A 57,671-nucleotide genomic window follows, 5' to 3' on the forward strand; every position below is an offset into this window, starting at 1 on the left:
GCCGGCGGTCGTGAGGTCGGGCCCGCTCGCGGCCGCGGTCCACGGCTCGCCGGGAGGTGGTCCGGGTCGGCCCGCGGCCCGGCGCGACGGCCCGCCGGACGTGCTGCGGGCCATCGCGGCCGGGCGACCCCGACGGGGTCTCACCGGCGGGTCACCGCCCGGTCAGCCGACGACGGCGGACCGGGCGGGGGCAGGGGCGGGCCGGTGCGCATCGACGGAGACGACCTCCGCGAACCGCGGCGCGACCTGTTCGCGGGGTGTGCGGCGCGGCGGACGCGCCGACCTCTCCGGGGCGGCGGCACGCGCGGGCAGCGTGAACCAGACGACCTTGCCGGACTCGCCGTCCGGCCGCGCGCCCCAGCTCTCGCTCACCGCGGCCACCATGGCGAGCCCGCGCCCGCAGGTGGACAGCGCCGCGGTGGTCCTGACGTCTCCCACCACCGGGAGCCGCGGATCGTGGTCGCGTACGGAGACGGTGAGCCGGTCGAGCAGCAGCTCCATCTCCACGACGCACATCTTGTCGGGCTGGGCGTGCAGGTGGACGTTGGTCAACAGCTCCGTCACACCGAGCGCGGCCCGGTCTATGAGGGCGTCCAGATGCCAGTAGCGCAACTGCGCCGATACGATTCTGCGGACCTGGCCGATCCGCGACGGCAGGGCTTGGAGCTCCACCGTGCAGTGCCTGCTTGGGTTGCTGATCACGGCTGCGACTCCCCGACTGAGGTCCGGAAGAACACGGAGTTCGGATCGAACGAGCAGAGCTGCTGCGCAAGGCGGCCGCCTGCTGCGGTGGCCGGCGGGCTGGTTCGCAGCGTTATCGCCGGTAAACCCAGAGTGACGTGAGAACAGCGTGACTCAGGGGGTCCGCCTGCGCAACTCGCGGTGGTTCAGCGGTGACGGCCCGCGGCCTTCCGTACGGCCTCGACGAACCGGCGCGCCGCGGGCGGCCCGGCCTCGCCCGGCGCGGGGTCGTGATCCCCCAGCGTCAGCAGATATCGGTTGCCGTTGAGGTCGGCCAGCGCCCGGTCCTCCGGGACGAACCACGGCTTGGAGGCGCGGACCGCCTGCACCGGCGCGCTGTCGATCTCGCTGCCGTAGCTGGTGAGCAGCTCCAGCCTGCCCCCGCTGATCCGGACCTGCCCGGCCCGGGTGAGCGAACGCAGTCTCTTCCCGATCCGCACGCCCGTCGCCGTGAACTCCGGCTCCGCCATGCCTCCCCGCCCCCTTGCGGTCACACTCGTGTGAGCGAAATCGTGGTGTCCGTGGCCCAGTGTGCGCCCCCGTCCGGGGTCCGCCTCACGTCCAGGGCTGCCCGCCCCGTCCCGGAGCTCCGCCCCGCCCGGTGCAGTCTGCCCGCGCCCGGCGTCGAGCACCAGTACGTATGACACGCCGGTGCGGGTCTTCAGGAGCACTCGCGCGAATGCGCCCCCCATGTGCGCGTGTCCGCTCCCCAGGACCGCCTTTGAGGCCCCCAAAGTGGTGTTTATGCAGGTGAGAAGCGGTGCGCAAGGTGCTTATGATCGGTGTGCCGACCGCGCCGGACGCCCTCGGCGTGAAGCGTGTAAGGAGCTCCTGCCGTGACCACCCCCCAGCAGACCCGGCCCGGCGCCACCCTCGACGTCGACCGCAGCGACGCCTTCTACCGCGACTGGCTGAAAGAAGCCGTCCGCAAGGTCCAGGCCGACGCCAACCGCTCGGCCGACACCCATCTGCTGCGCTTCCCGCTCCCGGACAGCTGGGGCATCGACCTCTACCTCAAGGACGAGTCGACCCACCCCACCGGCAGCCTCAAGCACCGCCTCGCCCGCTCGCTGTTCCTCTACGCCCTGTGCAATGGCTGGATCCGGCCGGACCGCCCCGTGATCGAGGCGTCCAGCGGCTCGACGGCCGTGTCCGAGGCGTACTTCGCCAAGCTGATCGGCGTGCCCTTCATCGCGGTCATGCCGCGCACGACGAGCGCGGAGAAGATCCGCCTCATCGAGTTCCACGGCGGCCGGTGCCACTTCGTCGACGACCCGCGCACGATGTACGAGGAGTCGGCCCGCCTCGCGGCGGACACCGGCGGCCACTACATGGACCAGTTCACCTACGCCGAACGGGCCACGGACTGGCGCGGGAACAACAACATCGCCGAATCCATCTTCCGCCAGCTGGAGTTGGAGCGGTTCCCGGAGCCCGCATGGATCGTCGCCACGGCCGGCACCGGCGGCACCTCGGCGACCCTCGCCCGCTACGTCCACTACACCCAGCGCGACACGCGCATCTGCGTCGCCGACCCCGAGAACTCCTGTTTCTTCGAGGGCTGGACCACCGGCGATCCGGACGTCACCTGCGACTGCGGCTCGCGCATCGAGGGCATCGGCCGGCCGCGCATGGAGCCGAGTTTCGTGCCGGGCGCCGTCGACCGGATGATGAAGGTCCCGGACGCGGCCAGCGTGGCGGCCGTACGGGCCCTGGAGCAGGCGATCGGCCGCAAGGCGGGCGGCTCCACGGGCACCGGACTGTGGAGCGCCCTCAAACTCGCCGCCGAGATGGTCGCCGACGGCCGGCGCGGCAGCGTGGTCACCCTGCTGTGCGACCCCGGCGACCGCTACCTCGACAAGTACTACTCCGACACCTGGCTGGCCGCACAGGGCCTGGACATCGCCCCCTACACGGCCGCGCTCAAGTCGCTGCTGACGACCGGCGTGTGGCCGGAGTGAGCCCGGCGGGACCGCCGCGCCACGCGGGGCCGTGGCCTCCTACGACGGTGTGGTGAGCCGCCGGTCCAGCCGGGTCACCGCGTCCCGGAAGGAGCGCCCCAGCCCCGGCCTCGCCAGCCGCAGCGCACCCCGCACCGGCGCGGGCCCGTCCGCGGCGAACGTCCAGCGCACCCGGGTCCCGGCCCCGGCCGGAGCGAGTCGCCACTCCTCGACCAGGGCCCGGACCCCCGGCGCGTTGGTGACGTCCACCCGGTAGGCGTACACCTCCGGCTCCTTCGCCGCGAGCACCGTCTCCCGGAACCGGGCACCGCCCCACAGCCGTACGTCCCGCCCCGCCCCTTCGTCCAGCGGCACGGCGGAGGTGACGGCGGGGAACCACTCGGCCCAGCCGGAGACGTCCGAGGCCAGCGCGTGGAAGACCCGTTCCGGCGAGGCGGAGACCTCCCGCGAGAAGACCAGCCGCACGGGAGCGGTCCTCACGAAGTCGAGCCCTTCGGCACGCAGACGACGAACCATGGCGACGCCAACCCCCTCGCTCGACGGTTGCGTCACCCTAGCCGTCACCCCGTCAGATGTCTTCCCCCGCGTCGTCCTCCCCGGCCACCACCAGCCGGCGCAGATGTTCGGAGATCTCCGCGCGGGCCGCGCCGGGCAGTCCGGAGTCCGTGACCAGGGTGTCGACCTGCTCCAGGGCCGCGAACGAACTCAGGCCCACTACACCCCACTTGGTGTGGTCGGCGACGACCACGACCCGGCGCGCCGACTGCACGAGGCGCCGGTTGGTCTCGGCCTCCGCCAGGTTCGGCGTCGACAGGCCCGCCTCGGCCGATATCCCGTGCACACCGAGGAAGAGCAGGTCGAAGTGGAGCGCCGCGATGGCCTGGTCGGCGACCGGTCCCACCAGTGAGTCGGACGGGGTGCGCACCCCGCCGGTCAGCACGACCGTGGCCGCGCCCTGCCGGGGGCCCGAGGTGCGCTGCGCCATGTGGAAGACGTCGGCCACCCGCACCGAGTTCGTCACCACGGTCAGGTCCTGCACCTCCACCAGCTGGTGCGCCAGCGCGTACGTCGTCGTACCGCCCGACAGCGCGATCGCGCTGCCCGGGGAGACCAGCTCCGCGGCGGCCCGCGCGATGTCCTCCTTGGCGGTCAGCTCCAGACCCGACTTCGCCTCGAAACCCGGCTCGTGCGTGCTCGCCTCGACCACCGGGACCGCGCCGCCGTGCACCTTCTCCAGCATGCCCTGCCGGGCCAGCGCGTCCAGATCGCGGCGGACCGTCATGTCCGACACGCCGAGCTTCCGGGTCAGCTCGTTGACCCGGACACCGCCCCGGCGACGAACCTCGTCCAGGATCAGGGCGCGGCGCTGCTCCGCGAGGAGGTTCTGATTCTCGCTCACGTACGCTCCGGTCCTTTCCTCAAACGGGTCGACAGGCCCGCTCACCTGCTGAGACGAGAGTATTCTTCCCGGCCGCGGTGCGTGGGCGTCCCATCCTCGCACGACCGGCCCCGCAGTGTGCCATCACCCCGACGCGTGCATGCCATCGACGGTTCATGCTCTCCGCCGGTCACACGGACGGGGGAGATTCCGGGCCCGGAGGTGTAGACGCCCTCCGGAGCGGAGATCCTGTGCCCGCACGGAGACATGTAAGCGGCGTGTCATGGGGGAAGTGCGAACAGTGGAACGTTCCTCTGCGGGCAGCGCGGCCCTGGAACTCCTCGTCCACGGCGTCGGCGGCGCCACGCCCGAGAAGATGTTGAACGATCCGCGCACGGTGCGGATCACCGGCGACGACACGGCCGCGGTCCACCGGCGCGCCGAGGACGCCGACGCGGACGCCCCGGCGGCCGACGCCACCACGACGGTCCCCGACCACGGCGGGCGGCCGGTCCCGGAGGCCTACGTCTGGTCCAACCTGACCTCCGGCAACGGCACCCGCGCCCTGTGGCTGTTGCTGCTGCCGTTCATGGTCGTGAACCTCGCCCACTGGATGCGCCCCGCCGCCCGCGAGGGCACCCGCGCGGTCCGTCTGTACGGGCTGCTCGTCCGGCTCGCGGGCCTGAGCCTGACCGTCCTGCTCGTCGCCGCGGCCTGCGAGGTCGCCCTCGACCTCACGGCCTGGCAGTGTGCGGGCACGCACGCGTGCGCCGCACGCCACTCCTGGCTGGGCTTTCTGTCACCCACGGTCTCCCACGGCGGCTGGTGGAGCCCGCCGGGCCGCCGTCTCGCCCTCGCGGCCCTGGTCCCGACCGCCCTGACCGGCCTCCTCTGGTACCTCTCCCACCGCACCTGGCGGGCGTACGAGTCCCAGGAGCCGCTCGACCGCGACCCCGAGCCCCGGAACGGCCCCGCCCACACCGCGCTGAGCCGCCCCGGCTTCTGGTACGGCCGTCGCCTCGTGGCCCGCCTCCGCACCGGCCACACCGCGGCCAGCCTGCTCACGGTCGCCGCGGCGGTCGGCACGGCGGCGGCGCGCGAGGACCACCGTCCCGGCGGCCCGCCCGTCCTGGACGCGCTCGGCCGCCTGCTGGAGGTGTCCCTGGCGGCCGGCGCGCTCGCCGTGGTCTGGGTGGTGTGCCGGCGCGGCCGCAGCGAGCACCGCCTCGACCGCCGTCTCGACGCCCAACTGGTCCGCCGCCTGCCCCTCACCGCCCTCGTCCTCCTCACCCTCACCCTGGTGTACGCCGGCTGGCACCGCCCGGGCTGGCAGTCCTCCGGCCGCCTCCCGGGCGACGCGACCTTCGGCGGGATCGCCCTGGCCCAGGGGGCGCTGGTGATCGCCCTGACCGTCGTGGCCCACGTGCTGCACAAGGGGCCCAAGGGAGAGCCCACGCCCCGCGGCGACTCCCACGACACCGCCGTGCCGACGCGGCCGCGCGGCTCCGGCGACCCGCTCGCCCACGACCAGCGCCACCGGACGCCACCGGCCCCGGACACCCTCGTCGACGTCCTCGGCGTGGCGATCGCCCTGCCGACCGACACCCCCACCGAGACAACCGCCCTGCCGAGCCCCCGGCCCTCGCCCCGAGAAACGGGGGAGAGCGACGCCCACCCGCAGTCACGGTCGGCTGCGCGCGGCAGCACGGGGCCGGGGCCCGCGGCGGCCGAGGCGCGGTCGGGTCCGCCGGGCTCGGGGGAGGCCGGCGGCGAGGGCAAGGGGTGGTCCGCCCCAGGTGAGACGGGGGAGGGCGGCGCCGGGGCGAAGGCGCGGGCCGCTCTGCGGAGTCCGGGCGACGGCGGGGGCGGGAGCGCGGGGCGGTCGGGTGCGGGTGGTCCGGGCGGGGCGCGGGCCGCGCTCGGGGGGCTCGGGGGGCCCGCGGTGGCGATGCTGGGCTGCGCCCTGGGCGGGGTCATGTCCGGCGGCGTGTCACAGCGGGTCTCGGACTGGCTGGACGGCACCGGGACCTTCCTCGACGGCCCGCCGGTGCTGCTGACTTGGCAGGCGTCCGTGATTCCCGTGCTGCTCCTCGTCCTGCTCGCGCTGGGCGGGCTCCTCGGCCGGCGGACCTGGCTGCTGACCCGGGCCGAACGCGTGGCGGTGGCCCGGGAGTACGACGCCGACCCCGGCGACCCCGCCCGCACCGGCCGTATCGCCCGCGCGCGGTCGATGGCCACGCTCACCGACCGCGGCCCCCTCGTCGTCGCCGTCACCTCCACGACGACCCTGCTCCTGGGCGCGGGCGCCCTCGCCGGAGCCTTCGGCACCGGGAAGACGCCGGTGCGGGCCACACAGGGCGCCGGACCCTTCGTGCAGGGCGCCGCCCAGGCCGGACAGGCGCTCGGCTCCTGGCTGATCGGCCTGGGCTTTCTCCTCTTCGTCACCTGGGGCCGGCGCGCCTACAAGGACGCCTCCGCGCGACGCACCATCGGCATCCTCTGGGACGTGGGCACGTTCTGGCCGCGCGCCGCCCACCCCTTCGCGCCGCCCTGCTACGCCGAGCGCGCGGTGCCCGACCTGACCTGGCGGATGTCCACCTGGACCCGGGCCACCGGCGGCCGCCTCGTCATCTCCGGGCACTCCCAGGGCAGCGTCCTCGCCGCGGCCGCCGCCTGGCAGCTGCGCCCCTCCGACCGCAGACGGGTCGCCCTGCTCACCTACGGCTCCCCGATCGAGCGCCTCTACGGCCGCTGGTTCCCGGCCCACTTCGGCCCGGCCGCGCTCGTCGCCCTCCACCAGGACATCGACTGCTGGCGCAACCTGTACCGGCTTACCGACCCCATCGGCGGCCCCGTGCGCCTGTCCGGCGACGACTGCGGCCCCGAGGTGGACCGCGCACCCCTCTCGGACCCCCTGGCGTACGGCCGCACCGAGGAGCACCCGCTGCCCGCCCCCATCCTGGGCCACTCCGACTACCAGGCCGACCCGGCCTTCGCAGAGGAACGCGGACGGCTCCTGGCCCGGCTGCACCCGGAGGTGCCCGTGCGGCGCGCCTGACCGGGTCAGGGCAGCTCGGGCAGGTCCTCCGCGAACAGCAGGGTCAGGTCGTCGGTGCTGGGCTCCGCGAGCTGGGCGACCCGGCTCGCGTGCCGTTCCACCATCGCCTCGAACGTCTGGCGTGCCGTGCGTCCGTTGCCGAAGGCGGCGCCCTTGGGGATCTCCGTGAAGTACTTCAGCAAGGCCTCCGCGGTCCCCGCCGCCAGCCGGTACTCGTGCTCCTCGGCCTGCTGCTCCACGATCCGCAGCAGTTCCTCGGGGCCGTAGTCACCGAAGGTGATGGTCCGTGAGAAACGGGACGCCACACCCGGGTTGACCGTCAGGAAGCGCTCCATCTCGGCCGTGTAGCCCGCGACGATCACGACCACGGAGTCCCGGTGATCCTCCATCAGCTTCACGAGGGTGTCGATGGCCTCCTTGCCGAAGTCCCGCCCCGCGTCCTCCGGCGACAGCGCGTACGCCTCGTCGATGAACAGCACACCGCCGTGCGCCCGCTGGAAGGCCTCCTGCGTGCGGATGGCGGTGGAGCCGATGTGCTCTCCGACGAGATCGACGCGGGACACCTCGACGAGATGGCCCTTCTCCAGTACGTCCAAGGCGGCGAGGATCTCGCCGTAGAGGCGCGCGACCGTCGTCTTGCCGGTGCCGGGGGACCCGGTGAAGACCAGATGGCGCTTGACCGAGGCCGCCTTCAGACCCGCCCGCAGGCGCCGCCGGCCCACCTCGATCATGTCGGTCAGCGCCCGCACCTCGCGCTTGACGCTCTCCAGGCCCACCAGCGCGTCGAGTTCGCCCAGCACGTCCTTCGACGTCCGCACCGACGTCTCCGGCTCGGCCACGCCCGACGGGGGCTCCGGCACGGTCATCCGCTGCTCGGGGATCGGGCCGAGCAGCCCCGCCGACGGGACGGCCGTCTGCACGGCCGTTTCCCGCGCGGCGGGAGTACGCACCCCCGCGCTCTCGTCGCTGGCGCAGTCCTCGACCACGGGCCCCGAACCGGGCGCTCCGTCGGCCCCGGCGTCCGCGAACTCGTACCCCCCGCGCGCGCAGCGTTCGGTACGGCATCTGCGCAGCGTCGTACGGCAGCCGTCTATCACGTGGAAGCCGTAGCCGCCGCTGTCGTTCACCCGGCAGTCGAGGAAGCTGCCGCGGCCGTCCGCGGAGACGTAGAAGCCCGCCTCGGCGGGGGAGTCGATCGTGCAGCGCTCCACGGTGGGGTCGGCGCCCTTGGTGACGATCACTCCGGTCTGGACGGTTTCCACGGTGCAGTTGTTGAGCGTGCCGCCGCTGCCGTGGTCGCGGAACCAGGCGCCGGTCGCCGCGTCCCGGATCCGGCAGTCGTCGAGCTGGGCGGTCGCGCCGTCGCTCACCGACACGGCCGTGTTGCGCACCTGCGACAGGTCGCTGTCGATGACGTCCGCGCGTGAGCCGCGGTCGAGGACGAACAGCGCGTCCGGTACGTCGTGCACCCGGCAGGAGTCGAGCACGGCGGTGGCGCCGTCGCTGACCCAGACCGCCGGGTAGTCGCCGGTGCTGTCGAAGATCTCGCACTGGTTGGCGTCCACCCGGGTGCCCGGGTCCCACACCGACAGCCCGTTGCGCCCGAACTGACGCACCGTCGTCCGCGTCAGCGTCAGGACGGAGCGGGAGCGCAGGTCGATCGCGTTCTCCGGGATGTCGTGGATACGGCAGTCGGCCAGCGTGAGCACCGCGTCCGTGTCGAGCGTGACACCGTCGGCGGTGGTGCGGTGCACGGCGCAGTCCGTGAGGTGGGCGGTGGCCCGGGCGGTGATGTGCACCCCACTGCCGCGGACCTCGTAGATCTCACAACCCACCGCTTCCAGCCCGGAGTTGTCACCGGTGGCGCTCAGGCCGGTGCCGGAGGCGTGGTGCACCCGGCAGCGCTCGAGGCGGGGATGCGCGCCCCCGCGTACCGCGACGCCCGCCTGCCCGGCCGCGACGACCTCGCACTCCTCGAAGACACCGCCGCCGCCGTCGACCACGGCGATGCCGATGCCCGCGGGATTGTCGACCGTGCACCGCCGGACCGTCGGACGGGCGCTGCCGCGCACCTCGATGCCCGCGGCGGACCGCGTGACGATCCGCATGTCCAGCAGTTCCGGCGTGCCGTCCTCGACGAGCACCGCCGGCGCGGCCGCGTCCTGGCCCTCCACGTGCAGGTCCTGCACCACCGCCGACGCGCGCACCGTCAGCGGCACCCCGTCCGCGGGCGCGATCCGCACGGACCCGGGGGAGCCCTCCGGGCCGCGCAGGGTCACCGACCGCTGCACGACGAGGTTTTCCCGGTAGGTGCCGGGAGCGATGGTGAGGACGTCGCCCTCGGCCGCGGCCTCCAGGGCGGCGGCGAGCGATGCGTACTCACCCGTGCGGCGCCGCCACCTCGACGTGCCGGTGTGCGTCACCTGGACCGTGCCCTGTGCCATGGCGTTGCTGTGCCCCCACCTCGTCGTACGCGGGTTTGATGCCGAATCATGCACCATCCGGCCGGACCACCGTAGCGTGCGCGCGGGCGGTGGGTTGACCACTGACCGAACGAGGTCAGCTGCCCGTACCTGTACGGCCCCAGTCCGGGCCCGCGCGGTCCCAGGCCTGGTCCCAACGGGCGTACCGGCGGCGGACCATGCGCCAGACGATCAGCCGCCGCGCGCCCTCGACCACGCCGGCGGTCAGCAGAGCCGCGCCGAATCCGGCGAGCACCGCGTGTGTCGTGGCGGTGGCGGAGTCCAGCGGACGGGCCACCAGACGCCCGTGCGCGTCCGTCCATATCGCGAAGTGGTCGCCGCGGTGAGGGGTCTTCAGGCTCGCGAGGACCGTGCCGTGCCGGACGGTGCCGTCCGGGGCGGTCCAGTCGGCGAGGACCCGGCTGCGGGCGTCCCGCCCGGAGGCCGCCTCGGGGTCGGCCTCCAGCGGCGCGCCGTCCACCTTCCGTACGACGGTGGCCGTGACCTCGTGGCGGGACTGCCGCTGCTCGCGGACCGACTGCTGCAGGGCTTCCTGGGCGAGGGTGCCGGTCAGGGAGCCCACGACGGGCGCGACGAGGAGGATCAGCAGCAGCGCAGCCAGCGCCACCCATGCCTCGGCCAGATCCGTCCCGCGGCGCAGCGGATTGTGCCGCCAGCGCCAGATGCCACCGATCGCTCGCACTGTCCCGCACCCCCTTCCCGCTCCGTGATAACCCCCGCCGGAGCCGTTCACGCGCGAGTCCGGACCAAGAGAGAGCGAAATCACCCGCGCCGGGACCTCTCATGAACTTCTCATGACGTCCAACGCTTCAGGAGCCGGGGGCGGTTCCCGCATCCGGCGTCCGCGCCGAACGCGGCCGGATCTACTCGATCACACGCACCGGATCGCCCACCCGGACGGTCCCGCGGGTGAGGGGCACCAGGTTCTGTCCGAAGACCAGCTTGCCGCCGATGCGACGGTGACGGCCCAGCGTGTGCAGGGGTTCCCTGCCGCGTCCGGCGGTCACCTGGTCGGTGGTCGTCACCACGCACCGGCCGCACATCTTGGCGACGCGGAAGGCGACCTCGCCGACCTCCAGGCGCGACCAGCCGTCCTCGGCCCAGGGTTCGGTGCCCGCCACCACCAGGTTCGGCCGGAAACGGTTCATCGGCAACGGGCCGTCGGCGGCGTGGTCCCCTTCGGCGATCAGGGAGTTGAGGGCGTCCAGCGAGGCGACGGTGGTGACCAGCAGCGGATAGCCGTCCGCGAAGGTGACGGTCTCGCCGGGCAGCGCGTACTGCGGATCGACGGGCCGGCGTGTCGCGGGGTCGTCCATGTGCACCAGACGTATGCGGGCGCCGAGATAGGCGCTGCACCAGTCGTTCGCCGCGCCGTCGGCGAGGACCCCCTCCACCTTGTCGCCGAAGACGTCCAGCGAGACCGTGCCCACCTGATCGGGTACCGCCACGGTCAGCGGCTCCAGTCCCGGCGCGGACAGCCGGAGGCCGCCGCCGGGCAGAAGCTCGGCGGCGGCCAGTGCGAGGCGCGGTTGCTGGCGTTGCGTGACGACCTTTCCCCCGTCGTCGATCAGCGCCCAGCGTCGGTCTCCGGCCAGCCCCCAGGGCTCCACGACGGCCTCCCGGGGCGCCTGGCCCCGGAACGCCTTGACCGGATGGATGTGAATCGACAGCAGTTCCGCATTCCCCATGGGGTCATCCTGCCAGGTGGCAGTGACAGCCCCGGGTGGGCTCAGTAGCCGCGGTACTGCTGGTTGTTGTACGGATCCTGGTACTGGGGCGCGGCCGGCCGGGGAGCGGCGGGGCGCATCGCCTCGTACCCCATGCCCGGCGCGGCCGGTCGCGGCTGCTGGGGCTGCGGACCCGGGTAGCCGCGCGGTGCGGTCGCCTGCGGCGGGATGTAGGCCGCGGGCGCCTGCTGCAGCGGCGCGGGCTGCTGCGCCTGCGGATAGCCGTAGGACGCCTGGACCGGGGCCGCCGGGAGGGCGGGCAGCGCCGACGGCAGCGCGGGCAGGCTGCTGCCCGGCATGTCGTAGGCGGCGGGGACCCGGATCGGGGCGATCTGCGGGGTGCCCCGCTCGGCCACGAGCGAGTCGTAGATCGGGGTGTCCGGGAAGGCGGAGTAGTAACCGCCATAGGTGGAGCGGGGGGAGGTCATGGCACATAAGGTAAGCCCACGATGTGCTGGTTGGGGAGACCGATAAGAGGGTTGTTTTCCGTGTCCGCCGTGACCTCGGATCCCCAATGCGAGCGAACTCGGCAAAAAGGGGCGGCGGACATCGCTGTGATCGTGTAAAAGCCGAGTTCCGAGGGGGTTACCGGCGGGTCGGTGAGGCGGGTCCCCGCGTCCCTTCTGGGCCTTCCCCGTCCCCGGGAATAGGTTGAGCGGCAGACAACCCGAAAGGTCCCGGGCACGGCCCGGTGGACGGAGACGCGAGGGGGGCGGACATGTCGATGCCGAAAGGTTCCAACACGCCGGTGCCGACGACGGCGCTACGGGTCGAACTGGGCTGGCGCCCGGGACCGGGGGTGCCCGACGTGGACGCCTCGGCACTGCTGCTCGCGGGCGGAAAGGTCCGCTCGGACGCGGACTTCGTCTTCTACAACCAGCCGGCGCACTCCTCCGGGGCGGTCCGCCACGAGGGCAAGCGCGCCACCGGCGACCGGGTGACCGACACCCTCGTCGTCGACCTCGCGCGCGTCGAGCCCGCGATCGAGACGATCGTCCTCGCCGCCTCGGCCGACGGCGGCACCTTCGCCCAGCTGCCCGGCCTCTACATCGAGGTGCGGGAGGCGGCGCGGGACACCGTCGCCGCGCGCTTCGACAGCACCGGAGCCACGGTGGAGACGGCCTTCGTGCTGGGGGAGTTCTACCGCCGCCAGGGCTCGTGGAAGTTCCGTGCCGTCGGGCAGGGGTACGGCAGCGGACTGGAAGGGCTGGCCACGGACTTCGGCATCACCGTGGACGAGCCGCAGCGCGCGGCTCAACCGCCGGTTCCCCAGGCCCCGCCCCCGCCGCCCCTGTCCGTCCAGCCGACCGTGCCCGCACTGCCGGTCACCGTGCCGCCCGTCCACCACACCCCGCCGCCCCCGCCGCCGGCCCCGCCCACCACACCGGTCCGGCTGACCAAGGTGACGCTCACCAAGGCCGCCCCCGCCGTGTCGCTCACCAAACAGGGCGGCACCTCGGGCGTCATGCGCGTGAACCTCAACTGGGAGGTGCGCAAGCAGTTCTCGGGATGGGGCGGCAAACACGGCCGCGCGGTCGCGCTCCACAACGACCTCGACCTCGACCTGTGCGCCCTGTTCGAACTCGCCGACGGCCGCAAGGGCGTCGTCCAGTCCCTCGGCAACGCCTTCGGCGCCCTGCACCGGCCGCCGTACATCCACCTCGACGGCGACGACCGCACGGGGGCCCTCGCCGACGGCGAGAACCTCACCATCAACCTCGACCACAGGAACGACTTCCGGCGCATCCTCGTCTTCGTGACCGTCTACGAAGGCGCCCGCTCCTTCGCCGACCTGCACGCCACGGTCACCCTGCAACCCCAGTTCGGCGCCGCGGTCGACTTCTCCCTGGACGAGTGCACCGTCCCCTCGACCGTGTGCGCCCTCGCCCTGATCACCAACAACGGCGGCGACCTGATCGTCCAGCGCGAGGCCCGCTACCTCGTGCCGGAACGCGGGGTCAGCCCGCAGCGGACCGTCGACCACGCCTACGGGTGGGGCATGAACTGGACGCCGGGCCGAAAATAGCCGCCTGGGGAACTCAGCCCTCGTCGCTCACGGCGTCCGGACGGGCGTAGGTGCGGCCCTTCCAGGCCGCGCCCCGCCCCCGGTGGTGCTGCACCGCCGAATCCACCGTCATCAGGAGATAGAGGAGCGCGGTGAACGGCAGCAGGGGCGCGAGCCACAGCGGCTGCCGGTAGTAACGGAGCATCGGCAGGTACGTCCCCGTCATCACCAGCCACGAAAGGCCGCCGAGCACCGCCGTGGCCGTACCGCCCGCGACGAGCCCGGTCAACAGGGCCAGCGGCGGGACCAGATAGACCAGCGCGAGGCCGAGCACCGTACCGGCCAGCAGCAGCGGGTTGTGGCGCAGTTGCGCGTAGGCGCTGCGCGAGACCATCCGCCACAGGTCGTGCAGGCGCGGGTAGGGGCGCACGCTGTCCACCCGGTCGGCCAGCCCCAGCCACACGTGACCGCCCGCGCCCTTCACCGCGCGCGCGAGCGCCACGTCGTCGATGACGGCGTGCCGGATGGCGTCCGGGATCCGCGCCCGCTCGGCCGCCTCCGCGCGCAGCAGGACGCAGCCGCCCGCCGCCGCCGCCGTCCGCGAGCGCCGCCGCCCGATCCGGCGGAACGGGTACAGCTGCGCGAAGAAGTAGACGAAGGCCGGCACGACCAGTCGCTCCCACAGGCTCTCGACCCGCAGCCGTGCCATCTGCGAGACCACGTCGAAGCCGCCGGTGCGCGCCGCCGCCACCAGCTCCCGCAGGCTGCCGGGCGCGTGCGCGATGTCCGCGTCCGTCAGGAGGAGGTACTCGGGCTCACGCGCGCGTGCCAGAGCGATGCCGTGCCGTACCGCCCACAGCTTCCCGGTCCAGCCCGCCGGCGGCTCACCCGGCGAGCCGACGGTCAGCGGCAGCCCGCCGTGTCGCCGCGCGAGCGAACGGGCCAGCTCCCCGGTGCCGTCCGAGCTGCCGTCGTCGACGAGGAAGATCTCCGCCCGCCCCGGATAGTCCTGCGCGAGCAGCGACGGCAGGCTCGCGGGCAGCACCGCCGCCTCGTCGCGCGCGGGGACCACGACGCACACCGACGGCCACACGGCCGGATCCCTCCGGGCCGGCAGCCGCACGTCCGTGCGCCAGAAGAAGCCCTGACAGAGCAACAGCCACAGCCACGCGGCCAGGGACACGGCGGCGATCCACACGACGGCGCTCACCCGCGCAGTCTGCCCCACCCGGCCGGGCCGCAGGGGCACATCGTCTATGGTGGCCGGGTGAAGATCGCGCTCATGGACTCCGGAATCGGCCTGCTGGCGGCCACCGCCGCGGTACGGCGCCTGCGACCCGACGCCGATCTCGTGCTCTCCCTCGACCCCGACGGCATGCCCTGGGGCCCGCGCACCCCGCAGGATCTCACCGCGCGCGCCCTGGCCGTCGCCGAGGCCGCCGCCGCCCACGGGCCCGAGGCTCTCATCGTCGGCTGCAACACGGCGACCGTGCACGCCCTGCCCACCCTGCGCGCCCGGCTCGAACCGGCCATCCCGGTGATCGGCACCGTCCCCGCGATCAAGCCGGCCGCGGCCGGCGGCGGCCCCGTCGCGATCTGGGCCACCCCCGCCACCACCGGCAGCCCCTACCAGCGCGGACTCATCGAGGACTTCGCCGACGGGGTCGCGGTCGCCGAGGTGCCCTGCTGGGGCCTGGCCGAGGCCGTGGAGCACGCCGACGAGGCGGCGATCACCACCGCAGTCGCCGCGGCCGCCGCGCTGACCCCCGAGGACGTGACGACCGTCGTCCTGGGCTGCACCCACTACGAGCTGGTCGCCGACCGCATCCGCGCCGCCGTGCAGCGCCCCGGCCGGCCGCCGCTCGTCCTGCACGGCTCGGCCGGCGCCGTCGCCGCCCAGGCCCTGCGGCGCGTCGGCGCCCGCCCCGAGCCCGAGACGGCCGGCCTCGGCTCCGTCACCGTCCTGCTCAGCGGCCGCGAGGGCGGCCTCCCGCAGCCCGCGCTCGCCTACGCGGAAGGCAGGCTGCTCCAGGCCGTCAGCCCCGTTCAGTGACCGACGGTCACCGGCGGTACGCCCGCGGTCCCGGCCCCGCCCGCTCGGCGCGGTCACCCTGTGCGACGCCCTACCCGCGCAGCGAAACCTGAGTAACCTCATGTATATGAGGGACCACTCCCACGTTCACCCCCAGGGCGAGGACACCCCGCACTCCGACGAGGACACCCCGCGTTCCGATGTGTGGACCGGCCGCGCCACCAACCGGTTCCAGTGGCTGCTCGCGCTGGTCGGCGCCGCCTGCATGGCGCTCGGCATCGAGCTCGCCGTCGACTCCGCCTGGACGTCCGGCACCGCCCCCCTCGTCATGTCCGTCGTCGGCTGCATCGCCGCCGGCCTGCTGGTCCTCTTCGGCACCCTGGCCTTCGTCCACGTCGACCTGAAGCTCGACAAGGACTCGCTGGAGGTGCGCTGCGGCCATATCGGCGTACCGCGCCGCCACATCCCGCTCGCCCATGTCGCGGGGGCCGAGTTCGAACCGCACGTCACCCCGCGCCACTGGGGCGGCTGGGGCTACCGCTGGCGGCCGGAGAAGGGCACCGCCGTCGTCGTACGGCGCGGCGAGGGCGTGGTGCTGCGGCTGTGGGACGGCCATACGTTCACGATCACCGTGGACGACGCCGAGTCCGCCGTACAGGCGATCAGGGACCGGCTGCGCGAGCGGACGCCCGGCTCGGCGCACTGACCTCAGACGGTCCGCCGGTCGCGGTGGCGCTCCCGGTCCGGCACGGCCGGTGCCCCGGACGGCGGCTCCTCGGCGAGCGGCCGGGCCGTCGCCAGGCCGGCCAGCAGGCCCGCGCCGACCGACACCGTGGTGAAGCTCAGCGCGTTGCCCACGGCGGTGAGTGCCGCGAGAGCGGTGAGCGCGGCACCCGCCGTGAGGACGACCGGCGTGGGCCGAGGCGCGCGCCACAGCGCGAACAGCACCCAGCAGAAGGCCGCGCCGAGAAGCAGCACCCCCGGCACACCCTGTTCCGCCGCCAGCTGCAGCGGCGCCGAGTGCGGCTTGCCGTCGGACAGGGTCGACTGCGCCGCCGTGGCACTCAGCTCCCCGAACCGGCCCGGCCCCACGCCGAGACCGGCGTCGCCGTGCGCCAGCCGCAGGGCGTCACGCCACAGGCCGATCCGGCGGGACGTGAGCTGGTCCTCCAGGGACGCGGCGAGCCCTGAGGGCAGGGCGTTCCCGGCGACCGCCCAGGTCAGACCGGTCAGCAGGGCCGTGGACGCGGCCAGGCCGATGAGGGCCGGCCCCCGGTGGCGCATCCGGCCGGCGGCCAGCGAGCACAGCAGGACGGCACAGCAGGTCACGACCGCCGTGGCCGAGCCCAGCAGGGCACCCGCGACCACGACACCGCAGGCCAGCAGCCACAGGCCGAGCCGCATCACGGGCACGGGCGTCGCCCAGGCGGCGCAGCACGCCGCACCCGCCGACAGCGTCAGCACCGCGGCCGTGGCACCCGCGTGGCCGAGCGGCGCGTCGATCTCGGGCCCCGGCGCCAGGCGCGGCAGGGCCACCGTCAGGACGAGCCCGGTCAGTGCCGCGGCACCGGGCGCGGCCACCGGCAGCAGCACCCCGCAGATCCGGCCCACGGCGTACCCGGCGGCCACGGCCAGCACCGCGAGCAGCACACCCTCGGGCCGTCCGTCGTGCACCGCCGCGGTGACCAGTGACCAGGCGGCGCAGGCCCCGAGTACGGCCACCCCCGTGACGTCGGAAACGTTTCGTCTCTCTCCGTCGGCGTCCGCCCCGGCCGCCGACGTCATCCCCGTGGAACCCGTGGACCCCACCCGACCCTCCGAACCCGGTCGCCCCCGTCTGTGCCACTCCGGACGCCTGTGCGAGCGGAGCTCTGGCACACCGTAACGGCTGATGGGCGGTTTGTGGATGTCCTGTGCCGGGGTCGCTCGGGAGCCGCGGGCCGTACGGTGCGGCCCGCGTGGACCGTGCTGTCGGCCCAAAGGTCACCCGCCGTACACTCCCCGAGTGACCGTCACCGCAACTTCCGTGGGCCAGCCCGACCAGCTGGAGCCCCAGGCCGCGCCGGTTTCGCGCCGCGCGCGGCTCCTGCGCCTCCTCCCCGCCGCCGCGGCGGCGCTCGCCGGAGTGCTGCTCTACATCAGCTTCCCGCCGCGCACGCTGTGGTGGCTGGCCCTGCCGGCCTTCGCCGTGTTCGGCTGGGTGCTGCGCGGCCGCAGCTGGAAGGCCGCCCTCGGCCTCGGCTACCTCTTCGGCCTGGGTTTCCTGCTGCCGCTCCTCGTGTGGACCGGCGTCGAGGTCGGCCCCGGCCCCTGGCTCGCCCTGGTGGCCATCGAGGCGGTCTTCGTCGCCCTGGTCGGTGTCGGCGTCGCCAAGGTCTCGAAGCTGCCGGCCTGGCCGGTGTGGGCGGCGGCCCTGTGGATCGCCGGCGAGGCGGCACGCGCGCGCGTCCCCTTCCGCGGCTTCCCCTGGGGCAAGATCGCCTTCGGCCAGGCGGACGGTGTCTTCCTGCCGCTGGCCGCCCTCGGCGGCACCCCCGTCCTCGGCTTCGCGGTCGTCCTCGGCGGTTTCGGTCTCTACGACGTCGTCCGTCTCGTTCTGGACCGGCGGCGCACGGGCGAGGTGCGCAGGTCGGCCGCCGCGGTCGCCCTGCTCAGCCTGACCGTCCCCTTCGCGGCGGCGCTGGCCGCGCGTTCCCTGGTGAGCGACAAGGCGGAGGACGGGACCGCGACGGTCGCCGTCATCCAGGGCAACGTCCCCCGCCTCGGCCTGGACTTCAACTCCCAGCGCCGGGCCGTCCTCGACCACCACGCGCGCGAGACCGAACGGCTGGCCGCCGAGGTCGAGGCGGGCAAGAAGGCCAGGCCCGACTTCGTGCTGTGGCCCGAGAACTCCTCCGACATCGACCCGTTCGCCTACGAGGACGCGGCCGCCGTCATCGACAAGGCCGCCAAGGCCATCGGTGTCCCCGTCTCGGTCGGCGGGGTCGTCGAGCGCGACGGCAAGCTCTACAACGAGCAGATCCTCTGGGACCCGGTGAAGGGCCCCACCCAGACGTACGACAAGCGGCAGATCCAGCCGTTCGGCGAGTACCTGCCGCTGCGCTCGCTCATCGGCGCGATCAACAGCCAGTGGACGTCGATGGTCCACCAGGACTTCAGCCGGGGCACCGAGCCGGGCGTGTTCACCATGGACGACGCCAAGGTGGGCCTGGTCACCTGCTACGAGGCCGCGTTCGACTGGGCCGTCCGCTCCGAGGTCACCGACGGCGCCCAGATGATCTCCGTGCCGAGCAACAACGCCACCTTCGACCGCAGCGAGATGACCTACCAGCAGCTCGCCATGTCCCGGGTGCGCGCCGTCGAGCACAGCCGCACGGTGACGGTGCCCGTCACCAGCGGCGTCAGCGCGATCATCATGCCGGACGGGAGGATCACCCAGAAGACCGGCATGTTCGTCGCGGACTCCCTGGTGCAGAAGGTGCCGCTGCGGTCCTCGGAGACGCCCGCGACCCGGCTCGGCATCCTCCCGGAGATCGCCCTGCTGCTCGTCGCGGCCGGTGGTCTGGGCTGGGCCACGGCCGCGGCAGTACGCGCCCGGCGGGGCGCGACCGCTGCGAGCACGTCTCTCTGACCCGCGCTCGTCTCCCCGGCCGGGTGCCCTTCGGCCGACCGGCTCGGGACGGCTCGCCGACACGCGGGAGAGCCGGCCCGGGCCCTCACCGCGGGTTGCCGCTTCGCACGGCCGTTAGGGTCGGTCCATGCCGACTCCTGACTTCATCACCGAGATCCGGGCCTCCGCGGGCCACCAGTTGCTCTGGCTTCCCGGCGTCAGCGCCGTCGTCTTCGACGACGAGGGACGGGTGCTGCTGGGGCGGCGCGCGGACAACGGCCAGTGGACCGTGATCACCGGCATCCCGGACCCCGGCGAGCAGCCGGCGGAGTGTGCCGTGCGGGAGGTGGAGGAGGAGACGGGGGTGCTCTGTGTGCCCGAACGCGTCGTCCTCATCCGCTCCGGGCGGCAGGTCGAGTACCCCAATGGCGACAAGTGCCAGTTCATGGACGTCACCTTGCGCTGCCGGGCGGTCGGCGGCGAGGCACGGGTCAACGACGACGAGTCCGTCGAGGTCGGCTGGTTCGACGTGGACGGCCTGCCGCCGATGCGCGAAGGACAGCTGTTCCGCATCAAGCAGGCGCTCTCCGACGAACCCACGTGGTTCGAGACCACGCCTACCGACTGAACTGTGTGGGCTGGCCACATGGGGTGGGGGCGGCCCGCTGCCTAGGGTCCAGTCATGACCACGCCTCCCGCAGCCCTCACCCCCTCGCTCGACCTCGGTGGTCGCACCGCCCTCGTCACCGGCGCGGCCGGCGGCATCGGCCGCGCCTGCGCGCTGCGGCTGGCGGCCGCGGGAGCCAAGGTCCGGGCGGTCGACCGGGACCCCGCGGGCCTGGAGGAACTCGCCGGGAGCGCGGCCGGCCTGCCGGGCGCGATCGAACCGCACGTCCTGGACCTCACCGACCTGGACGCGGCCGAACTCGCCGCCGCCGGCACCGACGTCCTGGTCAACAACGCCGGTCTGCAGCACGTCAGCCCCCTGGAGGACTTCCCCCCGGCCGTCTTCCACACGGTCCTCACCGTGATGCTGGAGGCGCCCTTCCGGCTCATCCGAGGCGCCCTGCCCCACATGTACGGGCAGGGCTGGGGCCGTGTCGTCAACGTGTCCTCCGTCCACGGCCTGCGGGCCTCCGCCTACAAGTCGGCGTACGTGGCCGCCAAGCACGGACTGGAGGGGCTGTCCAAGACGACCGCCCTCGAAGGAGCCTCCCACGGCGTCACCTCCAACTGCGTGAACCCCGCCTACGTACGCACCCCGCTCGTGCAGCGGCAGATCGCCGACCAGGCGCGGGCGCACGGTATCCCCGAGGAACGCGTGCCCGCCGAGGTGCTGCTGCGCGACAGCGCCGTCAAACGGCTCATCGAACCGGAGGAGGTCGCCGAGGCGGTCGCCTATCTGTGCGGGCCGCGGGCGTCCTTCGTCACCGGCACCTCACTGGTCCTCGACGGCGGCTGGACCGCGCACTGAACACGCGTTCGGCACCGGTGCTCCGACGTTTTCCACAGGCCTGACGGGGCGAGCCGGTGATGGGGAATCCTGTGAGCATGTCCCGTGATCACCCGGAGGGCACCACGACAGCCCTCGACACCGCCCACGACGCCGACGCGCCGTTCCTCGAACTGCTCGCCCGGGGAGCGGACGCCGAGGCGTACGAGCGGCCGGTGCTGCTCGCCCGCGCCGGGGGACTGCCCGCGGAGCGGATCGCGGCGCTGGAGCGGGCCAAGCTGCTGGCCCTGCGCGTCCGGGCGGAACTGGAGGGCCGGCGCCGCCGGGAGGCCGAACTGTCCGCCCTCTTCGAAACGGCCCACGACCTGGCCGGTCCGCGTGACGTGGACGAGGTCCTGCGGGCGATCGTGCAGCGTGCGCGCTCACTCCTCGGCACCGATGTCGCCTACCTCAGCCTGCACGACCCGGCCCGGGGCGACACCTACATGCGGGTCACCGAGGGGTCGGTCGCGGCCCGGTTCCAGCAACTCCGCCTCGGCATGGGGGAGGGGCTCGGCGGCCTGGTCGCCCAGACCGCCCGCCCCTATGTCACCGACGACTACTTCCGCGACGACCGCTTCCGCCACACGACGGCCATCGACGCGGGCGTGCGCGACGAGGGCCTGGTGGCGATCCTCGGGGTGCCGCTGGCGCTGGGGCCGGACGTCATCGGGGTGCTGTTCGCCGCCGACCGGCGCGCCCGGGTCTTCGAACGGGAACAGATCGCGCTCCTCGGCTCCTTCGCCGCGCTGGCGGCGGCCGCGATCGACACGGCCAACCTGCTGACCGAGACCCGCTCGGCCCTGGCCGGCCTCGAGCGTGCCAACGAGATCATCCGGGACCGCAGCGCGGTCATCGAGCGCGCCTCCGACGTCCACGACCGGCTCGCCGAACTCGTACTGCGCGGCGGCGGGGTGCACGACGTGGCCGCCGCGGTGTCCGAGGTGCTCGACGGCACGGTCGCGTTCACGGAGACCGCACCGGCCCGGGCCCTGGAGGCCTCCCGCGCCGAAGGCCACGCCGTGCGGCACGCGGACGACTGGATCGCGGCGGTGGCCGCCGGCGGCGAACTGCTCGGCGCGCTGGTGCTGCGCGGCCACCCCGGCCTCGACCCCGTCGACCAGCGCACCCTGGAGCGCGCCGCGATGGTCACCTCCCTGCTGCTCCTGGCCAGACGCTCCGCGGCCGAGGCCGAACAGCGCGTCCGCGGCGAACTGCTGGACGATCTGCTCGACGCCCGCGACCGCGATCCGCGTCTGCTGCGCGAACGGGCCTCCCGGCTGCGCGCCGACCTCGACGCCACCCACGTCGTGCTCGCCGCGCGGCTGGACGGCACCGCGCCCGACGCCGACCAGGAGGCGGCCGCCCGCCGGCGTCTGTGGTCCGCCGCCTCCCACCTCGCGGCGACCCGGCACGGCCTGGCCGCCGCCCGCGACGGCGGCACCGTCCTGCTGCTTCCCCTGGACCCGGGCGACACCGCCACCGACGTGGCCCGCCGCACCGCCCGGCACCTGGGCACCGCCGTCCACGAGGCGGTCACCGTCGGCGCCTCGGCGCCCGTCCGGGACCTCGCCGCCCACCCGGACGCCGTGGCCACCGGGTACGAGGAGGGACGCCGCTGTCTGGACGCCCTCCGACTGCTGGGCCGTTCCGGAGACGGCGCGGCCGCCGAGGACTTCGGCTTCCTGGGCCTGCTCCTCGGCGGCGAACGGGACGTGACGGGCTTCGTGGACCGCACCATCGGCCGGGTGGTCGCGTACGACGAACGGCGCGGCACCGACCTGCTGCGCACCCTCGACGCGTACTTCGCCTGCGGTATGAGCCCGGCCCGCACCAAGGACGAACTCCACGTCCATGTGAACACCGTGGCCCAGCGCCTGGAACGGGTCGGCCGTCTCCTGGGCGACGACTGGCACAGCCCCGCCCGGGCGCTGGAGATACAACTCGCCCTCAGACTGCGCCGGCTGACGGTCCCGGCAGCGCGCTGACCCCCGCACGCGGGTGCGGGGGCCGGCGGGACCGGGAGCAGACAGGAGACCGGGATCAGACGGCACGCGCGTCCGGCGCGGGGGCCGGCGCGTGGTCGGTTTCGGGCGAGGGCCCGACCTCGGCCAGGTCCCGATGGCGGGTCTCCTTGGCCGCTCCCACGGCGACGACCGTCACCAGCGCGGCGGCGATCACGTACAGGGCGATCGGCGTGGAACTGTCGTAGTCGGCCAGCAGGGCGGTGGCGATGAGCGGGGCCGGGGCGCCTGCCGCGACCGAGGCGAACTGGGCACCGATGGAGGCGCCGGAGTACCGCATCCGGGTCGCGAACATCTCGGAGAAGAAGGCCGCCTGGGGTGCGTACATCGCGCCGTGCAGCACCAGGCCCACGGTCACGGCGAGGAGGAGGCCGCCGAAGTCACCGGTGTCGACGAGTGCGAAGAACGGGAACATCCACAGCCCGATCCCGACGGCGCCCAGCAGGTACACCGGCCGCCGTCCGATCCGGTCCGACAGCGCGCCCCAGGCGGGGATGACCGCGAAGTGCACGGCGGAGCCGATGAGCACGGCGTTCAGCGCCGTCTGCTTGGAGACCCCGGCCGAGGTGGTGGCGTACACGAGGATGAAGGCGGTGATGACGTAGTAGGAGATGTTCTCCGCCATGCGCGCCCCCATCGCGACCAGCACGTCCCGCCAGTGGTGACGGAGGACGGCGACGAGCGGCATCTTCTCCGCGTCCGCCACCCGGGCGGTCCTGCGGGCCTCGGCCTGCGCCAACGCCTGCCGGAAGACGGGCGATTCATCGACGGACAGACGAATCCACAGACCCACGACGACCAGCACACCCGAGAGCAGGAACGGAACCCGCCAGCCCCAGGAACCGAAGGCCGCGTCCGACAGCAGGGCGGTCAGCAGCGACAGCACACCCGTCGCCAGCAACTGCCCCGCGGGCGCACCGGTCTGCGGCCACGAGGCCCAGAACCCGCGCCGCCGCGCGTCCCCGTGCTCGGACACCAGCAGCACGGCCCCGCCCCACTCGCCGCCCAGCGCGAAGCCCTGCACCAGCCGCAGCACCGTCAGCAGCACGGGCGCGGCGGCCCCGACGGTCGCGTGCGTCGGCAGCAGCCCGATCGCGAAGGTCGCCCCGCCCATCAGCAGCAGACTCAGCACCAGCAGCCTCTTGCGGCCGAGCCGGTCACCGTAGTGCCCGAAGACCAGCGCCCCCAGCGGCCGTGCCGCGAATCCGACGGCGTACGTCAGGAAGGACAGCAGCGTGCCGACGAGCGGTTCGGACTCCGGGAAGAACAGCTTGTTGAAGACGAGCGCGGCGGCGGAGCCGTAGAGGAAGAAGTCGTACCACTCGATGGTGGTGCCGATGAGGCTGGCGGCGACGATGCGCCGGAGGTTGTTCGGCGTCGGGGGAGCGGTTGCTGCGGAGGCCATGTGCGCCACTTCCTCATGTGCGGTAGGGACGGGTACGTGCTGGCACACCGTAGAAACACGCAGGTCAGGCGGACATGTGGTGGGGCAACATAGTTCGGGGCCCGCCTATGCGCGCGGCCACCATGGTGTGGTGCTGTCGCTGGATCGGGTGAGTGGCCGGCCGGGGGGGCCGTGCGACCCCGCCGCGCCCCCGGCGGGACGGCGCGGATGCGCCGCCCCGGTCCGGGTGCGCGCTCGGAGTCATCGGTTCGCGGGTCGTGCTCAGACCAGGGTGGAGATGCAGAACGGGTGGCCGGCGGGGTCCAGCAGGACCCGCCACCGGTCGGGGTCCGGCTGGTATTCGGGTTTGACGGCCCCCAGGGCGAGGAGCCGGGCCTCGGCGGCGTCCAGATCATCGACGCCCAGTTCGATGTGGGCCTGCTTCTCCTGGGCCGGGTCCGGCCACGTGGGCCGGCGGTAGTCGGACAGCCGGTTGAATCCCAGTCCGGCCGCGCCCTCCTGGCCGAGCAGGACGAAGTGGTCGGTGGAGAAGACGACGGGCAGGCCGAGGGCCTCGCCGTAGAAGCGGGCCATGTCGGCGGGATCCGGGCAGTCGAAGGTGACCGCCGAATAACGGAACGTGGGTGCGGAGGTGTTTGCCGTGCTCATGGGGAGGACGCTACGGCGGGACCAGGACAGATTCGGTCCTGGTCATGTGGAACACTTCAGCATGTGATCAGCGCATCCGCCCGCCTGCTGCGACTGCTCTCCTTGCTGGCCGCCCGGCCGTCCTGGACCTGCGGTGAGCTGGCCGGCCGGATGGCGGTCACCGAGCGCACGGTGCGGCGGGACATCGCCAAGCTCCGTGAACTCGGCTACGCCGTCGAGTCCGACCCCGGTCCGTGGGGCGGATATCGCCTCCGTGCCGGATCCCGGGTCCCGCCGCTGATCCTCGATGACGAAGAAGCGCTTGCCGTGGCCGTCGGGTTGCGCGAGGCGGCGCTGAGCGGCGCTCTCGGCGGCGACCAGGCCGCGCTGTCGGCGCTGCTGAAACTGCGGCAGGTCCTGCCGCGGCGGATCGCGGACCGGCTGGGTGAGATGGACGCCGCCTTCGTGCACACCCCCAGACCCGACGAGCCGCAGATCACCCCCGGCATGCTGCTGGAACTGGCCGCCGTATGCCGCCGGGGCGAGCGCGCCCGCCTGTCGTACCGCGACCGGGAAGGGAAGGCCACGGTCCGGGACGTCGACCCGTACCGCCTCGTCCACACGGGCCGCCGGTGGTACTTCGTCGCCCGGGACGTGACGCGCGGCCAATGGCGGACCTTCCGGGCGGACAGGGTCGACCGGCTCCAGCCGACCGGGCACCCGGTGGAACTCGTCGACCCACCCGACCCCGCACTGCTCGTCGCCCGCTCCGTCGCGACCGGCCCCTACCCGCTCTCCGCGACGATCCGCCTCCCCGTGCCCATGGACCGAGCCCTGCGGCTGATCCCGTCGACCGTCGGTTCCCACCGTCCCGAAGGCCCCGACGCCACGATCGTCGACATCGGCGGTCCCGACGCGGACGGGCTCGCCGGATACCTCCTCAGCCTGGGCACACCCCTGCGCGTCCTGTCACCAAAGGCCGTACGGCAAGCCCTGCTGCGCCGCACCCGGGAACTCTTCGAGGACAACGCGAACGGTCGGTCCCGGTAGTGCGCGTCTCCGGCCTGTAGGGCCGCATCCAGGGCTTTGACCACGCGATCGCGGTGCCGCGCGGACGTCGCCGCAGTCCGTCCGGCGCCCGTCGGCCATGGCACGCACGCCCGCCCATGAGCGGTTTCGCGACGTCACCCGCACGCGCAGCGGTGATGTCGCAGACCTGCCAGCTTCTGTCCCGATCCGCCTGTTGCACTGAGCACGCGACACCACACTCATCACACAGGACGGAATCCATGGCTGCCTCCACCACCGCCACGACGTACGACTCCGGCGGCGCTGCTTCGCCACACCGATCCCCGGTGAGCGGATGGCCGGCCGTCGTTGCGGTGATGCTGGGCATCCTCTCGATCGTCACCACGGAAATCCTCCCGATCGGACTTCTCACCACGATCGGCGCCGGATTCACCATCTCCGACGGCATGGCCGGACTGATGATGACCATGCCCGGCTTCCTCGCGGCGATCGCCGCACCAGTCGTCACCGTGGCGACCGCGCGCATCGACCGCCGCCCGATGCTGTGCGTGTTCATGGTCCTGCTCGCCGGAGCGAACTTCCTTGCGGCAGCGGCGCCCGATTACTGGCTCGTCCTGGTCTCCCGCGTCATCGTCGGCATCGTGATCGGCGGTTTCTGGTCCATCGGCGCCTCACTGGCCGAACGCCTGGTACCCGCCGCATCCGTCGGGCGTGCAACAGCGGTGATCTTCTCCGCCGTGCCCTTGGGCTCCGTACTCGGCGTGCCCGCCGGTACGCTCATCGGCGACCTGGCCGGATGGCGCACCGCGTTCCTCGCCATGGGCGGCTTCACCGTCGCCGTGTTGATCATGCTGCTGCTCGTCATGCCACCGCTGCCGCCCCGCCGGACAACCCGCCTGACCGTGCTGCGCGGCATGCTCAACAGCGTCGCCACCCGCTTCGCGCTGCTCCTGACCGTGCTGGTCGTCCTGGCGCACTTCGGCACCTACACCTACGTCACCCCGTTCCTCGAGCAGGTCACAGACGTCGGCTCCGGGCTCATCACCGTCTTCCTGCTCATCTACGGCGCGGCGGGCATCGTCGGCACCTTCCTGGGCGGCTCCCTGGTGGCCCGTCACCCGCGGGCCACCTTCGGCACCGCCGCCGGCATGATCGCGGCCGCCACGCTGCTCCTGCCGGTGCTGGGGCAGTGGAAAGCCGGAGCCCTCGTTCTTCTCGTCGTCTGGGGCGTGGGATACGGGGCGGTCCCCGTCTCCTCCCAGACTTGGTTCACCAGGGCGACCCCCGCCACCCCTGAGGCGGCTTCCGTCATGTTCACCGCCTCCTTCCAGGCCACGATCTCCCTCGGAGCCCTGGCCGGCGGACTCGTCGTCGACGGCAGCTCACCCTCGACGGCCATGATCCTGGGCGGTATGACAGCCGCACTCGTGATCGCAGTCGTGTGGGCACCACGCCCGAGGCCTGGGGCGCGGTGTGCGTGCCCGCTCCGCGTCCGCCTCCTGAAGTGACGTCGGCCGAAAGCCGGTTGGCTCGCGGCCGGGCTCCGGTCAGATGCCGCCGGTGTTCAGCAGCCGGTTCGGGGTGTCGGAGCGGACGCCGCGTACGACTCCGCGGGTGGCCGTGCGGTCCAGCCAGACGTGGACCTCGTCGGCCGTGACGTGGGGGTGAGCCGACAGGTACAGGGCGATCACGCCGGTCGCATGCGGCGCGGCCCAGGAGGTGGCGCCCTCGTTCTCCGTGAACGTGCCGCCGCCGGCGAGGGCGGCGGTCACCTTCTGGCCGGGGGCGTACAGGTCCACGCACCGTCCGTATCCCGATCCGTAGGAGCCACCGTCGCTCCACACGCGGTCGTTCGACGTGGAGGCCGCCACGACGATCGTGCCGGGGACGCCGGCCGGGGAGTGCTTGCAGGCGTCGTCATGGAAGTTGCCGGCCGACACCACGGTCGGGATGCCCGCGTCGACCATCTTCTTCACGGCGGATTCCAGGGCCGCCGACCGGTGGTCGAGGTTGAGGGACATGTTCACCACCGCGGGCTTCTGCGCGTGCGCGGTCACCCACTTGACCGACTTCACCAGGGCTGCCTCGGCCGCCGCCGGGGAGCCGCCGCCCCCGCTCTCGCACAGGATGCCCTGGACCCGTACGAGCTCGGCCTTGGGCGCCACCCCGTACTTCGCCCCGCCGATGACGCCCGCGACGAAGGTGCCGTGGCCGGTCCCCGCCTCGCTGAAGCAGTCACCGGAGTCCTTCGGGCCCACGAAGTCGGCGCCGAGGCGGGCGCGACCGCCGAATTCCTTGTGGGCGATGTCCATCCCGGTGTCGATCACATAGACGTGCACACCCTTGCCCGTGGCCGTGGTGGTGAGCTTCCCGTTCAGCGGCCGCGACCGCTGGTCCAGGATGTCCAGGTTCCACGGCACGCGCCTGGTCACCGGCGAAGCCGCGGCCTGCGCGATCCCGGAGAGCGTCCCCACGGCGTCGCCGGACGTCGCCGCCGATCCGGACGACGCCCCGCCCGCGGAGGGCGACACGGACTCCCCCTTGCCGTGAGCGGGGACCGTCCCGCCGTTCCCGCCGGCCGCCGCGCCTGCTCCACCGCCGCAGGCCGTGGCCCCGAGCACCGTCACCATGGCCACCACCATCAGCCCGGCCTTCGTCACGTTCCGCGTCACAACGTCCCCCACATCCCGCTTCGTACACAGTCAGCGCACAAGACGACCACGGGGGGCGGGCGGTTCCGGCGCGGCGGGCCGGGGGATCGGAGCACGCCCGTGCCGCCACAGGAGTGACGGCACGGTGGCGCGGGGCCCGGGGCCCGCCGTCCGCGCCGATCGGGCCGGCGGACGGCGGGTGGCGTTCCGGTGGTGGCTACTCGGCGCCGAGACCGGCGTCGTCGACCTCGTCCTCGCCCTCGGCCTTGAGGACCTTGTTGAGCGGTGCGAGGTCGTAGATCCCCTTCAGCTCGGGCTTCTCCAGGAGACCGGCCTTCACCGCGTGCTCCGCCTCGGTGTTGAGGGTGGAGGCCAGCGGGTCATTGAGGAAGGTGATGGACTTCCAGGCCGGGTCGATGACGTCGGCGGGCAACGCCTTGCCCGACAGCTTCTCCAGCGCCGTGTTGGCGGACGCCTTGGCCTTCTCCGGGTTGGCGTTGATCCACTCATTGGTCTTCACCGAGCCGCGCAGGACGGCCTCGACCACGTCGGGGTGCTCGGCGAGGAACTTCTGCGACACGATGATGTTCGTGATCACGAACTTCTTGTCGGGCCACAGGGTCGACTCGTCGAGCAGGACCTTCGCGCCCTCGGAGACCAGCTTGGACGCGGTCGGCTCCGGCACCCACGCGCCGTCGACGGAACCGGACTTGTAGGCGTCCGGGGTGATCTTGTTGTCGGTGCGTACGACGGAGACGTCGCCCTTGCCGCTCTCCGCGTCGACCTTCCAGCCCTGCTCCGCGATCCAGTTGAGGAACGCCACGTCCTGGGTGTTGCCCAGCTGCGGGGTCGCGATCTTCTTGCCCTTGACGTCCGCGAGAGTCCTGATCTTCTTCGGGTTCACCACCAGCTTCACGCCGCCGGAGGCCGAACCGCTGATGATGCGCAGGTTCTTGCCGTCGGACTTGGTGTAGCCGTTGATGGAGGGGGAGGGGCCGATCCAGCCGATGTCGATGGAACCGGCGTTCAGGGCCTCGATCTCGGAGGGGCCGGCGTTGAAGGTGGACGCCTTGATCGTGGTGCCGCCGAGCTCCTTCTGGAGCAGGCCCTCCTGGACGCCCACCAGGGCGGTGCCGTGGGTGAGGTTGGGGAAGTATCCGATCTTCACCGTGTCGGCGGAGAGCTTCTCGGCGCCTGCCGCGGCCGTGGTCTGCTTGCCGTCGTCGGTGGACTCGGAACCGTAGCCGCACGCGGTGAGCAGCAGGGGAAGGGCGGCAGTGACGGCGATGGTGCGCAGGGTGGTGAACGGTCTTGCGGCAGACACGGAGTTGTCCTCTCGGGGATGAGTGAGCAGCGAGGTGCGAAGAGGTGGGGCGGGCGCCTGTCGGCGCACCCCGACGGTCCGCTCCGGGCCGTGGACGGCGAACGTGCCGTCGCGGGGGAGGAGCGGGACGCGGGGGGTGTGGTGGTGCTCGGCCGAATCAGGTTCTGTGGCGTCAGAGGAGCCGACACAGGGCACTGGACGCACGGCCGAGATCGATGTGGCGGCGCGTGGTCAGAGGGGGCAGCGGCCGGAGCGCGTAGTCGAGCGTTCTCATGACCCCCCCGATCCCTAGTTTTCCTACCTGGTTGATGGGGATCGTGACAGACGACGGAGCGTACCCCAAGAGGGTGTTCGTACGATGGACCGCTCTATCTCATTATATGGGATCAGGGTCGGCCGGTGACCTGCTCCCGGTCATACGGGCAGCACGAACGGAGGGTGTGCCCCGTTGAGGAAGTAGTCCCCGACGTCGCGGAGTCGGTGGGCGACGGGCTCGTACAGGGTGTGGGTCCGCGCATTGCGCCAGAAGCGGTCGAAGCCCAGCCGGGAGGACGCGGAACGGGGGCCGATGATCTCGAGGGCGCGGCTGGTGGACTCCTGAGCGGCCCTCGAAGCGGCGGCCTCGGCCATCGCCACGAGGACCGAGATGTCCGCGTACTCGTCGTACGTGAGGTCTTCGCCGCGCGCCAGTCCGCCGTGCACGGCCTTCAGCGCCTGCTCGGTGAGCGCGGAGGCGGAGCGGGCGAGGACGGTGAGTTCTCCGTAGCCGGTCAGCACCTGCGGGTCGTGGTGCGAACCGGCGGGCCGGGCGGGATGCCAGGCTGGGCCGCCCGCCCTGCTGTACTCACGGGCCTCGGCGAGCACTCCCTCCGTCATGCCGAGAAGGAGCTGGGCCGAGAGGAGGCGTCCGACCGGCGCGGTGAGAGCCGACAGGGGCGTCAGGACCTCCTCGTCCGCGGACAGGGAGCCGAACACGTCGGCGGTGGAGACCTGTACGGCGTCGAACTCGACGCTGCCGGCGGCCGCGAGCCGCTGGCCGAAGGTGTCGGCGTCGCCCTCGACCCGCACGCCGCGATGAGCGGGATCGACGGTGACGGCGAGGGGTTCGCCGGTGCCGGCCCGCCGGGCCCGCACGACAAGGCGGTCGGCGACCAGGACCCCCGTGGGGTAGCTCTGCCGGCCGTCGAGTGCGTGCCCCCTCGCCGTCCTGGTCAGCGTCAGGTGCGGTTCCTGAACGGCGAGACCGCCGCCCCAGAACCACTGCTCGGCCGCGGACCGCCGCTCGACCCGGGCGGCGAGCGCGGGCTCGGCGAGGAACCGGGCGCTCCACGACAGGAAGTAGTGACAGCCGAGCAGTCGGGCGATCGCGCCGTCGGCGACGGCGATCTCCCGGACGACGGCGTAGGCCGTGGGCCAGTCGGCGCCGCCTCCCCCGAGTTCGGCCGGTACGAGGAGCGTCAGCAGTCCCGCCTCGCGCAGCCGGGCCACCTCGTCGAAGGGGGCCTTGCCCGCCTGCTCCCTCGCCACCGCGTCCGTGGCCAGGTCGTCCGCCGTCTCGCGGGCGACGCGCAGCCAGTGCGCGGGGCCGGGCCCCGTCGGATCGGTATCCGAGACGGGTCCGGACGGCGCGGTGGCAACGCCCATGGCGATGGGTCTCCTCAAGGCTCGGGGTGCGGCCGGGTGGTGCGGACCCACGGCGCGGCCGCCGCCGATGTGGTCGTGGTCCCGGATGCGGGCCGTCAACTGCTCGCGCGAATGCGGGGCATGTACATCATCCTGCGCACCCGACGGACGGAGCGTCAACACTTTCCTAGTTAATCGATAGGAAATGTAGGGAAGGTGGTGACGGGGGGCTGGAGGCGCGGGCGGCCGGTCCCTGTTCTCGCGGAGCCGGAGCGGAGCGGGGCTCGACGCGGACCGGCCCCGCCGCGTTGACGAAAAGCGAGTTGTACTGCTCAATTGGTCGCATGAACGGCGAGCAGCGACTGGTCACCCGGGGCCACATCGACTTCGGTCGGGTGTGGTCCGCAGCGTGTCGCGCCTGATGCCGCACCGGGCCGCCTGACCGGCCCTTCCCTCCCCCGGGGGCACCGTCACGGGCCGGATTCCCGCTCGCGCGACACCGCCGTACGCACGTACCGAGCACGGGCTGGACGCGAGCGGACGGTCTCGCGGGCGCCCTTCCTCCCCGCCCCCACCGAGGGTTTCGCTCCGCTCGCCGGCACCTGCTCGGCGATCAGCCGCGCCGTCCCCGCAGGGCACCCCGTGGCACGGCTCGCACCGGACTCGAGGAAAGGTCAACTCCCATGCCTGTGGAGTTCCTTGGCATCGCCGCCACCCACGACGGCTCCGAAACGACCCCGCGCTCCGGCGCCGCCTTCGACAGGGAGTACACGCTCCGGCTCGCCCGGGCGCACGAGGACCACGGCTGGGACCGGGTGCTGTTCGCCTACGGTTCCGGATCGCCGGATCCCGCGCCGGCCGCCGCCTACGTCGCGAGCCGGCTGGACCGCCTCCGGATCCTGCTCGCCCACCGGCCCAACGTCTCCTACCCGACGTTCGCCGCGAAGACCTTCGCCACCCTCGACCAGATCAGCGACGGCCGGCTGACCGTGCATTTCATCACCGGCGGCAACGACCACGAACAGCGCCGCGAGGGCGACACCCTCACCAAGGACGGGCGTTACGCCCGCACCCGCGAGTACATCCGGATCGTCAAGAAGATCTGGACCACCCACGAGCCCTTCGACCACGAGGGCGAGCACTACCGCTTCCACGACTTCGTCAGTGATGTCTTCCCGGTCCAACAGCCTCGCCCGAACGTGTCGTTCGGTGGCTCGTCGCCCGCCGCGTACGCCGCGGGGGGCGCCGAGGCCGACATCTACTGCCTGTGGGGCGAGCCCCTTGAGGAGACCGCCGAGCAGATCGCGAACGTGAAGGCCGCCGCGAAGGCCGCGGGCCGCACCGACGTGCCCCGCATCCAGGTGGCGTTCCGCCCGATCATCGCCCCGACCGAGGAACTGGCCTGGGAGAAGGCGCACCGCACGGTCGGCGCGATCAAGGCCCGCAGGGAGAAGGGCGAGCCGGTCACCAAGCGCCGCTACGGGCAGGCCCAGCCGCAGAACACCGGCTCGCAGCGGCTGATCGCCATTGCCGAGGCGGGGGAGCGCTACGACCGCGCCCTGTGGACCCCGACAGCCGCCGCGACCGGTGGAGCCGGCAACTCCAACGCCCTGGTCGGCACCCCCGAGACCGTGGCCCGGGCGCTCCTGGACTACTACGACCTCGGCGTGGACATCCTGTCCGCCCGCGGCTACGACCTGCTGGGCGACGCCGTCGACTTCGGCCGCCACGTGATCCCGATCGTCCGCGAGGAAGTCGCCAAGCGCGACGCGGAACGGGTGGTGCGCGGCACGCGGAACCCCGCGGCGGTGAACGGATGACCTCTGTCGCGCAACGGCAGCTTCCCGCAACTGAGTTGACGGTCGCTCAGGTCCGCGTGTCCGACCTGCACGGCTCAGCAGAGCGACACGGTCGCCGGTACCCCGTGGACCTGGGCGCGATCGGCGTCGCACGCTGGCGCGGGGTGCGTCTGGCCGACGTGCTGCGCAGGGCCGGGCTGTCCCCGTACGCCGTGGACGTGCAGCCGCGCGGCCTGGACGCCGAGTACGTCAGCGGCGGCGAGAGCCTGGGCCGGGTACCCGTCCGCTGCCGCCGGCCAAGGCGCTGGACGACGTATTGCTCGCGTACGAGATGAACGGGAGCGGCTTCCGTACGACCACGGGTATCCCGTGCGGGTGCTGGTCCCGTCCTGGGTGGGCATCGCGTCGATCAAGTGGGTCGGCGACATCGAGGTGTCCGCGCAGCCGCTCTACTCGCCCTGGAACACCACCTTCTAACGGCTGTTCGGCCCCTCCCACCCGGAGGGCGGCAGTGCGCCGCTGACCCGGCAGGCCACGAAGAGCGCCTTCGAGCCGGCGAGCGGGGCCACGTTCACGGCGGGCCGGCGGCACGCCCTGCACGGACGGTCGTGGTCGGGTGCGGGCGCCGATGCCGGGGTCGACGTCAGTACCGACGGGGGTGTCAGCCGGCGGCCCGCCCGCATGCACGACCGGCCTCGCGCCGGGACCTGGACCCGCTGGTCCCTCGACTGGTGGCCCGAGGCACCCGGCGCCACCCACCTGCCGGCCCGGGCGAAGGACATGGCCGGCCGCACGCAGCCGGACGTCGCCGTGCCCAACACCCAGGGCTACCTGTTCGAGGCGGTGGTACGGCATCCGGTGCACGTGGTGTGACGCCCACCGGCTCCTGCCGCCGTCGGCCGCCCGGCCCGGCGGACGACGTCAGGGCCTGTCGCGAAGGCGGCCGCGCTGCGGGCGACGACGCCACTGGCGCAACAGGCCCTACCCGACGAGTTCGTCCACCAGCGCGGCGACCTGCTCCACTTCGATGAGGAAGCCGTCGTGACCATAGGGCGATTCGATCACCCGGAGACGGTCGGCCGTGCGGATACCGGCGGCCAGCTCCGCCTGCTGGGCGAGGGGATACAGACGGTCCGAGGTCACTCCGGCGACCAGCGTCCTGGCGGTCACGCGGCGCAGGGCGGCGCGCGTACCGCCGCGACCGCGGCCGACGTCGTGGGTGTTCATGGCGTCCGCCAGCGCGACATAGCTGCCCGCGTCGAAGCGGCGCACCAGCTTGGCGGCATGGTGGTCGAGATACGACTCGACCTGGTACCGGCCGCCGCTCCCCGGGTCCTCCGCGCCCTGGGGCGCGCGACCGAAGCGGACCTGCAGCTCCGGCTCGCTGCGATAGGTGACGTGGGCGATACGGCGGGCCAGGCCGAGCCCCGCGTCGGGCCCCCGTCCCGTGCCGTGGTAGTCGCCGCCGCGCCAGAACGGGTCGCTGCGGATGGCGTGGAGCTGAATGCCGGCCCAGGCGATCTGCTCCGCGCTCGCCGCCGCCGTGGTCGCGAGCAGGAGGAGGGCGCCCGTGCGCTCCGGATACGACACGGCCCACTCCACGGCACGCATCCCGCCCATGGAGCCGCCGACCACCAGCGCCCAGCGGTCGATGCCGAGCGCGTCGGCCAGGCCGGCCTCCGCGGCGACCTGGTCACGTTGGGTCAGCGCGGGAAAGGCGCCACCCCAGTGCCGCCCGTCGGGACGCGTCGAGGACGGGCCGGTGCTGCCCTGGCAGCCGCCCAGCACATTGGGAGCGACGACGAACCAGCGGTCCGTGTCCAGGGCCCGGCCGGCCCCGATGAGCCCTTCCCACCAGCCGGGGGTGGGGTGGCCGGGCCCGGCCGGTCCGGCGACATGGCTGTCGCCGGTGAGCGCGTGGAGCACCAGTACGGCATTGGAGCGGTCGGGCGCCGGCCGCCCCCAGGTCTCGAACGCGATCCGGACACCGGGCAGATCACCTCCTGCCTCCAACGGCAGCGGTTTCCCCCGCACATGCCACTGGCGGCGGCCGGGCGGATCCCCCTCCCGCCAGGCCCCGGAGGCCGGCGGGAGGGGAATCGCGGAGGTGGCCGGCACGGTGTTCAGGACGCGCCCTTCGCCGCGCGGAAGCCCGCCTCCAGGTCCGCCTTGAGATCGGCGAGGTTCTCGATGCCGACCGACAGGCGGACCAGGCCGGGCGAGGTGCCGGTCGCCGCCAACTGGGTCTCGTCCAGCTGGCTGTGGGTGGTGGACGCCGGATGGATGATGAGGCTGCGTACGTCGCCGATGTTGGCGAGATGGCTGAACAGCTCGACGCCGTCGACGAACCGCTTGCCGGCCTCGACCCCGTCCCGCAGTTCGAAGGCCAGGACCGCGCCGGCGCCGCGCGGCAGATAGCGCCGCCCCGCCCCGTACCACCGGTTGGACTCCAGGCCCGGGTAGTGGACGGCGGCGACCTCGTCGCGCTGTTCCAGCCATTCGGCCAGCGCCTGGGCGTTGGCGGAGTGCCGTTCGATGCGCAGGCTGAGCGTCTCCACGCCCTGCAGCAGGAGGAAGGCCGAGTGCGGGGAGAGGGCGGGGCCCAGATCGCGGAGCAGCTGGACGCGCAGTTTGACGGCGAAGGCACCCGGGCCGAGCGCGGGCCAGTACCGCAGACCGTGGTAGCTCGGGTCGGGTTCGCTGAAGTCGGGGAAGCGCTCGGGGTGCGCGCCGAAGTCGAAGGTGCCGCCGTCGACGACGACTCCGGCGATGGTGGTGCCGTGGCCGCCCAGGAATTTGGTCGCGGAGTGGACGACGACGTCGGCGCCGTGTTCGAGCGGCCGCAGCAGATACGGGGTCGGGACGGTGTTGTCCACGATCAGCGGGACACCCGCCTCGTGCGCGACGTCGGCCACGGCCCGTACGTCGAGCACATTGCCGCGCGGGTTGCCGAGTGTCTCGGCGAACAGGGCCTTCGTGGTCGGGCGGATCGCCGCTCGCCATGCGTCCAGGTCGTCCGGGTCGTCGACGAAGGAGACCTCGACACCGAATTTGGGCAGGGTGTGCCGGAACAGGTTGTAGGTGCCGCCGTACAGGGATGTGGAGGAGACGATGTGGTCGCCCGCGCTCGCCACGGTGAGGAGCGCGAGGGTCTCGGCGGCCTGCCCCGAGGCGAGGGCCACCGCGGCGACCCCGCCTTCGAGCGCGGCGATCCGCTGCTCGAACACGTCCTGGGTCGGGTTGTGGATACGGGTGTAGATGTTGCCCGGCTCGGCGAGCGAGAACAGGTCCGCGGCGTGCCGGGTGTCGCGGAAGACGAACGACGTGGTCTGGTAGATCGGCACCGCCCGTGCCCCGGTCGTCGGATCCGGCGCGGCGCCGGCGTGGATCTGCTTGGTCTCGAACGACCAGGCCGAGGTGTCGGGGCCGGCTGGTTCGTCCTCGGGGGTGTGGCCGGCGGTGACGGAGTCGGTCGGCTGGCTCATGGTTCTCCCTTGTGCGGGGCGTGCGAGGTGTGCGGTGGGCGCGCGGCGTGCAGGGCGCGCGGGGGTATCCGAAGGGACCGCAGGGCCGCTGTCCCTACCGGAAACGGGCAGGGCACAGCGCGGTGCGGGTGATGGTGAAGAGGGGAATCAGATGCCGGAGCGCGGCGTCAGCTCACGGCGGAACAACACATGGTCGTGACACGCACGTAGTCAACGTGGCGGCGGGTCACAAGCACGGTCATGGGGTCAGGTAACCACAGTTGACGACGGCGCACCAGCACGGCATGTGAAGAGACGATGTCCCGTGCGCCCGGACCGGCGGCCGGGGCCGCCCGTCGCCTCGGTCGCGGTCCCACCCGCGCGGGACGAGGTGCTGGACGCGGCCCGTGTCTTCATCGAGAACCAACTCACCCCAGTTCCGCGGATATACACGTCAGCAGGCGGTGGCCGGTGTGACCCCGGGCCCGGTGCGGCTCTCCGGAGGCCTGGAAGGAGTCGACGATCTCCTCACCGACCTCGAAGCCGGCCTGAAAGCGGCCGCGGCGGGGTGAACACTGCAAGGGACGGTGGCTGTGGCCGTCGCGGGACGTGTGTGCGCACAGGTTATTGACAGGGGACTCGGCGAGGGCTGAGGATCACGCCTGCACATAGTGGATTGAATCGATTCAAGTCCTGTCCTGCGCCGCCGTGGTGACCCGGGCGTCCCTCCCTGCCTCCCTCCCTTCGCCCGCCGCTCCGTACGGCTGCTGTCGCCCTCACCCCCCGGGAAGGTCCCCTCGATGCAGTACGTCTCCCGCCGGTCCGCTCTGCGGTCCGCCATGGGTGTGGCCCTCGCCCCCACGCTGGGTTCCCTGGTTCTTCCCGGTCTCGCGCCGGCGGTGTCCGCCGCGGACTCGTGGACCGCGAAGTGGATCTGGGCGCCGTCCAGTTCGACGAACCAGTGGGTCGCCTTCCGCAGAACGTTCGCCCTCGCTTCCGCGCCGTCGACGGCCGTGACGCGGATCGCGGCCGACTCCAAGTACTGGCTCTGGGTGAACGGCACCCTGGTGGTCTTCGAGGGCCAGCTCAAGCGGGGTCCGAACCGCACGGACACCTACCACGACGAGATCGACCTCGCCCCCCACCTCACCGGAGGCAACAACACGATCGCGCTGTTGGTCTGGCACTTCGGCAAACAGGGCTTCTCACACAACAGCAGCGGCAGGGGCGGCCTGCTGTTCCAGTCGGACGTCACGACCGGCTCGACGACCACGCGCCTGGTCAGCGACACGAGCTGGAAGCACACCGTCCACCCGGGCTACTCCCACAACACCGGCGGAACGCAGGCCAACTTCCGGCTGCCCGAGTCGAACATCTTCTACGACGCCCGCGACACCACCGCCATGGAGGGATGGCGGTCCCCCGGCTTCGACGACAGCGGGTGGACGGCACCGGCCGACTTCGGGGCCGTGGGCTCGTCCCCCTGGAACAACCTCGTCGCACGGCCCATCCCCCTGTTCCGCTACTCCGGTCTGAAGCCGTACGCCAACGCGTCCTCCCTGCCGGGCACCGGCCGGGGGGCCACCGCGATCTCGGCCACCCTGCCGTCCAACCTGCAGGTCACCCCGTATCTGAAGGTGGACGCTCCGGCCGGTGCGGTGATCGGCATCCAGACCGACCACTACGACGACGGCGCCAACCTCACCGGGATCGAGCCCGGCACCGGCTACAACGTCCGCTCCACCTACGTCTGCACGGGCGGAGTCCAGGAGTTCGAGTCGCTGGGCTGGATGAGCGGCACCGCGGTGCGGTACACGATTCCGGCCGGGGTCACCATCCTGGAGCTGAAGTACCGGGAGTCCGGCTACGACACCGACTTCGCCGGCTCGTTCGGCAGCAGTGACGCCTTCCTCGACACCCTCTGGGGCAAGGCCGCCCGCACGATGTACGTCAACATGCGGGACAGCTACATGGACTGCCCGACCCGCGAGCGCTCCCAGTGGTGGGGTGACGTCGTGAACCAGCTCAAGGAGGGCTTCTACACCTTCGACTCCCGCTCCCACGCCCTCGGCGCGAAGGCGATCTCCCAGCTGGCGTCCTGGCGGAAGTCCGGCGGCGCCCTGTACTCCCCGGTGCCGTCCGTCATCTGGACCAGCGAACTGCCCACCCAGATGCTCGCCTCGGTGTGGTCCTTCGGCACGTACCACCTCTACACCGGCGACACCGAAGCCGTCACCGCCGCCTACCCGGCCCTGAAGACCTACCTCGGCCTCTGGAGCCTGGACGGCGACGGACTGGTCGACCACCGTGCCGGTGACTGGGACTGGGAGGACTGGGGCAGCGACATCGACGCCCGCGTGCTCGACAACTGCTGGTACTACCTGGCCCTGGGCACCGCCGTCACCCTGGCCGGCCTCAGCGGCAACAGCGGCGACGTGGCCGGCTGGCAGGCCCGGCGCGACAGCATCGAGGCCGGCTTCGACCGCGTCCTGTGGAACACCTCGAGGAACGAGTACCGCTCGCCCGGCTACACCAGGGACACCGACGACCGGGCCAACGCCCTCGCCGTCGTCGCGGGCCTGGCCCCCGCCTCCCGCCACCGTGCGGTGACCGAGGTGCTGCGCACCCATCTCAACGCCAGCCCCTACATGGAGTTCTACGTCCTCGAGGCGCTGTATCTGATGGGCGCGGCCACCGTCGCCGAGGAGCGGATGCGCAACCGGTACGCCGCCCAGGTCGCCGACGCCGCCTGCCCCACCCTGTGGGAGCTGTGGACCAAGGCCGACGGCACCGACAACCACGCCTGGAACGGCGGCCCCCTGTACGCCCTCTCCGCGTACGCCGCCGGAGTGCGCCCCACGCAGCCCGGCTGGACCGCGTACGACGTGATCCCGCAGACCGGCACCCTCACGAAGATCAGCGCGGTCACACCCACCGTCAAGGGCGACATCCGCTTCGGCATCCGGCGCGACGGCACGAACGTCACCCTGACGCTCACCTCACCGAGCGGCACGACCGCCCGCGTGGGCGTGCCCGTGTACGGCGGCGCCGATCCCGTCGTCAAGGCGGGGGGAACCACCGTCTTCTCCGGTGGCACCTTCACCGGCGGCGTCAGCGGTCTCGGCTACGCGGGCAAGGACTCCTCGTACGTGTACGTCACCGTCCAGCCGGGCGCGTGGACGTTCACGGTGACGGGTACCGGCCGTCTCGACAACCTCGCTCTGGGCCGGCCTGTCACCAGCAACAACAGCCTGGAGAACGGCAATTGGGGAAGAAGCCGGCTCACCGACGGCCGGCTGACGAGCGTGAGCGGCGCGAAGGGCTACACCAGCGCCGAGTTCGCGTCGGCCGACGTCGGCGCCCACCCGGTATGGGTCGAGGTCGACCTCGGAGCCGACACGGACCTCGACGCCGTGCGTCTCTTCCCGCGCACCGACACGCCCGCGGCGGGTGGTGGCACGGCCGGCTTCCCGGTCGACTTCACCCTGCAGACCCGCGCCGACGGCTCCGGCACGTACACCACCGTCCGGACCGTCACCGGCCAGCCGAACCCCGACGGGCTTCCGCAGACGTACGGCTTCAGGACGACCACCGCCCGCCACGTCCGTCTGCAGGCCACCCGGCTCGGGACCCCCGCATCGGACGAGCCCGCCCAGTACCGCCTCCAGCTCGCCGAACTCACCGTCCCCACCGCCGCCACCACCGTGAGCGCCAACTGCACCCTGGAGAACGGCGACTGGGGCAAGACCCGCGTCCTGGACGGCACCCTCACCAGCGTGACCGGCGCCAAGGGGTTCACCAGCATCGACTTCCCCTCCGCCGACGTCACCGCCGGTCCCGTCTGGATCGAGATCGACCTGGGAGCCGACCGGGCCGTCGGCGCCGTCACCCTTCACCCGCGCACCGACACCTCCGCGGCGGGCGGCGGCACGGCCGGGTTCCCCGTCGACTTCGTCCTGCAGACCCGTGCCGACGGCTCCGGCACGTACACCACCGTCCGGACCGTCACCGGCCAGGACAACCCCGACGGGGCCGCCCAGACCTACACGCTCCCGGCCGCCACCGGCCGGTATCTGCGTCTGCGGACCACCCGGCTCGGCAGGCCGGCCTCCGACGAGCCGACGCGGTACCGCCTCCAACTCGCGGAGATCCGGATCCAGTAGAGCACCGGCGGAACCGGCCGAGCCCGTCAGGCGGGGGTCGTCGTCGCTGGGGCCCTGTGCCCTCAGAAGCGGGACGAAGGTCGTCAGGACGTGGCTGTACGGCATGCCGCGTGCGGGGTGGCCCTTCGCCACCCCGGTCGTGTTGCTGCGGCGGGCGATCTCGAGAGGGGCGCTGTCGGTGACGGCGTCCTCGCGGTCGAGTCCGCCGCCGGGGACGCGGTCGGCCGGCAGCTTCTCGTCCAGGACGCCCTCGACGTCGGTGACGGCGTCGCTCCCCTGGGGACAGCCGCCACACGGGTCAGGTGATCGGCGCGCCGCACCCGGCACGGCCGAGAGCCTCCCGATCTTGGGCGAGCTCTACCGGCGGTGCTCCCAGGTCGCGGCCGCCGGCCTGGCCGAAGGGTCGGGGCGTGGCCGAAGGGCCCGGGCGCGCCGTCTTCTCCTCCGAGGCACGCGGCGCCGTCCGGCCGGACACGGCGGGCCGCATCGTCCACCAGGACGTCGGCGCCATGCGGACGTCTGCCGACCTGCGGACCCAGGGGGTCCCCTTCGCGCTGCCGGGGCTCGCGTCGGCATGGTCAGGTCAGCAGCCGTACCCAGCTGGTGGTGAGCTCGTCGAGCATCTGGTCGCGGGTGAGCTTCCAGTCGGAGCGGTCCCAGTTCTGGGCGACGAAGTCGAGCTCGGCCATCGCGAGGACGCCCCGGAAGCGGCGCTGGTGGGGCTCGAAGCGCCCGGCCGTCGCCAGTGCGTCCTCGATGTCGCTGATGGCCTCCTCCATCCAGCGCTCGACCAGGTCGGTGAGTTCCGGATCGACCACCGCGGCATCGCGGCCGATCCGGATGATCGGCCGGATGGCGGGCCAGCTGTCGGCGGTCCGCCGCAGCCACGCCGCGATCGCCTCCGGCGTCCCGTCGGCCACGGTGGCGCCGAGGTCCTGCGCCGTGGAGCCGTGCTCGGGGGAGCTGCCGCGCTGCAGCGTCTCGTTGAGCTGCTCGTCGATGAGGGTCTTCATCAGCTCGCTGCGAGAGGAGAAGTACGCGTAGAAAGTCACACGGGTGGTGCCCGCGGCGGTCGCGATGTCGTCGACCGTGGTGGCGGCGTACCCCTTGGTCTTGAACATCTCAAGTCCGGACTGCAGCAGCAGACGGCGCGTCATCTGCTTCTGGGCCTCTCGCAGGTTGGCCATAACCGGATCTTAACGCGCCGCCGCCTGGTCGGACGTACACGGCGGCCGCACGCGATACGCGTCGCACCGACGCTTGACGCGTTGTAAGTCGATCCTCGGTGCCGGGCCGGGGTCACGGGGTGCCGCCCACGGGCGGTGTTTCCCTGAAGGCCGCGCCGGTGTCTGCTCGTGGTCCCCCGCCGCATCCGTTGCCCGGCCGGCGCTGCGCACGCGGCGGGGCACCGGCCACCACGGCCGGTGCCCCTCGGGTGGTCTTCGGATGCGCGCACCCGGGTACTCGTGTCGCTCGGACAGGCAGGGGCCGGCCGGCCCCGCCCGAGAACCGTCAGCTTGGAGGCGACGATGAGCACGGTGAAGGAAGCGGTCGACGTCGAGGTGCCCGTCCACACCGCTTACAACCAGTGGACTCAGTTCGAGGAGTTCCCGAACTTCATGGAGGGCGTCGAGGAGGTCCGCCAGCTCGACGACCGGCACAACCACTGGGTCACCAAGATCGGCGGGGTGCGGCGCGAGTTCGACACCGAGATCGTCGACCAGCTGGTGGACGACCGGATCACCTGGCGGGCCGTCGGCGGTGAGACCAAGCAGCGGGGATCGGTGAGGTTCGAGCGGCTTGACGACTCGCACACCCGGGTGGAGCTCACGATGGACCTCGAGCCCACCGGCGTCGCCGAGAAGGGCGCGGACATGCTCGGCATGATCGACCGCCGGGTCAAGGGCGACCTGCACCGCTTCAAGGACTACGTCGAAAAGCGCGGCGGCGAGACGGGGTCGTGGCGCGGGCGCATCCGGCCCGGGGACCCCGGCTCGACCCTCTGACAGCCGGGAAGGACGTTCCGCCCACGGGAACAGGCACGCGGATGCCGTCAGCGTGGCGCGGGGCCCGCCGGACCGCCGGTGCTCGGGCGGCTCAGCTGGCCGGTGCCCTGGCGGCCCGGCGGCCTGACCGAGCGCCGGCGCTGGGCGCGGCCGCCGACCGGCGGAGCCGCCGGTCGGCGGAGCCGCCGGTCGGCGGAGCCGCCGGTCGGCCCGGTCAGGAACCGAGCCGCCGGCGGTCCTCCTCGTCCCACTTGCGGGTGTCGCGCGGCTGGACGTACGGCTCGTCGTCGGCCGGGTGGCCCCCGGCGACGGCGCGCTGGCGGAGCAGCTCCGCGTCGAACTCCAGGCCGAGCAGAATGGCCAGGTTGGTGATCCACAGCCACACCAGGAAGATGATCACGCCCGCGAGAGTGCCGTAGGTCTTGTTGTACGAGCCGAAGTTCGCCACGTACAGCGCGAACCCGGCCGAGGCGATCATCCAGATCACCAGCGCGAGGACGCTGCCCGGCGTGATCCAGCGGAAGCCGCGGACCCGCGCGTTCGGTGTGGCCCAGTAGAGGATCGCGATCATGATCATGACCAGCACCACCAGTACCGGCCACTTCGCGATCGACCACGCCGTGAGTCCCGCGTCGCCGACGCCGAGCGCCGTGCCCGCCTCCCGGGCCAGACCGCCGGTGAACACCACGATCAGGGCGCTGACCACCGCCATGAGCATCAGGACGACGGTCACCCCGACCCGCACCGGCAGCACCTTCCACACCGGACGGCCCTCGGGGATGTCGTAGACCGCGTTTGCGCTGCGGATGAACGCGGCGACGTATCCGGACGCCGACCACACCGCCAGCAGCAGCCCCACGATCGCCATCACCGAGCCGAGCCCGGAGTTTCCCTGCATCTGCTGCACGGCGTTGCGCAGGATGTCCTGCGCGGGGCCGGGGGCGAGTTTCTGGATGTTGTCCAGCACCGCCTGCGTGGCCGACTGTCCGACGATGCCGAGCAGCGACACGAGCGCGAGCAGCGCGGGGAAGAGCGCCAGGATGCCGTAATAGGTGAGCGCCGCGGCCCGGTCGGTCAGCTCGTCCCTCTTGAACTCTTTGAGCGTGCCCTTCAGCACCGCCATCCAGGAGCGCTTGGGCAGCTCCGTGGGGCTGTCGGGCGCCCGCCGCTCCACCTGCTCGTCCGGCCCTGCCTTCGGGGCCCGCTCCCTCTGCTCGTCCGGCCGGGTCTCCCGGGCCCGCTCCTCCCGTTCCTCCGGCCGGGTCTCGGGGTCGGCCCGCTCCACCCGCTCGTCCACCCGCTCGCCGGGGGGCGTCTCCGGGGCCTGCGCGGCCTCGGTCTCCCGATCGGCCGTGGCGTGCCCGCCGTGCCGTCCATGCCTTCTCAGTGTTCGTACCATTTCGCACGGGTTTCCGGTCCGATGACGCCCATGCCTCAAATCGGGCATATTGGACATTTCTGTCGTCCGGGTTGTGCGGTGCCGGTACCCGGGCCTGCTGCGACCGGGGGAGGCCCGGCGTCAGGCGCCGCCGAGCGACCCGCGCCTTGCACGGCCTCGGCGACTGTCCCATAGTCCGAGGTATGGACGCGCGCGAGAGGGCGCTCCGGCAGGCACACGACCACGCGGTCCGCTGGCTCGCGAGCCTGGCCGACCGCCGGGTCCCCGCCCGCGCCTCGGTCGACGGGATCGTGTGCGCGCTCGGCGCCCGCCTGCCCGACGGCCCCAGCCCGCCCGCCGACGTCGTCGACCTGCTCGCCACGGCCTGCGAGCCGGGGCTCACCGCGTTTCCCAGCGGCCGCTTCTACGGGTTCGTCGTCGGCGGCACCGAACCGGCCGCGCTGGCCGCGGACTGGCTGGTCAGCGCGTGGGACCAGAACTGCGTGATGCGTGCCGTCTCGCCCGCGTACGCGGCGGCGGAGGAGATCGCCGGAGCCTGGCTGCTCGATCTGCTCGGCCTGCCGGGCGGCAGCGCCGTCGGCTTCACCACCGGTGCCACGATGGCGAACTTCACCTGCCTCGCCGCCGGGCGCGACGCCGTGCTGCGGCGCGCCGGCCGGGACGTCGCCCGCGACGGACTCGCCGGCGGGCCTGCCGTGCGCGTCGTCGCCGGCGAGGACCGGCACATGGCCGTCGACCTGGCGCTGCGCTACCTGGGGCTCGGCAGGCCCGAACTGGTGCCGGCGGACGAGCAGGGACGCATCGAGCCCGAGGCCCTGCGGCGCGCCCTCGCGGCCGGCGGGCGGCGCCCCACGATCGTGATCCTCCAGGCCGGCGACATCCACTCCGGCGCCTTCGATCCCTTCACCGAGACGATCCGCGCCGCCCGCGAGACGGACGCCTGGGTGCACGTCGACGGCGCCTTCGGGCTGTGGGCCGCCGCCTCCCCGGCGTACGCGCACCTGACGGCGGGCTGCGCCCACGCCGACTCCTGGGCGACGGACGCGCACAAGACCCTGAACGTCCCCTACGACTGCGGGCTCGCCGTGGTGCGCGACCCGTCCGCGCTCCGGGCGGCGATGGCCCTGCACGGCGAGTACCTCATCCACCACGAACAGGGCGACCCCGTCGACAAGGTGCCCGAACTCTCCCGGCGCGGCCGGGCGTTCCCCGTGTGGGCCGCCCTCCGCTCCCTCGGCCGGTCAGGTGTGGCGGACCTCGTGGAACGGCTGTGCCGGCACGCCCGCGCGTTCGGCGCCGGCATCGCCGGGATCGACGGGGCGAGCGTCCTCAACGACGTCGTCTTCACCCAGGTGTGCGCCGAGTTCGGCGACGACGCACGCACGGACCGGGTACTGGACCGGCTGCTCGACGACGGCACGGCGTGGATCAGCGGCTCCACGTGGCGCGGCCGGCGCGTCATGCGGATCTCGGTGAGCAACTGGTCGACCACCGACGACGACGTGACGCGTACGCTCGACGCGATCCGGCGCGCCGCTGCCGACACGTGAGCTGCGGACGCCGCCCGGCGCCGCCGGGACAGCGCGCTGCGCACGGCCCGGGCTGGACGTACCCCCACGACGCCGCCCCTTCACGGACGACCCGTCGCCCGCCACGGCACGAGGCCCTGTCGTCGCATTCCCGTCCGCCGCACGACGCCCGGCACGCTCCACCACTGCCGTGAGGGCGGCGGGAGGGGCCCCCGCGTCGCCGTACGGCCGCCCTTCGGGCGACGAGGGGAGTGTGACGACGGGACCTAGCGTCCGCGCTCGCGCCGCCGGACCGCGGGGCGGACGGAGACGCCGTCGCCCCCGGGGCCGGTGACGGCTCCGGCCGGTCCGCCCGAGGCCTCGGGCGCCGCCGTGCCCGTCGCCTCCCCGGCCGCGTGGTCACCCGCGCCGGGCAGCCCGGCCTCGGCACGGGCGAGCTGTGCGGACAGGCTCGTCAGCCACATCTCGAGGTCGATCAGCGCCGGGAGCGGGGCGGCGGGCGGAGGCGCGGGCTCCGGCCGCGGGCCGTCCGGAGCCGAGCCGTCCGGAGCCAAGTCGTCCGAAGGGAAGCCGTCCGGAGGAAAGGCGTTCGGAGGCGGTCGTTCCGCCAGGGCCGGCGACCCCACGCACAGGGCGGCCAGCCGGTCGGTGGTCCGGGCCGCCGTCAGGGCGGCGGCCCGCGCCCCTCGCGCCGCGCCCGGCGGCAGGGCGCTCGCGGGCAGGTCGAAGCGGGGCAGCCAGTGGGCACCCAGCAGGATCTGGTGGGCCGCGATCAGCACGCCGTGCCAGTCGGCCCCGGCGGAGCCCCTGGCGGCCGGCTCACTGCGGAACTGGGCGTAGGCGGACTCGGCCAGGCGCATCCGGTGCAGGACCGGCAGCGTCGGCGGGGGCGGTGCGGAGCCCGGTGGCACGGCCGTCAGCACCCCCACGGTGTCCTGGACCAGCGGCCCGCACACGCCCAGCAGACCCGCCATGGTCCTGCGCACCTCCCGGCGGGCACCGGCCGGCCAGGCGAGCAGCGCGCACAGCAGACCGACGGCGCTGCCGGTCACCACGTCCACGATCCGCGCCTCGGCCAGCCGCCAGGTGGCCGGGGCGATCTGCGCGAACGCCGTGGCCACGACCAGCGTGAACAGTCCCTGTGCCCACGCGATGCCGAGCAGCGGCCCGAGAGCGAAGGCCAGCAGCATGCCCGGCGCGAGGATCGCGGCGTACGCATCGGTGTGCTGCCCGACGCCGATGAGCAGGGCACCCGCCGCGACGGCGCCGACGAGGTTGCCGGCCACCGCCCCGCGCATGGCCGCCCAGGTCTCCCCGACGGTGGTCCTGCTCAGCGTCAGCACCGCCAGCAGCACCCAGAAGCCGTGGGTCAGGTCGAACGAACCGGCGACCAGCCGTGCCGCGGCAAGAGCCAGCGCGATCCTGACCGCGTTGTGGAACTGCACCGAGCGGAGCGTCATGTTGCCGACGATTCGGCGCAGCCACAGCCGGGACGTGGACGCCTCCGTGTACCAGAACAGCTCCCATGGCTCGATCGGCGGGGTGCGCCGCCCGTCGAGGCCGACCCGTACGGCGATCTCCAGAACGCGCACGGACTCGGCGACACCCAACAGCGCGGCCTGCCGGCGCAGCACCGGAACCAGCGCCGCTCCCTCGGCGGCCGGATCCGCCGCCTGCCGCACCCGCATCTCCTGGAACGCGCCGATCGCCCGGTCCAGCCGCGGCGGCTCCGGCATGACCCGGCCCGCCCGCAGCGCCGCCGCACTGCCGTCACACAGAGCCCCCACCCGCGGCAGCAACCATGCCGACGCCACGTCCCCGGAGCCACCACCCCGCACGTCCCCGCGGTCACCACCACCGCCACTCCTTCGCAGCCGCGCCCGCCCACCGCCCCGCACACGGGCCTCGTGGCCGTCCGGTACGCCGACCCCGGCGCCGTCCGGTGCGGCAGCCCCGTCCGCGTCAGGTGTGCCGACCTTGCCACTGCCCGGTGTACCGACGGCATCCCATGCACCGTCCGGGACGGCGTCCGTCGCACGGGCCCCGTCCGCCCAGTCCCTCTCCTCGTCCAGGCCGCCTTCCGGCCCACGGCCCCTCTCACCGTCCCGCATCCCGTCCCTGGCCCCGGTCCCGTCGCTCTCCCCGGCCCCGGCACCGTCCTCGTCCCCGTCCCCCTGCCCACCCCCGACGTGGCCCCCTCCACCCGCCCGGCCACCCCCGTTCTGAACCCCGTCCCTGTCACCGCCCCGCACTCCGCCCCCGATGTCGCTCCCGTCACCGCCCCGAGGATCGCGGCCCGCTCCGCCCCGCCCCTCACGGCGGGCCTCCGCCGCGCACGCCGCGTGAGCGCGGTCCCGGCTCCGGCGCGAGCGCGGTGAAGGCCCCCGTCCGCGAAGTCGGCGACGACTCGGCGCGCATGGGCACGTTCCTCTCGGGCCGACGTCCCCGAGGCATCGTGGGCGGGCCGGACACGCGCCCCGCCACCTCATTGTCGACCGGCCCCGCACCCGCCGCAGCCCGGCCCGCGGCCCGCCCTGATCCCGCCGCCGCTACAGGGCCCGGGCGACGAGCAGGGCCACGTCGTCGTGGTCGTCGGGGTGGCGCAGGCCGTACAGCAGCAGGTCGCAGATCTCCTCGAGGGGCCGGTCGGGTTCGTCGAGGAAAGTGAGCAGCATGGCCAGCCGGTCGTCGATGGGGTGGTGCCGGGTCTCGACGAGGCCGTCCGTGTAGAGCACCAGGACGTCGCCGGGGGCGAGTCGGGTCGTGGTCGTCTCGAAGGGGATGCCGCCGACACCGAGCGGGGCGCCGGACGGCAGGTCGAGCAGGGCGGGGGCGTGGCCGGGGCCGGCCAGCGCGGGCGGCATGTGCCCCGCGTTGGCGATCCGGCACTGCCGTGTGCGGGGGTCGTACACCGCGTACAGGCAGGTGACGATGTAGTGCTCGAGATCGCAGGTGATCTTGTCGAGATGCTGGAGCACGGCCCCCGGGTCGAGATCGAGATCCGCGTAGGCGCAGGTGGCGGTGCGCAGCCGGCCCATCGTGGCGGCCGCGTCGATGCCGTTGCCCATGACGTCCCCGACGACCAGCGCGGTCTTGTCGTCGGTCAGCGGGATGACGTCGTACCAGTCGCCGCCGACCTCACTCGTGGCCTGGGCGGGCTGGTAGCGGGAGGCGAGGTCGAGGCCGGCGTGGTGGGGCGGATGGTCGGGCAGCAGACTGCGCTGGAGGGTCAGGGCGGTGTTGCGCACGCTCTCGAACCAGCGGGCGTTGTCGATGGCCACGGCGGCACGGCCGGCCAGCTCGGTGGCGAGCACGACGTCGTCCTCGTCGAACGGGAGCGGGTTGCGGGTGCGCTTGAGGTCGAGGGCGCCGAGCACCTCGCCGTGGGCGATCAACGGCACGGCCAGGTACGAGTGGACACCGGCCCGGGCCAGCAGGGAGCCGGCCTCGGCGTCCCGGGCGATGCGCGGTATGTCGGCGTCGCCGACATGGCGCACCAGGACCGGCCGGCCGGTGTGGACGCACAGGGTGACCAGCCGGTCGCCGTCGTAGGCCGCGATGTCGCCGGGCGGGTCGGCCGCGCGCAGGGCCACGGTCGGGTGGGACGCCTTGAGCGCGAGGGCGCGGAAGAGTTCCGGGCCGTCGTCCGGTCTGCGTGAGCGACGGCAGGCCAGGGCGGAGTCGAGGACGTCCACGGCGACCACGTCGGCGAGCTGCGGCACGGCGATCTCGGCCAGTTCGCGGGCGGTCCGGTCCACCTCCAGCGTGGTGCCGACCCGCGTGGAGGCCTCGGCGATCAGGGCGAGGCGCCGGCGCGCCCGGTCGGCCTCGGCCGCCACGCGGTGCCGTTCGGTGACGTCGACGACCGAGGCGGCCGCGCCCAGGACCCGCCCGCCGGGGTCCTCCAGCCGGTAGAACGACAGCGACCAGGCGTGCTCCCGGTCGGGGTCGGTCCGGGGGCGGCCCACGTGGTACTGGTCGAGCAACGGCGTACCGGTGGTGAGAACCTGACGCAGCGCGGACTCGATGGTGTCGACGTCGGGGAGGGGCAGGGTCTCCCTGAGGCGACGGCCGACATGGTCCTCGGCGGGGATGCCGTCGATGCGCTCCAGCGCCGGATTGACCAGGAGGTACCGCAGGTCGGGGTCGAGCAGGGCCAGGCCGATCGGGGACTGGTTGATCAGCCGCTCGCACAGGGCGAGATCGGTCTCGACGCGTTGCAGCAGCGTGTGGTCGGCCGCGATGCCCAGGGCGTAGACGTCCCCGAGGTCGTCCTGCAGCCGCATGTTGCGGAACTCCATCAGCCGGCTGCTGCCGTCCTTGTGCCGGATGGGGAAGGTGCCGGCCCAGCTCCGCCCGGTCTCCAGCACCTCCGCGAACAGCCGCACCACGGACTTCAGATGCTCGGAGTGGATGAACAGCCGGGTCGCGTAGGTGCCGAGGGCCTCCTCGGCGGTGTACCCGAACAGTTCCTCCGCCTGCGGGGTCCAGAACACGATCCGCCCGTCGGCGTCGAGGACCATCGCGCACACGCTCAGGACGTCCAGCAGACCGGTGGGCGGGGGCGCCTCGTCCGCCTCGGTGCGGTACGCGTCGCCGTCGGACCGGAAGGGTTCGGCTGTCATCCCAGATCCTCCTTCCCTCCATGCTGCCCCCGCCCGGGGCGTCCGGAAAGGCCGAGGGCTCCGACGGCGGCGGCCCGCCGCGCCAGACCGTGCACATCGGGCGGACAAGCAGCACCATGGTCGTGTCGAAGGATGGCCCGATGGACCCTGCGCGAGATGCTTTTGACGCCGCTCCGGCGCCGACGGAACCGCGCGATCTCCTCGACGCGTCCACCGACGCGGCGGCGGTCGTGTCGGCGGACGGTGTCGTGATCGGCTGGACCCGGGGCGCCGAGGCACTGCTCGGCCGCCCGGCCGCGGACGTCGTGGGCCGCTCCGCCGCGCACCTGGTGGCGATGCCCGGCGACCCGGCGCGGGTGGCCGGCGTCGCCGAGCGGTGCCGTGCGGGCATGGGGTGGAGCGGTCGGATCTCCGTACGGCACCACGACGGCCGTCCCGTCGACGTCGACCTGCGGGTCTCGGCGTCCTTCCGCATCGGCGGCGACGAGTGCTTCCTGCTCTCGGCGCGCCCGCAGAGCCGGCACTGGACGGTCGGCCAGTCCGTCCTCGACGGGTTTCTGACCCGCTGCCCGGTCGGCATGGCGGTGATGGACCTGCGGCTGCGCTATGTGTGGCTGAACGACACGCTGGAACGCTTCGGCGGTGTGCCCCGCGAACAGCGGCTGGGGCGCCGGCTCAGCGAGCTGCTGCCCGGGCTCCAGGCGGAGACCATCGAGGGCCTGATGCGCAAGGTCCTGGAGACCGGGGTCCCGGTCACCGACTACGAGTACCTGGGGTGGAGCTGGGCCGATCCGCACCGCGAGCACGCCTACTCCACGTCCTTCTTCCCCCTCGTGGACGCCGACGGCTCCGTCTCCGGTGTCTGCTACATGGTCCAGGACGTCACCGAGCGGTGGAACGCCCGCCGGCTCCTGTCGCTGGTCAACGAGGCCGGCGCGAGCGTCGGAACGACCCTGGACGTGATGCGGACGGCCCAGGAACTCGCCGACTTCGCCGTGCCCCGCTTCGCCGACTTCGTCCTCGTCGACCTCCTGGAGCCCGTGCTCAGCACCGAGGGGCACGGGGCGTGGCTGACGGACGCGGGCCCGGCACCCGCCAGGCCGGTGATGCGCCGCGCCGCGATGAGCTCGGTGCGGGAGGGCTGCCCGGAGGCCGTGGCCCGCGTCGGCGACAGGGTGGACTTCCTGCCTCCGCCGCACGACGCGCGGCTGCTCATCGACGGCGAGCCGATCCTCATCCCCGTCCTCGACCCCTCCGACGCCCTGTGGACCGCCGAACAGCCCCAACGGGCTGCCAGCATCCGCGAGTTCGGGCTGCACTCCCTGATCTCCGTACCGATGCGGGCGCGGAACACCGCCCTGGGCCTGACGACGTTCGTACGGTCGCTCAACCCCGTGTCGTTCCAGCCCGACGACGTCCTGCTCGCGCAGGAACTGGTGGCGCGGGCGGCGCTGTGCGTGGACAACGCGCGACGGTACACGCGGGAGCACACGGCGGCCGTCACCCTGCAGCGCAGTCTGCTGCCGCACGCCCTGAGCGGCGGCACCGCGCTGGACGTGGCCTCCTCCTACCTGCCTGCGGATCCCACCGACGGGGTGGGCGGCGACTGGTTCGACGTGATCCCGCTGTCCGGGGCCCGGGTCGGCCTCGTCGTCGGAGACGTGGTGGGGCACGGCATCACCGCCGCCGCGACCATGGGCCGGTTGCGCACCGCCGTGCAGACGCTCGCCGACATGGAGATGCCCCCGGACGAACTGCTCGCCCACCTCGACGACCTCGTGCTCCGGCTGAGCGCGGACCGGACCGACGACGTCGCGGTCCGGCACAGTGCGACCGCGTTCCTCGGCGCCACCTGCCTGTACGCCGTCTACGACCCGGTCACCCGGCGGTGCAGGATGGCCCGCGCCGGACACCCGCCGCCCGTCGTCGTGGCACCCGACGGCCGGGTCTCCTTCCCCGAGCCCCCGGCCGGGCCTCCGCTGGGGCTCGGCGGAATGGCGTTCGAGGCGACCGAGATCGAGCTCGCCGAGAACAGCCTGCTCGGCCTGTACACCGACGGCCTCATCGAGGGAGCCGACCGCGACATGGAGCTGGGCATGGCCCGGCTCGCCGACCTGCTCGCCCGCTCCGACGGCGACCTCGACGACCTGTGCGCGTCGGCCGTGCGCCGGCTGGTGCCCGTGAACCGGCCCGACGACATCGCCCTGCTGCTGGCGCGTACCCACGCCCTGGGTCCCGACCGGGTCGTCTCCTGGGACGTGCCCGTGGACCCGGCCGCCGTCGCCGACATCCGGGCCCGGGCGACCCGCCAGGTCGAGGCCTGGGGGCTGGGGGAGGCGGCCATGACGGCGGAACTCGTCGTGAGTGAGCTGGTCACCAACGCCGTACGGTACGCCGCACCGCCCATCCGGCTGCGACTGCTGCGCGACACACGTCTGACCTGCGAGGTCTCCGACGCCAGCAGCACGGCCCCCCGGCTCCGGCACGCGCGGAGCACGGACGAGGGGGGCCGTGGTCTCTTCCTGGTGGCCCAGCTCTCCCATCGGTGGGGAGCCCGGTACACGGGCGACGGGAAGATCATCTGGGCCGAGCTGGAGGTCGGCCGGTGACGAGCTGCCGGTGACGACCGGGAGGTCAGCCGGTGAGGAGGCCGTCCATCTGGCCGACCGCCTGCTTCAGGCCCTCTTCCATGCCCATCGTCATCAGCTGTTCCATCTGCTCCCGGCTGTCGAAGACGGACCGGATCTCCCTGCGGGTGCCGTCCCCGTGCCGGGCCAGCCGGACCCGCACGGTGGTGGTCGGCATGGTGGGACTCGGGGTTCCCTCCGCGTCGGCGAAGCCGTCGGTGAACTCCAGGGACGTGGGCGCGGCGACGGACGTGACGCGCCACCAGCCGCGGTGCTTGTCGCCCTCGGGGCTCGTCATGAGGCAGGTGACCTCGCCGCCCGGGGTCAGGTCGTGGCTCTCCACGGTGGCCGGGTGGGCCGGGGGTCCCCACCAGCGCTCCAGCCGGCGGGGGTCCGCCCACAGCTGCCACACGTCCTCCACGGAGGCGGCGAAGTCGGCGATCAGGGGGAGGGAGAGGCTGTCGAGGTCCTTGTCCACGCTGGTCACGGTCATGGGTCCGGTCCTTCCTTCGGATGGTGCTCTGCCGTGCGGGGGCCGGGCGGCAGCAGGCCGGACATCCGCTCCACCCGGCCGCGCCACAGGGCCGCCAGTTCGTCGAGGGCCCGCCGGGCCCGGGCCACGGCGTCGGGCTCCGTGAGGACGAGCTGCTCCCGTCCGCGCCGCTGCTTGGTGACCAGCCCGGCCCGCTCCGGCACCGTCACGTGTTTCTGCACGGCGGCGAAGCTCATCGGGTAGGCGGCGGCCAGTTGCGACACCGACAGATCGCCCTGGACGCACCGGCGGAGCATGTCCCGTCGGGTCGTGTCCGCCAGGGCGTGGAAGAGCCGGTCCAGGGTTCCGGAAGCACCTTCATCCACAACCATTTGGTTGCATGTCAGTCGGCCCCCCGAACCCCCGCAACCGCGCGACCGCGGCCCCGACCCCGCTCCGACCTGCTGTGACTTCTCCCACCTGCTCTTGCCCGGGTGAGGAAGGCTTCCCTACGTTCGATCGCATGTCCCACCATGGCCCCACTCCTTCGGACGAACCGGTCGGCTGGTCCCTCGACCTGAGCGCGCACGAGATGCTCCGACGGGCGCACGTCCTGGACGCCCTCGGCTCCGACTGGGACCCCGTCGAGGCACTGCGCGGCGAGGAAGCGGCGAACGCGCTGCTCTACTCGGGTCTCGACGAGGAGCAGCAGCGCGTGTACGACGAACTGGTCGCGGCGGGTGTGCTGCCGCCGCGAGGGGGCGGCAGTGCTGCCGCTTGACCCGCAGGCCGACATCGGCCGCCGGGCCTGGGTGGCCTGCCCCAACTGCGACGACCGCCAGGGCTGCGACCCCTGCGCGCAGGGGCGCACCTGCTCCGCGCACTGGCGCTATCTGCTGTCCCACACCGGCAGCCTGCTCCATCTGCAGTGCCCGTCCTGCACCCACGTCTGGGACCACGAGACGCACTTCGGGGCCACCCGCTCCCGCTGGGAGCGCATCGTAGACGGCCTGCGGGGGCAGTGAGGCCGGACGGCGCAGCAAGCCCTGCTTTCGGATGACCCCACCGGCTGTCTGCGGAACGGCGCGGCGGGCCTGACGGACGATCGCAGTCGGCGGTCATCCCCGGCTGCCGTTCGTCCGCCCGGAGACAGCCGTGCACATCCTGCTTCTGGCCAGCGCGTTCAACAGCCTCACACAGCGGGTCCACGCCGCACTGCGCGACCGCGGCCACACCGTCGCCGTGGAGCTCGCCCTGTCCCACGACGGCTCGCTGTCCGAGACCGTACGGCGGCACGACCCGCGGCTCGTGGTCGCGCCCATGCTGAAGACGGCGATCCCCGAGGACGTCTGGACGGCCTACACCTGCCTCGTCGTCCATCCGGGCCCGGTGGGTGACCGGGGGCCCTCCTCCCTGGACTGGGCCATCCACGAGGGCGCCGAGGACTGGGGCGTGACCGTGCTGCAGGCCGACGCGGAGATGGACGCCGGTGACGTGTGGGCGTCCGTGTCGTGCCGGGTGCCCCCGACGGGCAAGAGCGAGCTGTACCGGGGCGAGGTCGCCGACGCCGCGCTGGCCGCCGTCCTCCTCGCGGTGGAGCGCTTCGCCGGGGGCGCGTACGTGCCGCGCGGCCAGGACGGACCGGTGCGCGCACGGCCGTACCTCGACCAGAGCGTCCGGCGGGTCGACTGGGGCGAGGACTCCACGGAGACCGTCCTGCGCAAGCTGCGGGCCGCCGACTCGCAGCCCGGCGTACTGGACGCGTTCCTCGGCGGCGCGTGGTACCTGCACGGCGGCCACCCCGAAGGAGCGCTGCGCGGCCGCCCCGGCGAGCTGCTGGCCACCCGGGCCGGGGCGATCTGCCGGGCCACGGCCGACGGCGCCGTGTGGATCCCCGAACTGCGGCCCCGCCGTCAGCCCGGGCAGCCGCCGACGTACAAGCTGCCCGCCACCACCGCCCTCGGCGACCGGCTGCCGCCCCTGCCCGAGGCCCGGGAAGCCACCTGGACGGACATCCGCTACCGGGAGGACGGGAACGTCGGCTTCCTGTCGTTCTCCTTCCCCGGCGGCGCCATGAGCACCGAGCAGTGCCGGCGTCTGCTGGACGCCTACCGGTCGGCGTGCGAGCGGCCCACGTCGGTGCTCGTGCTCGGCGGACCGCGGGACTTCTTCTCCAACGGGATCCATCTGAACGTCATCGAGGCCGCCGCCGACCCCGCCGCCGAGTCCTGGGCCAACATCAACGCCATCGACGATCTGGTCGAAGCTGTCCTGACGACCACGGACCGCCTCGTCGTCGCGGCCCTCGCGGGCAACGCCGCGGCGGGCGGCGTGATGCTCGCCCTGGCGGCCGACGAGGTCTGGTGCCGCTCGGGCGCCGTACTGAACCCCCACTACCGGCTGATGGGCCTGTACGGCTCGGAGTACTGGACCTACAGCCTCCCGCGCCGAGTGGGCCCCGCCGTCGCCGAACGGCTCATGCGTGAGGCGCTCCCGGTGAGCGCGGCGGCCGCCCAGCGCCTCGGACTCGTCGACCAGGTGCTCGACTGCGCCCCCGACGCGTTCGCGGGCGAGGTCGCCGGCCTGGCGGCACGGCTGGCGTCCCGGCCGGCCGTGGCGGCCCGTGTCACCGCGAAGAAGACGGAGCTGGACCGGCTCCAGCGTCTGACCCCGCTGGCCGGCTTCCGGGAGCGGGAGCTGGCCCGGATGCGCCGGACCTTCGACGACCCCGGCGCCCCGTACCACGCCCTGCGCCGCGCGTTCGTCCACAAGGAGCGCCCGGCGTGCACCCCGCCGCACCTCGCCGCGGTTGCGCGCGGCGGGCCGGCCCCCTGTACCGCCGATGTCACCGGAACGGCCCCCTCCGGCGTCTCATCCGGGCCGGACCACTGATACGAAGAGTCCTGATGGTCGAAATGCAGGCCTTCATCCCTTACCTCCCCAGGAGGCGGTCCCATGACTGAGGCGACGCCGGACACGGTCGGTGCCGCGGGCGCCACAGGCGCGCTCGCCGACGAGACACCCACGATCCACATCCTCTGGATCAACGCGGGGCTGAGCTGCGACGGCGACTCGGTCGCGCTGACGGCGGCCATGCAGCCGAGCATCGAGGAGATCGCGCTCGGCGCGCTCCCGGGGCTGCCGAAGATCGCCGTGCACTGGCCGCTCATCGACTTCGAGTGCGGTCCGGTCGGCGGTGCCGACACGTTCATCGAGTGGTTCTTCAAGGGGGAGCGGGGCGAGATCGACCCGTTCGTCCTGGTCGTCGAGGGCTCCATCCCCAACGAGGCGATCAAGCCGGAGGGCTACTGGTGCGGCTTCGGCGACAACCCGGAGACGGGCCAGCCGATCACGACCAGCGAGTGGATCGACCGGCTCGCGCCCAAGGCGCTGGCGGTGGTCGCCATCGGCACCTGCGCCACGTACGGCGGCATCCACGCCATGGCCGGCAACCCGACCGGTGCGATGGGCGTGCCCGACTACCTCGGCTGGGACTGGAAGTCCCAGGCCGGCATCCCCATCGTGTGCGTCCCCGGCTGCCCGATCCAGCCCGACAACTTCGCCGAGACGCTCACCTACCTGCTCTACCAGGCGGCGGGTTCCGCCCCGATGATCCCGCTGGACGACAAGCTGCGTCCGACCTGGCTGTTCGGGGCCACCGTCCACGAGGGCTGCGACCGCGCGGGCTACTACGAGCAGGGCGAGTTCGCGCTGTCGTACGACTCGCCGAAGTGCCTGGTCAAGATCGGCTGCTGGGGTCCCGTCGTCAAGTGCAACGTGCCCAAACGCGGCTGGATGAACGGCATCGGCGGCTGCCCCAACGTCGGCGGCATCTGCATCGCCTGCACCATGCCCGGCTTCCCCGACAAGTTCATGCCGTTCATGGACGAACCCCCCGGGGCCAAGGTCTCCAGCACGGCCAGCGGCGCCTACGGCGCCGTGATCCGCAAGCTGCGGGACATCACCGCGAAGACGGTGGACAAGGAACCGAAGTGGCGCCGTACCGGAGAGAAGATCACCACCGGCTACCGGCCCCCCTGGTGACGTCCTCCCGCACCTGACCACGCGTCAACCGCTTCTGCTTCGTGCACCCCGCACACCCGAACCTCCCGCGCAACGAAGGGCACGGCAAAGACGATGGCAAGGACGACGGCGGCCGGAGACGGCAGCGGCCTGGTGGAGATGGCCTGGGACCCGATCACCCGGATCGTGGGCAGCCTGGGCATCCACACGAAGATCGACTTCAAGCAGAAGCGGGTCGCGGAGTGCTACAGCACCTCGTCGGTCTTCCGCGGCTACAGCGTCTTCATGCGTGGCAAGGACCCCCGGGACGCCCACTTCATCACCAGCCGCATCTGCGGGATCTGCGGCGACAACCACGCCACCTGCTCGGTGTACGCGCAGAACATGGCGTACG

General features: G+C 73.0%; 45 protein-coding genes and 1 pseudogene (1 of these 46 cut by a window edge). 22 read left to right on the plus strand and 24 right to left on the minus strand.

Annotated features, from left to right (window positions below; all coding sequences use genetic code 11):
- Nucleotides 1–162 precede the first annotated feature (162 nt).
- On the minus strand, nt 163–702 hold the full coding sequence (locus ACFY30_RS11625) for an ATP-binding protein (RefSeq protein WP_390844999.1): 540 nt from the start codon (nt 700–702) through the stop codon (nt 163–165).
- A gap of 185 nt (nt 703–887) precedes the next feature.
- A complete protein-coding gene (locus tag ACFY30_RS11630) occupies nt 888–1,211 on the minus strand; it encodes a hypothetical protein (protein ID WP_390845000.1) in 324 nt (107 codons plus the stop codon).
- A gap of 366 nt (nt 1,212–1,577) precedes the next feature.
- On the opposite strand from ACFY30_RS11630, the gene ACFY30_RS11635 reads away from it, so the two are divergent.
- On the plus strand, nt 1,578–2,702 hold the full coding sequence (locus ACFY30_RS11635) for a PLP-dependent cysteine synthase family protein (RefSeq protein WP_390845001.1): 1,125 nt from the start codon (nt 1,578–1,580) through the stop codon (nt 2,700–2,702).
- Between the two features lie 39 nt (nt 2,703–2,741).
- On the opposite strand, the gene ACFY30_RS11640 is transcribed toward ACFY30_RS11635, so the two are convergent.
- Together ACFY30_RS11640 and ACFY30_RS11645 are read right to left on the minus strand one after the other, a co-directional pair.
- Nucleotides 2,742–3,218 carry an SRPBCC family protein gene (locus tag ACFY30_RS11640; RefSeq protein ID WP_390845002.1) on the minus strand — a complete coding sequence of 159 codons (477 nt, stop codon included), beginning with the start codon at nt 3,216–3,218 and terminating at the stop codon, nt 2,742–2,744.
- 52 nt (nt 3,219–3,270) lie between these two features.
- A complete protein-coding gene (locus ACFY30_RS11645; protein WP_390845003.1) occupies nt 3,271–4,101 on the minus strand; it encodes a DeoR/GlpR family DNA-binding transcription regulator in 831 nt (276 codons plus the stop codon).
- Nucleotides 4,102–4,363: 262 nt separating this feature from the next.
- On the opposite strand from ACFY30_RS11645, the gene ACFY30_RS11650 reads away from it, so the two are divergent.
- Nucleotides 4,364–7,138 carry a hypothetical protein gene (locus ACFY30_RS11650; protein ID WP_390845004.1) on the plus strand — a complete coding sequence of 925 codons (2,775 nt, stop codon included), beginning with the start codon at nt 4,364–4,366 and terminating at the stop codon, nt 7,136–7,138.
- A 5-nt stretch (nt 7,139–7,143) separates the two neighbouring features.
- On the opposite strand, the gene ACFY30_RS11655 is transcribed toward ACFY30_RS11650, so the two are convergent.
- The 4 genes from ACFY30_RS11655 to ACFY30_RS11670 all read right to left on the minus strand — a co-directional run bounded on the left by ACFY30_RS11655 (nt 7,144) and on the right by ACFY30_RS11670 (nt 11,776).
- A complete protein-coding gene (locus ACFY30_RS11655; RefSeq protein ID WP_390845005.1) occupies nt 7,144–9,582 on the minus strand; it encodes a right-handed parallel beta-helix repeat-containing protein in 2,439 nt (812 codons plus the stop codon).
- A gap of 115 nt (nt 9,583–9,697) precedes the next feature.
- Nucleotides 9,698–10,303: a hypothetical protein gene (locus ACFY30_RS11660; protein WP_390845006.1), complete on the minus strand. Its 606-nt coding sequence runs from the start codon at nt 10,301–10,303 to the stop codon at nt 9,698–9,700.
- A gap of 181 nt (nt 10,304–10,484) precedes the next feature.
- Complete coding sequence (locus tag ACFY30_RS11665; RefSeq protein WP_390845007.1) at nt 10,485–11,309, minus strand: MOSC domain-containing protein; 825 nt, start codon at nt 11,307–11,309, stop codon at nt 10,485–10,487.
- Between the two features lie 41 nt (nt 11,310–11,350).
- Nucleotides 11,351–11,776 carry a DUF6643 family protein gene (locus ACFY30_RS11670; protein ID WP_390845008.1) on the minus strand — a complete coding sequence of 142 codons (426 nt, stop codon included), beginning with the start codon at nt 11,774–11,776 and terminating at the stop codon, nt 11,351–11,353.
- Between the two features lie 290 nt (nt 11,777–12,066).
- Between ACFY30_RS11670 and ACFY30_RS11675 the strand changes: the two genes are divergently transcribed.
- A complete protein-coding gene (locus ACFY30_RS11675; protein ID WP_390845009.1) occupies nt 12,067–13,374 on the plus strand; it encodes a TerD family protein in 1,308 nt (435 codons plus the stop codon).
- 13 nt (nt 13,375–13,387) lie between these two features.
- Here the strand turns inward: ACFY30_RS11675 and ACFY30_RS11680 are convergent, their stop codons facing one another.
- A complete protein-coding gene (locus ACFY30_RS11680; RefSeq protein ID WP_390845277.1) occupies nt 13,388–14,581 on the minus strand; it encodes a glycosyltransferase in 1,194 nt (397 codons plus the stop codon).
- A gap of 39 nt (nt 14,582–14,620) precedes the next feature.
- Here ACFY30_RS11680 and ACFY30_RS11685 point away from each other — a divergent pair, with 39 nt between their 5' ends.
- Both ACFY30_RS11685 and ACFY30_RS11690 read left to right on the plus strand, forming a co-directional pair.
- Nucleotides 14,621–15,406 carry a glutamate racemase gene (locus ACFY30_RS11685; protein ID WP_390845010.1) on the plus strand — a complete coding sequence of 262 codons (786 nt, stop codon included), beginning with the start codon at nt 14,621–14,623 and terminating at the stop codon, nt 15,404–15,406.
- Between the two features lie 106 nt (nt 15,407–15,512).
- Nucleotides 15,513–16,091 (plus strand): hypothetical protein, encoded by a 579-nt coding sequence (locus ACFY30_RS11690; RefSeq protein WP_390845011.1) that lies wholly within the window; start codon nt 15,513–15,515, stop codon nt 16,089–16,091.
- Nucleotides 16,092–16,093: 2 nt separating this feature from the next.
- Here ACFY30_RS11690 and ACFY30_RS11695 read toward each other — a convergent pair whose 3' ends face one another.
- A complete protein-coding gene (locus ACFY30_RS11695) occupies nt 16,094–17,170 on the minus strand; it encodes an O-antigen ligase family protein (protein WP_390845012.1) in 1,077 nt (358 codons plus the stop codon).
- Between the two features lie 220 nt (nt 17,171–17,390).
- On the opposite strand from ACFY30_RS11695, the gene lnt reads away from it, so the two are divergent.
- The 4 genes from lnt to ACFY30_RS11715 all read left to right on the plus strand — a co-directional run bounded on the left by lnt (nt 17,391) and on the right by ACFY30_RS11715 (nt 22,475).
- Nucleotides 17,391–19,016 carry an apolipoprotein N-acyltransferase gene (lnt, locus tag ACFY30_RS11700; protein WP_390845013.1) on the plus strand — a complete coding sequence of 542 codons (1,626 nt, stop codon included), beginning with the start codon at nt 17,391–17,393 and terminating at the stop codon, nt 19,014–19,016.
- A gap of 127 nt (nt 19,017–19,143) precedes the next feature.
- Nucleotides 19,144–19,623, plus strand: coding sequence for an NUDIX domain-containing protein (locus ACFY30_RS11705; RefSeq protein ID WP_390845014.1), 480 nt, complete (start codon nt 19,144–19,146; stop codon nt 19,621–19,623).
- Between the two features lie 54 nt (nt 19,624–19,677).
- Nucleotides 19,678–20,469, plus strand: a complete 792-nt coding sequence (locus tag ACFY30_RS11710) for a 3-hydroxybutyrate dehydrogenase (protein WP_390845016.1) — start codon at nt 19,678–19,680, stop codon at nt 20,467–20,469.
- Between the two features lie 77 nt (nt 20,470–20,546).
- The gene (locus ACFY30_RS11715; RefSeq protein ID WP_390845017.1) at nt 20,547–22,475 is read left to right on the plus strand and encodes a helix-turn-helix domain-containing protein; all 1,929 of its coding nucleotides are present in this window, start codon (nt 20,547–20,549) and stop codon (nt 22,473–22,475) included.
- 55 nt (nt 22,476–22,530) lie between these two features.
- On the opposite strand, the gene ACFY30_RS11720 is transcribed toward ACFY30_RS11715, so the two are convergent.
- Both ACFY30_RS11720 and ACFY30_RS11725 read right to left on the minus strand, forming a co-directional pair.
- On the minus strand, nt 22,531–23,916 hold the full coding sequence (locus tag ACFY30_RS11720) for an MFS transporter (RefSeq protein WP_390845018.1): 1,386 nt from the start codon (nt 23,914–23,916) through the stop codon (nt 22,531–22,533).
- A 261-nt stretch (nt 23,917–24,177) separates the two neighbouring features.
- On the minus strand, nt 24,178–24,564 hold the full coding sequence (locus ACFY30_RS11725; protein WP_390845019.1) for a VOC family protein: 387 nt from the start codon (nt 24,562–24,564) through the stop codon (nt 24,178–24,180).
- A 63-nt stretch (nt 24,565–24,627) separates the two neighbouring features.
- Here ACFY30_RS11725 and ACFY30_RS11730 point away from each other — a divergent pair, with 63 nt between their 5' ends.
- Entirely contained in the window at nt 24,628–25,593 is a 966-nt protein-coding gene (locus tag ACFY30_RS11730) for a helix-turn-helix transcriptional regulator (RefSeq protein WP_390845020.1), read from the plus strand.
- 239 nt (nt 25,594–25,832) lie between these two features.
- Nucleotides 25,833–27,080 carry an MFS transporter gene (locus tag ACFY30_RS11735; RefSeq protein WP_390845021.1) on the plus strand — a complete coding sequence of 416 codons (1,248 nt, stop codon included), beginning with the start codon at nt 25,833–25,835 and terminating at the stop codon, nt 27,078–27,080.
- Between the two features lie 39 nt (nt 27,081–27,119).
- Here ACFY30_RS11735 and ACFY30_RS11740 read toward each other — a convergent pair whose 3' ends face one another.
- From ACFY30_RS11740 to ACFY30_RS11755, 4 genes are all read right to left on the minus strand, one after another.
- Nucleotides 27,120–28,256 (minus strand): S8 family peptidase, encoded by a 1,137-nt coding sequence (locus ACFY30_RS11740; RefSeq protein WP_390845022.1) that lies wholly within the window; start codon nt 28,254–28,256, stop codon nt 27,120–27,122.
- A gap of 184 nt (nt 28,257–28,440) precedes the next feature.
- Nucleotides 28,441–29,547 (minus strand): ABC transporter substrate-binding protein, encoded by a 1,107-nt coding sequence (locus ACFY30_RS11745; RefSeq protein ID WP_390845023.1) that lies wholly within the window; start codon nt 29,545–29,547, stop codon nt 28,441–28,443.
- A gap of 172 nt (nt 29,548–29,719) precedes the next feature.
- Nucleotides 29,720–29,821, minus strand: coding sequence for a putative leader peptide (locus ACFY30_RS11750; RefSeq protein ID WP_390845024.1), 102 nt, complete (start codon nt 29,819–29,821; stop codon nt 29,720–29,722).
- A gap of 140 nt (nt 29,822–29,961) precedes the next feature.
- The gene (locus ACFY30_RS11755; protein ID WP_390845025.1) at nt 29,962–31,191 is read right to left on the minus strand and encodes an acyl-CoA dehydrogenase family protein; all 1,230 of its coding nucleotides are present in this window, start codon (nt 31,189–31,191) and stop codon (nt 29,962–29,964) included.
- Nucleotides 31,192–31,853: 662 nt separating this feature from the next.
- Here ACFY30_RS11755 and ACFY30_RS11760 point away from each other — a divergent pair.
- A complete protein-coding gene (locus ACFY30_RS11760) occupies nt 31,854–32,990 on the plus strand; it encodes an LLM class flavin-dependent oxidoreductase (RefSeq protein ID WP_390845026.1) in 1,137 nt (378 codons plus the stop codon).
- A gap of 72 nt (nt 32,991–33,062) precedes the next feature.
- Nucleotides 33,063–33,842: pseudogene (locus tag ACFY30_RS11765) on the plus strand (molybdopterin-dependent oxidoreductase); the annotation flags it as partial.
- Nucleotides 33,843–33,950: 108 nt separating this feature from the next.
- Here ACFY30_RS11765 and ACFY30_RS11770 read toward each other — a convergent pair.
- Together ACFY30_RS11770 and ACFY30_RS11775 are read right to left on the minus strand one after the other, a co-directional pair.
- Nucleotides 33,951–35,096, minus strand: coding sequence for a homoserine O-acetyltransferase (locus tag ACFY30_RS11770; protein ID WP_390845278.1), 1,146 nt, complete (start codon nt 35,094–35,096; stop codon nt 33,951–33,953).
- Nucleotides 35,093–36,454 (minus strand): bifunctional o-acetylhomoserine/o-acetylserine sulfhydrylase, encoded by a 1,362-nt coding sequence (locus tag ACFY30_RS11775; protein ID WP_390845027.1) that lies wholly within the window; start codon nt 36,452–36,454, stop codon nt 35,093–35,095. The genes ACFY30_RS11770 and ACFY30_RS11775 overlap by 4 nt, the downstream gene beginning before the upstream one ends.
- Nucleotides 36,455–37,233: 779 nt before the next feature.
- On the opposite strand from ACFY30_RS11775, the gene ACFY30_RS11780 reads away from it, so the two are divergent.
- Complete coding sequence (locus tag ACFY30_RS11780; RefSeq protein WP_390845028.1) at nt 37,234–40,596, plus strand: discoidin domain-containing protein; 3,363 nt, start codon at nt 37,234–37,236, stop codon at nt 40,594–40,596.
- A gap of 578 nt (nt 40,597–41,174) precedes the next feature.
- Here the strand turns inward: ACFY30_RS11780 and ACFY30_RS11785 are convergent.
- The gene (locus ACFY30_RS11785) at nt 41,175–41,783 is read right to left on the minus strand and encodes a TetR/AcrR family transcriptional regulator (RefSeq protein ID WP_390845029.1); all 609 of its coding nucleotides are present in this window, start codon (nt 41,781–41,783) and stop codon (nt 41,175–41,177) included.
- 342 nt (nt 41,784–42,125) lie between these two features.
- Here ACFY30_RS11785 and ACFY30_RS11790 point away from each other — a divergent pair, with 342 nt between their 5' ends.
- Nucleotides 42,126–42,602: an SRPBCC family protein gene (locus ACFY30_RS11790; protein ID WP_390845030.1), complete on the plus strand. Its 477-nt coding sequence runs from the start codon at nt 42,126–42,128 to the stop codon at nt 42,600–42,602.
- Between the two features lie 214 nt (nt 42,603–42,816).
- Here the strand turns inward: ACFY30_RS11790 and ACFY30_RS11795 are convergent, their stop codons facing one another.
- Entirely contained in the window at nt 42,817–44,001 is a 1,185-nt protein-coding gene (locus ACFY30_RS11795; RefSeq protein ID WP_390845031.1) for a YihY/virulence factor BrkB family protein, read from the minus strand.
- A 182-nt stretch (nt 44,002–44,183) separates the two neighbouring features.
- On the opposite strand from ACFY30_RS11795, the gene ACFY30_RS11800 reads away from it, so the two are divergent.
- Nucleotides 44,184–45,551 (plus strand): pyridoxal phosphate-dependent decarboxylase family protein, encoded by a 1,368-nt coding sequence (locus tag ACFY30_RS11800; protein WP_390845033.1) that lies wholly within the window; start codon nt 44,184–44,186, stop codon nt 45,549–45,551.
- Between the two features lie 245 nt (nt 45,552–45,796).
- Here the strand turns inward: ACFY30_RS11800 and ACFY30_RS11805 are convergent, their stop codons facing one another.
- Both ACFY30_RS11805 and ACFY30_RS11810 read right to left on the minus strand, forming a co-directional pair.
- Nucleotides 45,797–47,317, minus strand: a complete 1,521-nt coding sequence (locus ACFY30_RS11805) for an FUSC family protein (protein ID WP_390845034.1) — start codon at nt 47,315–47,317, stop codon at nt 45,797–45,799.
- Between the two features lie 762 nt (nt 47,318–48,079).
- A complete protein-coding gene (locus ACFY30_RS11810; protein ID WP_390845035.1) occupies nt 48,080–50,155 on the minus strand; it encodes a SpoIIE family protein phosphatase in 2,076 nt (691 codons plus the stop codon).
- 140 nt (nt 50,156–50,295) lie between these two features.
- Between ACFY30_RS11810 and ACFY30_RS11815 the strand changes: the two genes are divergently transcribed.
- Nucleotides 50,296–52,764 (plus strand): SpoIIE family protein phosphatase, encoded by a 2,469-nt coding sequence (locus ACFY30_RS11815; protein ID WP_390845036.1) that lies wholly within the window; start codon nt 50,296–50,298, stop codon nt 52,762–52,764.
- A gap of 25 nt (nt 52,765–52,789) precedes the next feature.
- On the opposite strand, the gene ACFY30_RS11820 is transcribed toward ACFY30_RS11815, so the two are convergent.
- Nucleotides 52,790–53,275 carry an SRPBCC domain-containing protein gene (locus ACFY30_RS11820; RefSeq protein WP_390845037.1) on the minus strand — a complete coding sequence of 162 codons (486 nt, stop codon included), beginning with the start codon at nt 53,273–53,275 and terminating at the stop codon, nt 52,790–52,792.
- The gene (locus ACFY30_RS11825) at nt 53,272–53,646 is read right to left on the minus strand and encodes an ArsR/SmtB family transcription factor (protein ID WP_390845038.1); all 375 of its coding nucleotides are present in this window, start codon (nt 53,644–53,646) and stop codon (nt 53,272–53,274) included. Before ACFY30_RS11825 ends, ACFY30_RS11820 begins: the two co-directional genes overlap by 4 nt.
- Nucleotides 53,647–53,777: 131 nt before the next feature.
- Between ACFY30_RS11825 and ACFY30_RS11830 the strand changes: the two genes are divergently transcribed.
- From ACFY30_RS11830 to ACFY30_RS11850, 5 genes are all read left to right on the plus strand, one after another.
- Nucleotides 53,778–54,035 carry a DUF6400 family protein gene (locus ACFY30_RS11830; protein ID WP_390845039.1) on the plus strand — a complete coding sequence of 86 codons (258 nt, stop codon included), beginning with the start codon at nt 53,778–53,780 and terminating at the stop codon, nt 54,033–54,035.
- Nucleotides 54,022–54,279, plus strand: a complete 258-nt coding sequence (locus ACFY30_RS11835; RefSeq protein ID WP_390845040.1) for a hypothetical protein — start codon at nt 54,022–54,024, stop codon at nt 54,277–54,279. Before ACFY30_RS11830 ends, ACFY30_RS11835 begins: the two co-directional genes overlap by 14 nt.
- 130 nt (nt 54,280–54,409) lie before the next feature.
- On the plus strand, nt 54,410–56,146 hold the full coding sequence (locus ACFY30_RS11840; protein WP_390845041.1) for an enoyl-CoA hydratase-related protein: 1,737 nt from the start codon (nt 54,410–54,412) through the stop codon (nt 56,144–56,146).
- Nucleotides 56,147–56,209: 63 nt separating this feature from the next.
- Nucleotides 56,210–57,298 (plus strand): hydrogenase expression protein HypE, encoded by a 1,089-nt coding sequence (locus ACFY30_RS11845; protein ID WP_390657641.1) that lies wholly within the window; start codon nt 56,210–56,212, stop codon nt 57,296–57,298.
- Nucleotides 57,299–57,391: 93 nt separating this feature from the next.
- Nucleotides 57,392–57,671: the 5' portion of a nickel-dependent hydrogenase large subunit gene (locus ACFY30_RS11850; protein WP_390845042.1), read on the plus strand. Its footprint extends 1,502 nt past the window's final position; only the first 280 of its 1,782 coding nucleotides appear in the window; its start codon is at nt 57,392–57,394; its stop codon lies off the right edge, out of view.

The organism is Streptomyces sp. NPDC000345 (genome assembly GCF_042898825.1).
Lineage (GTDB): Bacteria > Actinomycetota > Actinomycetes > Streptomycetales > Streptomycetaceae > Streptomyces.

What these genes read in the sequence shown, in the direction of transcription:
- ACFY30_RS11630 (WP_390845000.1), bottom strand. Translation starts at nt 1,211, where the DNA reads ATGGCGGAGCCGGAGTTCACGGCGACGGGCGTGCGGATCGGGAAGAGA.
- ACFY30_RS11640 (WP_390845002.1), bottom strand. Translation starts at nt 3,218, where the DNA reads ATGGTTCGTCGTCTGCGTGCCGAAGGGCTCGACTTCGTGAGGACCGCT.
- ACFY30_RS11650 (WP_390845004.1), top strand. Translation starts at nt 4,364, where the DNA reads ATGGGGGAAGTGCGAACAGTGGAACGTTCCTCTGCGGGCAGCGCGGCC.
- ACFY30_RS11655 (WP_390845005.1), bottom strand. Translation starts at nt 9,582, where the DNA reads ATGGCACAGGGCACGGTCCAGGTGACGCACACCGGCACGTCGAGGTGG.
- ACFY30_RS11665 (WP_390845007.1), bottom strand. Translation starts at nt 11,309, where the DNA reads ATGGGGAATGCGGAACTGCTGTCGATTCACATCCATCCGGTCAAGGCG.
- ACFY30_RS11670 (WP_390845008.1), bottom strand. Translation starts at nt 11,776, where the DNA reads ATGACCTCCCCCCGCTCCACCTATGGCGGTTACTACTCCGCCTTCCCG.
- ACFY30_RS11675 (WP_390845009.1), top strand. Translation starts at nt 12,067, where the DNA reads ATGTCGATGCCGAAAGGTTCCAACACGCCGGTGCCGACGACGGCGCTA.
- ACFY30_RS11690 (WP_390845011.1), top strand. Translation starts at nt 15,513, where the DNA reads ATGAGGGACCACTCCCACGTTCACCCCCAGGGCGAGGACACCCCGCAC.
- ACFY30_RS11695 (WP_390845012.1), bottom strand. Translation starts at nt 17,170, where the DNA reads ATGACGTCGGCGGCCGGGGCGGACGCCGACGGAGAGAGACGAAACGTT.
- ACFY30_RS11705 (WP_390845014.1), top strand. Translation starts at nt 19,144, where the DNA reads ATGCCGACTCCTGACTTCATCACCGAGATCCGGGCCTCCGCGGGCCAC.
- ACFY30_RS11710 (WP_390845016.1), top strand. Translation starts at nt 19,678, where the DNA reads ATGACCACGCCTCCCGCAGCCCTCACCCCCTCGCTCGACCTCGGTGGT.
- ACFY30_RS11715 (WP_390845017.1), top strand. Translation starts at nt 20,547, where the DNA reads ATGTCCCGTGATCACCCGGAGGGCACCACGACAGCCCTCGACACCGCC.
- ACFY30_RS11720 (WP_390845018.1), bottom strand. Translation starts at nt 23,916, where the DNA reads ATGGCCTCCGCAGCAACCGCTCCCCCGACGCCGAACAACCTCCGGCGC.
- ACFY30_RS11725 (WP_390845019.1), bottom strand. Translation starts at nt 24,564, where the DNA reads ATGAGCACGGCAAACACCTCCGCACCCACGTTCCGTTATTCGGCGGTC.
- ACFY30_RS11735 (WP_390845021.1), top strand. Translation starts at nt 25,833, where the DNA reads ATGGCTGCCTCCACCACCGCCACGACGTACGACTCCGGCGGCGCTGCT.
- ACFY30_RS11750 (WP_390845024.1), bottom strand. Translation starts at nt 29,821, where the DNA reads ATGAGAACGCTCGACTACGCGCTCCGGCCGCTGCCCCCTCTGACCACG.
- ACFY30_RS11755 (WP_390845025.1), bottom strand. Translation starts at nt 31,191, where the DNA reads ATGGGCGTTGCCACCGCGCCGTCCGGACCCGTCTCGGATACCGATCCG.
- ACFY30_RS11760 (WP_390845026.1), top strand. Translation starts at nt 31,854, where the DNA reads ATGCCTGTGGAGTTCCTTGGCATCGCCGCCACCCACGACGGCTCCGAA.
- ACFY30_RS11775 (WP_390845027.1), bottom strand. Translation starts at nt 36,454, where the DNA reads ATGAGCCAGCCGACCGACTCCGTCACCGCCGGCCACACCCCCGAGGAC.
- ACFY30_RS11780 (WP_390845028.1), top strand. Translation starts at nt 37,234, where the DNA reads ATGCAGTACGTCTCCCGCCGGTCCGCTCTGCGGTCCGCCATGGGTGTG.
- ACFY30_RS11785 (WP_390845029.1), bottom strand. Translation starts at nt 41,783, where the DNA reads ATGGCCAACCTGCGAGAGGCCCAGAAGCAGATGACGCGCCGTCTGCTG.
- ACFY30_RS11790 (WP_390845030.1), top strand. Translation starts at nt 42,126, where the DNA reads ATGAGCACGGTGAAGGAAGCGGTCGACGTCGAGGTGCCCGTCCACACC.
- ACFY30_RS11795 (WP_390845031.1), bottom strand. Translation starts at nt 44,001, where the DNA reads ATGGTACGAACACTGAGAAGGCATGGACGGCACGGCGGGCACGCCACG.
- ACFY30_RS11800 (WP_390845033.1), top strand. Translation starts at nt 44,184, where the DNA reads ATGGACGCGCGCGAGAGGGCGCTCCGGCAGGCACACGACCACGCGGTC.
- ACFY30_RS11810 (WP_390845035.1), bottom strand. Translation starts at nt 50,155, where the DNA reads ATGACAGCCGAACCCTTCCGGTCCGACGGCGACGCGTACCGCACCGAG.
- ACFY30_RS11815 (WP_390845036.1), top strand. Translation starts at nt 50,296, where the DNA reads ATGGACCCTGCGCGAGATGCTTTTGACGCCGCTCCGGCGCCGACGGAA.
- ACFY30_RS11820 (WP_390845037.1), bottom strand. Translation starts at nt 53,275, where the DNA reads ATGACCGTGACCAGCGTGGACAAGGACCTCGACAGCCTCTCCCTCCCC.
- ACFY30_RS11825 (WP_390845038.1), bottom strand. Translation starts at nt 53,646, where the DNA reads ATGGTTGTGGATGAAGGTGCTTCCGGAACCCTGGACCGGCTCTTCCAC.
- ACFY30_RS11830 (WP_390845039.1), top strand. Translation starts at nt 53,778, where the DNA reads ATGTCCCACCATGGCCCCACTCCTTCGGACGAACCGGTCGGCTGGTCC.
- ACFY30_RS11845 (WP_390657641.1), top strand. Translation starts at nt 56,210, where the DNA reads ATGACTGAGGCGACGCCGGACACGGTCGGTGCCGCGGGCGCCACAGGC.